Genomic DNA, 56,166 nt, shown 5'->3' on the forward strand with positions numbered 1-56,166 from the left:
GAGCCGCATCTCGCCGCCCGCAAGCGCCTCCAGCGCCATCTGCTCATGGTTTCCACGCACCGCGCAAACCCAGCGATAGCGCAGTAAATCCAGGCATTGCGCGCTTTGTGGCCCACGATCGATCAGATCGCCCACCGAGAGAAGCAGGTCCTGATAAGGGTCAAACCTGCGCTCGCGAAGGGCCGCCATCAGACGTGCGAAACAGCCGTGCAGGTCGCCCACCAGCCAGATATTACGCCAGGCGGAACCGTTAATGCGCTGATACATATTATGTCCTCCTGGCATAATTATAGGAAAAATCCGTCACTTCAACGCCCGTAATATTGGCACCTCAATCGACTTTAAACGAAAGGCAAATATAGTCCGGCGGGGCATTAAGCTCCCCGCGATATATCCATAGAATAGAGGCTAAATAACTCCGAGGTATTCATCGTGACGGATAACAGCCTGCATTCAGCCAGCGTAGTTGAACGACGCCCAAATCTTATTGCCGATCTGGTGATGGGTCGGCTAACCCCTGCCCCCATCTGGCAACAACGCCATTACCGGCTTAAGTTTTTGCTGCGCACGGCATTATTTTATGCGCCAACGCGCAGCATGCTGGAGAGCCTGGCGGCGCGCGCGGACTTCAATCAGCTGCTGGCCGCTCAGGTGACGCTGCCGGGCAAAGTTCATCGCCAGTATTTGACCCGCGGATTAAACGCCAGCCAGCGCGCGCAGGCCATTATCAGCCACTACCAGTTTGTCGATTCCCTGGGAGGCTCGCGCCTTGCGGGCGCCATGACCGCCGCGAAAGAGACGCCGCTGCTTGAGCTAACGGGCAAAGACGACAGCCGGTTTACGCTCTCCGCCTCCTCGGCGGGTAAAGCCGAACGCGAGGGCGAGACGACGCTATGGCTGCGCGATAGCGATGAGACCGTGCTGGCCAGCGCGACCTTTAGCGTCACCCGCCAGCAGGAGCAATGGCAGCTGACCATCGGCGGTCTGCAGGGGCCGCGCAGCAATATCCCGCATGACGTAATTAAGCGGGCGACGCGCGCCTGTTACGGCCTGTTCCCAAAACGCCTGCTGCTGGAGTTTATCTGGTTGATGGCGGCGCGCTGCCACGTTCATCATATTTACGGGGTCAGCGATAACGGTCACGTCTTCCGCGCGCTGCGCTATCGGCTGAGTAAAGGACGTCATTTTCACGCCAGCTACGATGAGTTCTGGCAATCTATCGATGGCGTCGCCGACGGCGACTGGCGCTGGCGCTTACCGCTGCAGCTGGAAAGAAAGACGCTTGAGAGCATCGCCAGCAAGAAGCGCGCTGAATATCGTCGCCGCTTTCAACTGCTGGATGATATGGCCGCTCAGATGGCGATACTCATGGATTAGATCTCCAGCCGTTTCATCAACGCCGTTTAGCACGACGGCGTTTGCATCTTCTACGGCGCTTTAGTTACTATCATAACTTCGTTGTATTCCTTACGGACGGCTAGTGAAGTTATGAGCAAAACTGAAATACTCCTGCTGGCTATCCTGCTGATTATTTTGGCCGCTGCTTTGTGGTTTATTTTTAGCGGGCAAATATGGTTCCTGGTGAGCTTTCTGGAAACATGGCTGTATCCCTCCTTCGTCACGCCGGAATAAATTCTTACCGATTATTTTTATCCCGTAAGTTACGGTCTTCCTTTCATCCGGAAATAACCCGTCAAGCGCTCAGAAAAATAACCGCTAAAAAAGTTAATGCCGTTTCTTGTCTATTATTTCATTTGTCATACAAATGTGTATACTGGGTCTCTTCCGATGTTGGCCCGTACATTTCACCTGCACTATGGGCCTGATTTCGTGCAGGTGTTTTCTCCTCTCCCTCACTGCACGGCGCCCAGTGTCTACGCCCGGCTTTTTGTCCAGATTTTTTGTTGCAAAGTTTGCGCCAGATTGTGATTTAAAAAAAATCACCTTATTTTTACGCCCCCTTGAAAACACAAATAAAAAACATAACACCAACAATTAATTAACATAAAGCATTTGGTTCCATATAAATAGCACTAACACAGCACAACAAACCAATAAAAAACAAATTATCAGCAATTAATACAAAATTACACATATTCCGCAGGAGTAGTTATACGTTAACCAACAAAACTGCGGCAGTTACCCGGTGACCAACGTCTATCACTATATTGTTGTTTTTCTTCAGCGGCTTTCCACTAAGAGGTTCTCTATGAACGTCAAAACCATCTCGCGCAGTGTGCTGGGCGGCTTACTGAGCGCCATCGTTATTAGTCAACCGGCTTTCGCAGCGGGAACCTTAAGCGGCCAGATTGGCGTCCAGGTGACGCTCGGCAGCGGATGCAGCGTATCGAACGTCCGCAATGGCGAGAATAACCGCTGGGGCAACATTAATTTCGGCGCCTATGGCGATCTCGCCAACTCCATTGATGCGGAAGTCACCGGCAGCGGCGGCGGAAGCGCGCTAACCGTGACCTGCACCGAGGACCTCGACTCGACCCTGACGCTTGACGGCGGCCAGTTTGGCGATGCAGCGCTGCGCTATATGAAAAACGCCGGCGGTACCCAGCAGATTGCCTATCGACTCTATTCAGATGCCGCCCGCAGTAATGAAATTTTGCCCGGCGGCACGATACCTATCGTTGGCACCGGCAATCCTCAGGCTATTCCTGTTTTTGCCCGCATCCGCCCCGAAGACCAGAGCGTCAATGCGCCGACGGCCGATGTGTATGACGACATCGTCACCGCGACGTTAACCTGGTAATCGCATAAGGAAAATGGGCGTCATGCTTCGACCCGAGTGGCTTACATTAATTCTGCTTTTTACCTCAGGCACCCATGCCGCCGTTGTCCAGAAGACGTTTAAAGTCTCCGCGCAGATCGCCGCAGGCTGCGCGCTTGGCGCCGGAGACGGCTCCCAAACAACAGATTTCGGCACCCTGAGTTTTGGCACCCTGTCATCGCTATACAGCAACGTTGATGTCGCCAGTACCTCTGGCGCAGGCTCAATCATCGTCACCTGCACGCCCGGCACCGCTATTTCAATCGCCCTCGACTATGGCGTCAACGGCGGCTCAGCCAGCCAGCGCTACATGTCGAACGGCAACAACAACACCCTGGCGTATCAGCTTTATCAGGACGCCAACCGCGCTAACGTTTGGGGCAACAGTACGCAAGCCTTGAGCGTCGCATCATTTCCGAGCACCACGCAAACCTACACGGTTTATGGCCGCCTTTTTGCCACGAATGGCTTCCCGGCGGTGGGCTCCTATACCGACACGGTCACCGTCACGCTGACCTATTAGATAATTCACAGGTTAACTATGATTCGCTGTAGATTTGCGCCGTTTATATTCGCTTTATCTCTTCCCTCATCGGTTCTGGCCGCAAGCTCCGTCCTGGTATGGCCTATCTTTCAAACTATCGAAAGCCATGAGAAAGGTTCTGAACTGTGGCTGGAGAATCGCGGCAGTTCGCCGGTTAATTTGCAGCTGCGCGTTTTTGCCTGGGATCAAAAAGCGTCAGCGGACGTCTACGCCGACCAGCGCGATGTTGTCGCCAGCCCCCCTTTTACCACGGTAGCGCCGGGGCAGCGCCAGCTGGTGCGGCTCATGCGCGTCGCCCCCATCGCCAACGGCAAAGAGCAGTCCTACCGCATTGTTATCGATGAGATCCCAGCCGCGCAGCCGGTAGCCCAGACGGAACAGAGCTCTGCAGGGCTGAAAATGCGCATGCGCTATGTCCTGCCGCTGTTTACCTATGGGCAAGGCCTCGCGCCGCTAAAGAACGCGGGTTCAGTCGAATCGGTAAGGACGACGCTGCGTTGGTCGCTCGCGCAGCAAAATAACCGCCAGACGCTGTGCATCGAGAATAGAGGCAGTCAACACGCCAGGCTCAGTACGGTTTACTGGGCGAACGCGAGCGGCAAAGGCCAAATTTCCCAGGCTAATGGCCTTCTCGGCTACGTTCTGGCGCAGAAAAAGGCCTGTTTCCCGAGCGGCGGAAAGTCTTCCGTGCCATCAGGTATGCATCTGTTCGCGAAATTAACGGATAACGGTCAGGCGGTGGAAATTCCGGCGAATCGTTGAAAATGAGAGACCTGAAAAGGACGGCGTCCGGAGGCCTGCTGGCGATGGCGTCGGTGACGGCCTGCGCCGCGACCTATGATTCACTGCCCGCCCCCGCGGCATCCTACGGCGAAAAGCAGGAGTATGAGCTGTACCTCAGCTTATCGGTCAACGGCAATATCCTTGCCAACGCCGTTCCGGTAAAGGTCAACGCTGGTCACTACTGGGTCGCGGCCAGCGTTCTAAGGCAAGCGCATATTCCTCTGCAAACCCACGATGCGCTGGTGGATGTCACGACGCTCCCCTCGGTTAAGGTGGAATACGACCAGCCGGGGCAAGTGCTTAAGCTTCAGGTTCCGGACCAGTGGCTCCCCGAACAGCGCATCGGGGAGACCATGGGACAACAATACCAGGCCGCGATCGGCAGTCCGGGGATTTTATTTAACTACGACGCTTACAGCCTCTTTTCATCCGGCGGCACGCAAACCACCAGCACCTTCACCGAAACGCGTCTTTTTGGTCCGCCGGGCGTCCTTTCCAATAACGCCGCGATCCGGCAAAACTGGTCTGCAACGGGCTATCAACAGCAGGGCTATATGCGCTACGACACCCTGTGGAAATACAGCGATAGCGAGCAGATGATAAGCTACCAGGCCGGCGACGTGGTCAGTAACGCCCTGACCTGGAGCAGTTCCGTGCGCATGGGGGGGCTACGCATAAGCCGCAACTTCAGCGTTCGCCCGGATCTGGTGACATATCCGCTGCTTAACTTATCCGGCAGCGCGGCGGTCCCTTCAAGCGTCGACCTGTTTATTAACGGTTATAAAACCAGCTCGTCGCAGGTTAATGGCGGCCCCTATACGCTGACCAACGTGCCGTGGATCAGCGGCGCCGGCGAAGCGACGGTAGTGACCACCGACGCCCTTGGCCGCCAGGTCTCCACCAGCGTTCCTTTTTATGTCTCCAATACCCTCCTGCGGGAAGGCCTGAGCGATTTTGATTTCACCCTTGGCGCCCTGCGCAACAACTACGGCATCAAGAATGCCGATTATGGCGCCGGCGCGGTGAGCGCGATTTATCGCTATGGATTAACCCACTGGCTTACGCTCTCGGCGCATACCGAAGACCGTCAGGGATTAACCAATGCCGGGCTAGGCGGCGATATTGGGGTAGGAAATCTGGGTACCCTCAGCCTGTCGGGCAGCGCCAGCCGCGGCGAAGGAGACGGAAACCAGTTCACCTCGGGTTACTCCTACTACGGCAACAGCTGGGGAGTGAACTATCAGCATATCCGCCGCAGCGCCAGCTACGACAACCTCAGCACCTATGGCTCTAGCGCCACGCTCAGCCGCCAGTCAGACCAGGCCACGCTGAGCCTGAGTCCGTGGGGAAGCGCCCTCGGTTCTTTTAGCATTGGCTACTTTGATATCCAGGCAGAGGATCGTTCGCGCACCCGCCTGCTGAACCTCTCCTGGAGCCGTAGCCTGTGGCTTAGCAGCAGCCTCAACCTGAGCGTAAACCGCGATCTGCAAGAAGGTAGTTACTCCAGCATGCTGCAGATCATCATCCCTTTCGATTCGCAAAGCTCTATGCAGTTAAGCGGCCAGCGCGCCAGCTCCGGTCAATGGGGCGAAAATATCAGCCTCAACCGCTCCGCCCCGGCAGAAGGCGGGCTTGGCTGGAACCTCGCCCATTCGGTGGGCGGCGATAATTATAGCCAGGCGGATCTCACCTGGATCAACCGCGTGTCAACGTTGAGCGGAGGCTACTACGGCTCGCGCAACGATCGTCACAGCTGGTTTGAAGCCACGGGATCGGTGGTGCTGATGGATAACAGTCTGTTCTTCACCCGGCAGATTAACGACGCGTTTATCGTTGTCTCCACCGGTAACTACCCGAATATTGCGGTGAACTATGAAAACCGCAAAGTCGGCGTGACGGATAAAAACGGCCATTTGCTGATCCCATGGGCGACGGCGTGGTATCCGGGAAAAATCACCCTCGATACGCTGCCATTGCCAACGGACACCGAAGCGCTGACGGTGGAGAAGCGCATCGCCGTGCGTGAAGGCAGCGGCGCGCTGGTTGAATTCCCGGTTAACCGCGTGCGTTCGGCAACCATTGTCTTCGTCGATGCTCAGGGACAGCCGCTACCGGTCGGTACGCCCGTCGAGGAAGTGAACAGCAAACAGCGCGGTCTGGTGGGCTACGACGGCGTCGCCTGGTTCTCGCATCTCACGCGCGACAATGAAGTCATAGTCAACGCCGGGGCGTTTCCATGCCGCGTGCGCTTTGCGCTCCCGGAAACAACGCCGGTTCCGCAACGGATAGGTCCGGTTAGCTGTCATCCATAACAGTGGAGATCAAGTTGAAAAGTATCCTCCCGATCTGCGCGCTGCTCTTTCTCCTTGGGCTAACGAGCAACGCGCTGGCCGCTTGCAGCATCAAAACCAGCGCGCCGGTTATCGGACCGGTGGATTCCTTTGCCCTCAACAGCGCGCCTCAGGGCGTGATGGCTGGCGCAGGGTTTTACTGTACCCCGGAACTGGTGGCGCTGAACTCAACCAACACATTAAGCGCCACCCTGTCGTCGGCCAACAAGAGCAACGGCGTTCCGCGGTTGCTTAATGGCGCGGGCGACGCCATCCCTTACAGCGTCTGTTCTGACGCTTCGTGCTCGCCGGCCTATCAGGACGGGGGCGTTATTAGCTGGTCCAGAACAACGCTGCTCGAACTGCTGGGTTTATTTAACTCAAGCGACGGCACCATGCCGCTCTACTTCAGAACCACCCCGGGAGCCAACGTCCCCGCCGGTACCTATAGCGATGTGTTAACCATCACCTGGGTGTACCGGTTCTGCTACGTCGGGCTCGACCTACTGGGCATTAAGATATGTATTCCGAATAACGGCACCCTGACCTCAACGGTCAATGTGTCGGTGAAGGTGACCAATGTTTGCTATATCGACAGCGCGCCGGACGTCGAATTTGCCTCTGCCGCCCTTCCGTCCGGTTTTAGCAACTACAGCGGCCAGCTTGCCATCCGCTGCACGAAAAACGCGGCCTATACCGTCAACCTCGCCAGCACCAACGCCAGCGTCGGCGACTGGCGGCAGATGAGCCAGCCTATCGCGAACCAGGCTACCGCCTGGCTGCAGTATCAGTTTTACCAGCCCAACGGCAGCGCATGGACGGAAAATAACAATCTCAGCGTGACCGGCTCCGGCGCCGCGCAGCCCGCAAACTATATCCTAAAGATAAACCCGACCCAGAGTAACCAGCCTGCCGGAACCTATACCGATACCGTACTGGTGACCGTTAGCTACTAAAACGTTAGCAGACGATTTTTTGTAAAAGAAATGTTTAGGAAATTATTGTTGTGGTATAAGAAAAAAGCCCCGAAAAAAGCGAGTGGGGTTTTGCAAGGGAATCTGCGATTTGTGAAAAATAGATAAAAAGAGACCGAACACGATTCCTGTATTCGGTCCAGGGAAATGGCTCTTGGGAGAGAGCCGTGCGCTAAAAGTTGGCATTAATGCAGGCTAAGTCGCCTTGCCTTATAAGAATAGTTTACCGTGTCAGGTTTTCCAGTCCGTGACAAAAGTGGACGAATAATTCGTATCAAAATTGCTGATGCCAACAAAAAACCGCCACGCCCGATATCGGGGGATGGCGGTTTTTTTCATGTAAATACAGCGGGATGCAGGCAGCGATCAGCAGAGCTTCTGCGCGCGCTCAATAAAGGGCGCCAGGCTCATTTTTTGTCCCGGCTGCTGCGGATCGTCAATCTGGATCACGGAAATCGGCTGCGCGTTAGTTTTACCGTCTTTCATCTGCTGCTCGGCGATGTCGTTTAGCGGGTACTGCACCAGCGTGCTGGGATTGATGGCGAACAGCGCATTGCCCGGACGGCAGGTCAGCATCACCTCTTCACGGTTAAACGCCCAGCTCTCCTTACCCACCTCAAAGCGGCTGACGGTAATCACCTGCGGCGCCGCCAGCGCAGCGCCAGAACTTGCCAATAACAACATTGTCAGAACGATTTTTTTCATGATTTAACCAGTTTATTCAGAAAGGTTCCCAGGTGGCAAACAGGCTGACGGCAAACAGCGCCAGCGCCCCCAGCGCAATCTCTATCTGCGTGGTGCGCACGATGAGCTGCTCCGCTCGCGTTCCGCCTGCCGACATGCGTGGCACCAGAACATACCGGTTCACCAGCGCAATTGCCACCATTGCCGCCACCAGCGCACATTTGAACAACAGCATACGCCCCCAGGGCGAGGCGCTAATCAACCCGCCCTGGATCAGCAGCGCATTTACCGCGCCGCTGGCGATGGCGCCGGCAACCGCCAGATGCCCGTAGCGCGAAAACCGCATCATGGTGCATATGGCGGCCTGCCGCCAGCGGCCGTGCGCCAGGCGAAGGCAGTAGATAAACGGCAGCAGACCGCCAAACCAGCTGGCCACGCAAAACAGATGCAGCGCATGATTGGTCCGCTGCACTATCCCCAGCCAGCCATCGTTCATCGCGGCATGTCCGACGCCCGCCAGCAGCAGCAACTGGGCGCAAAACAGCACCAGCAGTAAACGTCCCGGGCGTCGGGGCTTCAGCCAGACCACCGCCAACGCCACAAAGGCGAGTAAAATTTGCCATACCCACACGCCGCCAAACTGCGTCCTGGCCACCGCCTGCCAGATGGCCGGCTGCCAGACATCAGGCCAGCCGTTACCCATCAGGCCGCCCTGCGCCATCAGCATCAGCAGCGCCGACAGCGCGCTAGCCAACAGTAAATGGCGCATTAGCGGATAAAAGCGCTGCATCATCAGACGGCGCAAGGCCGCTGGCGCCCACCACGCGCCGTAAAGCAGGCAGCCGAAAGCGACCATCAGCGTGATGAAATGGATAAAGCGCAGGCTGACATAGACGGCACTGAGCATCGGCTTACTTCACGGTAAAGGTGTATTGTCCTTTCGTCTTATGGCCATCTACGGAGACCACGTGCCAGTCAACGGTATATGCGCCCGGCGTCAACGCCTGCTCGACGGGTACCGTGAGCTGGGCCTTATTGTTGTCGCTGCGGACGGGTTTGCCGAGGGGGATCGCTTTCTGCTGCGGCCCGGTGAGGGTGACGCCGCTAAACTGCGTTTCGATGCCTTCGGAGAAGCTCAGGGTCAGCGCCTGCGGTGACGCGTCCACCTCACTACCGGCGGCCGGCAGCGGTTGTTGCAAATGGGCGTGGGCAAATGCGCCTGCGGAGGTCAGGCAACCGGCGAGAAACAGAGACAGACGCAGGGCGCGTCCGGCGATGATTGGCATAGTTGTCATTCCTTTTTGTTATGTATGTAGCACAGAGAATAACCCTGTATAATGGCGCAGTCGAGCTAAGCGTCTGAGACTTGCCTTTTTGCCGCGTGCTTAGTACTTTTTGCGGCATTATCACAGGAGAAACCGATGGAAAAGAACCTGGCTAAATTATCCCAGGAGGAGATGGACAAAGTGAACGTCGATCTCGCTGCGGCGGGGGTCGCCTTTAAAGAGCGCTACAATATGCCGGTGGTCGCCGATCTTGTCGAAAGAGAGCAGCCCGAACACCTGCGCGGCTGGTTTCGCGAGCGTCTGATTGCCCATCGGCTGGCCTCCGTTTCGCTCTCTCGCCTGCCCTATGAACCGAAACAGAAATAATTCCCGTCCTCTGCGGACATCCGAGTTGGCAAGACCTGCGCATTGCATTACGCTGGTTTCTTTGGCCTGGAGCGAGCCATGCTGCGCGTAATCGATACAGAAACCTGCGGATTGCAGGGAGGCATTGTTGAAATCGCCTCGGTAGATATCATCGACGGACAAATTACCAATCCCATGAGCCACCTGGTTCGCCCCGATCGTCCTATCAGCCCGCAGGCGATGGCGATTCACCGTATCACCGAAGAGATGGTCGCCGATAAGCCGTGGATCGAGGAGATTGTGCCGCTGTATATGGGCAGCCCGTGGTATGTCGCCCATAACGCCAGCTTTGACCGCCGGGTGTTGCCGGAAATGCAGGGCGAGTGGATCTGCACGATGAAGCTGGCGCGCCGCCTGTGGCCAGGCATCAAGTACAGCAATATGGGGCTGTATAAATCGCGCAAGCTCAGCATCGCGACGCCACCGGGACTGCATCATCACCGGGCGCTTTATGATTGCTATATCACCGCCGCCCTGCTGCTCGATATCATCAACACCTCCGGCTGGACGCCTGAAGAGATGGCGACCATTACCGGCCGCCCGGCGCTGCTCTCCACCTTTACCTTCGGCAAATATCGCGGTAAGCCAGTCTCGGAAGTGGCGGAAAACGATCCTGGCTATTTGCGCTGGCTGTTCAATAACCTGGATCGCATGAGCCCCGAGCTGCGCCTGACGCTGAAGCACTATCTCGGGGAGTAATCGGCGCTATACCTCCGCCTGGCCCGGCAGCGTCCCCTGCGCCAGGCCAATCAGAAACGCGAACTCCAGCGCCACGCCCTCATAGCTTTTAAAACGGCCGGATTTACCGCCGTGGCCGGAATCCATATCGGTACACAACAGCAGCAGGTTATCGTCGGTTTTCAGCGCGCGCAGTTTCGCCACCCATTTTGCCGGCTCCCAGTATTGTACCTGCGAATCATGCAGGCCCGTGGTGACCAGCAGATGCGGATACGTCTGTGCCTGAACGCCGTCGTACGGGCTGTAGCTTTTCATATAGCGATAGTATTCTTCATCCTGGGGATTCCCCCACTCTTCAAACTCGCCGGTGGTCAGCGGGATCGACTCATCGAGCATCGTCGTAAGAACATCCACAAAGGGAACCTGGGCCACCACGCCGTGGAAAAGCTCCGGCCGCTGGTTTACCGCCACGCCCATCAGCATACCGCCGGCGCTGCCGCCCATGCCGTAGCAAAACCGCGGATCGCCGTAGCCCTGCGCCAGCAGCGCATCGCAGACGTCGAGATAATCGTTGAAGGTATTTTTCTTGCACAAAAACTTGCCGTCTTCGTACCACTGCTGGCCCAGCTCGCCGCCGCCGCGAATATGGGCGATAGCGAATACAAAGCCGCGGTCGAGCAGGCTCAGGCGGCTGGCGCTGAAATCCGCGTCCATGCTGGCGCCATAGGAGCCGTAGCCGTACACCAGCAGCGGACTGGCGCCCTTGCGGAAATGTTCATCACGGTAAACCAACGAGACCGGGACTTCAACGCCGTCGCGGGCGATGATCCACAGGTGCTCGCTGCGGTAGTGGCTGGCATCAAATCCTTTGACTTCCTGTTGTTTCAGCACCCGCCGCTCGCCGGTATTCATATCCAGCTCGAACAGCGTATCCGGGGTTGTCATGGAGGAGTAGCCGTAACGCAGGCGCGAGGTTTCCGGCTCCGGGTTATAGGCAAGCCAGGTCACATAGGCCGGATCGTCAAAGGCAATGCCCTGGGACTCTCTTGTCTTACGGTTGATCTGGCGCAGGCTGGTTAGCCCGCGCTGGCGCTCTTCCACCACCAGCCAATCGGTAAACAGGGTAAAACCTTCCAGCATCACTTCGTGACGCGGCGCGATCAGGGTCTCCCACTGCTGCTCATCGCGCAGGGTGCTGCGATAAAGACCGAAGTTCTTGCCTTCGCGATTGGAGCGCAGATAAAAAGCGTGCTGATAGTGATCGAGGCTATATTCATGATCTTTACGCCGCGGTAGAAAACAGACCGGCTCGGCGTCGGTCATTTCCGCATTGAGCAGCAGCACTTCGCTGGTGGTCGCGCTGGCCAGATAAATCACCACAAACTGCTGGGAAGTCGTCTTGTGCACGCTGACGTAAAAAGTATCGTCCTGCTCTTCATACACCAGAACATCCGCACTGGCCGGCGTCCCCAGACGGTGGCGCCAGACCTGATACGGTAGCAGCGTGGTGGGATGTTTACGCACGTACCACAGGGTCTGCGAATCATTACTCCAGGCAAAATCAGGCGACACGTTCTCCAGCACTTCCGCAAATTGCCGATCGTCGTTTAAGGGAAAGAAGCGCAAGCTATACTGCCGCCGGGAGAGATAGTCTTCCGCCACCGCCATCAGGCTATTGTCGGGCGAAACGCCTAATCCGCCGAGGGTATAGAATTCGCTACCGGCCGCACGCTGGTTGCCGTCAAGCAGGACGTCCCATTCATCCCACTCCTCTTTGACTACCGGCTGGCGTTGATAAATCGCGTACTCGCAGCCCGGTTCATAGACCTGACGGTAGCGATAGCCATTTTTGCTGTAGGGGGCCGACACTTCGCGCTGTGGAATACGGTCGATAATCTCCTTAAGCACCCTATCCTGCAGGCTACTTTGCGAAGACATCACTTTTTTGCCGTACTCATTTTCCTGGCGCAGATAATCAAGCACTTCCGGCTGCGAGCGATCGTCGTCGCGTAGCCAGTAGTAATTATCGATTCGCGTGTCGCCATGTAAGGTCATGGCATGGGGGATCCGTTTCGCTTTTGGTGGCATCTGCTTATTCTTCTGCGGCTTGTATTGGGTAGTAAAATTTTCAGGCTGCCTCAAAGCAGCCTGAAGGGTAACGTGACTACACAATATATAAGGGTGGCAAAAGTCGCCAGCGATGCAAGCGAAACGTACGGATTTAAGCCGTTATGGCCTGTTTTTGCGCCTGTATATCCCGTTCTATCTCTTCGCGCACGTCCTGCGGTAGCTTCAGCGCTTCACCGAGGGCATTGAGGTAGCTGCGTTCCATAAAGTGGTCAATATCGATGACCGCGCAGCTAATATAGTAAACTTCAAGCGCCTCTTGCTCGCTGCTGATGCCGTGGGCCAGGCTCTGCGGGTCAAGCGGCTGCGCCAGCGCCCGCTCAATTAACACCCGGCCCTGGACGTCGACGTTTGCCGCGCGCAGCTGCTCTTCAATATTTGCCCGCTCGCGGTCGTCGATATGTCCATCGCTTTTGGCGGCGAAGACCAGCGCCATAATCAGCCGTTCGCTGCGGGCGTCGAGTTCGGCCGGTGCAGGAGATGGCGCCTGTGCGGGCGCGACATCAGCCGATGTCTGCTGCGCGCTGGCGCGCATCTTCTGCTGATATTTATTCCACAACACGCTGCCCGCAACCGCGCCGCCGCCCACCAGCAGCGCGCCGGTGCCGTATTTGGCCAACAGCTTGCGCGATGATTTACTGGCAACCAGCAGACCTGCCAGCCCGCCGAGCGCGCCCGGCAGGAGTAAATTTTTGCCGCTTGGTTGATCGTCAGATGAAGAAGACCGCCCCTGCTGACCCAGCAGAGACTGTAGTTGATTAAGCCAGTTAGCCATACATTTCCTCGTTGCGCGATAAGCGATACCACCAGCCTAAACGACGCGACGTCAGGAAACGTTATCGGCAGCTAAAGATGAGCAAATGTCGCGCCGGGAAGCGCGGGAGCCTGCCGCCAGAAGCGCTGGCGGCAGCAGCGTAACTCAGACCGCTTTCGCTTTGCGCGGCTTCGCCGGCGCCGGGGCTTCAGATTCGACGACGTCGTCGGTCTTGTCGCCCTCTTCTGCTGCTTCTGCGCGATCGGCTGGCGCCTCGGCGGCGCCGTCGGCTTCCGGCAGCTTACCGGAGCGCAGAATATGGTTGAGGGTATCTTTGCGTTCGGCCAGCCACATCGCCATGCTATCGCGCTGCTCTTCGTCAAGCGTTAGCGGGCATTCAACCAGCCAGTCGTTCAGTACTTCCGCCAGATCGAGCATTTTGTCATAAGCATCGGCCTCTTTTTTGCTGGCAAAAGACATTTTTTCCTCACCTTCACGAATCACTACATATTTAATTTCAACCGCCATGATGCAGCCTCTCAATACTGTATTTTTATACAGTATATCAAATTTTCCCGCCGAACTCAAATGACGCGCATAAAGACATGCGCAAACGTTTTCGTTTATAATGCGGCGCATGTTTTTTTACTGCGGAAGAGAGTTATGACTGTATTAGGTACGGCGCTGCGCCCTGCGGCAACAAAGGTAATGCTGTTGGGTTCCGGCGAACTGGGTAAAGAAGTGGCCATCGAATGCCAGCGCCTGGGAATTGAGACCATCGCCGTCGATCGTTACCCTGACGCCCCGGCCATGCAGGTCGCACACCGTTCGCACGTCATCAATATGCTGCACGGCGAAGCGCTGCAGGCGCTGATTGAACAGGAAAAACCTGACTTTATCGTGCCGGAAATCGAGGCTATCGCCACCGACACCCTGGTCGCGCTGGAGCAGACCGGGCAGAAAGTCGTCCCCACCGCCCGTGCGGCAAAGCTCACCATGAATCGCGAAGGGATCCGTCGCCTGGCCGCTGAAGAGCTGAAGCTGCCCACCTCCGCCTACCGTTTTGCCGACAGCGAACCCGCCTTCCGCGAAGCCGTCGCCGAGATTGGCCTGCCGTGCATCGTCAAGCCGGTAATGAGCTCATCGGGTAAAGGCCAGAGCTTTATTCGTTCCAGCGAGCAGCTGGCTGACGCCTGGCAGTATGCGCAGCAGGGCGGCCGCGCCGGAGCCGGACGCGTTATCGTTGAAGGCGTGGTGAACTTTGATTTCGAGATTACCCTTCTCACCGTCAGCGCCGCGGACGGCGTACACTTCTGCGCGCCGGTCGGTCACCGTCAGGAGGATGGCGACTATCGTGAATCCTGGCAGCCGCAGCAGATGAGCGCGCTGGCGCTGGAACGCGCGCAGGAAATCGCCCGTCAAGTGGTGCTGGCGCTGGGCGGCTACGGCCTGTTCGGCGTCGAACTGTTCGTCTGCGGCGACGAGGTGATTTTTAGCGAAGTCTCGCCGCGCCCGCACGACACCGGTATGGTCACGCTGATTTCGCAGGATTTATCGGAGTTCGCCCTGCACGTTCGCGCCTTCCTCGGTCTGCCGATTGGCGCGATTCGCCAGTACGGCCCGGCGGCCTCTGCGGTGATCCTGCCGCAGCTGACCAGCCAGAACGTCACCTTCAGCAATATTCAGGCCGCGGTCGGCGCGGGGCTGCAGTTACGTTTGTTCGGTAAACCGGAAATCGACGGTTCGCGTCGGCTGGGCGTGACGCTGGCGATCGCCGATAACGTTGAGGAAGCGGTGACGCGCGCCAAAGCGGCGGCTTCGGCAGTCATTGTTGCGGGATAAAAAAAAGCCCGGTCGCGGACCGGGCCTCTGGTGAGCGCGCGAAAATTACTTCGCGCCTTCTACCGCTTCACGAGCCAGTTTGGTGATACGGTCGTAATCACCGGCTTCCAGCGCATCCGCCGGAACCAACCAGGAGCCGCCGATGCACAGCACGCTGTTCAGCGCCAGATAATCACGATAGTTCGCCGGAGAGATGCCGCCAGTCGGGCAGAAGCGAATATGCGCGAACGGGCCGCCAATCGCCTGCAGCGCTTTCACGCCGCCGTTAGCTTCCGCCGGGAAAAATTTGAACTCTTTCAGACCATACTGCATACCCAGCATCAGCTCGGATACGGTGCTGATCCCCGGGATCAGCGGGATGGTGCCTTCGCCGGTCGCCGCTTTCAGCAGGGATTCGGTCAGGCCCGGGCTGATAGCAAACTGCGCGCCCGCTTCGGTCACTTCTTTCAGCTGCTCAACATTGGTGACTGTACCGGCACCGACAATCGCTTCCGGGACCTCTTTGGCGATCGCGCGGATAGCGTCCATCGCGCACTCGGTACGCAGAGTCACTTCCAGTACGCGTACGCCGCCTGCAACCAGCGCTTTCGCCATTGGCACAGCGTGTTCCAGCTTTTTCACCACGATCACCGGTACAACCGGGCCGGAGGTGAGGATTGCTTCTGCAGTTGTTTTCCAGTTTTTCATCAGATTTTCTCTCGCCAGATCTACAAATCGAATCGTCTTAAAATGTGATGCAGGTTGCGCCCTGTTCTGCTCCGGAGAGTTTCTCACGCAGCGCACCGAACATTTCCCGGCCGGTTCCTACGCGCGAACCGCTCAGGTCAGGAATATGCGGCTGACGCGCGGCCAGCTCGGCGTCATCGACCCGCAGCGTCAGCTCGCCCGTCTGGCCGTTGACGCGAATAATGTCGCCATCGCGTACCTTCGCCAGCAGACCACCATCGTACGCTTCGGGCGTCACGTGGATAGCCGACGGCACTTTGCCTGATGCGCCGGAGAGTCGACCATCGGTCACCAGCGCAATTTTGAAACGGCGGTCCAATAATACACCAAGTGGCGGCATAAGTTTATGTAATTCTGGCATGCCGTTCGCTTTTGGTCCCTGATGACGGACCACAACCACGCAATCTTTGTCGAGCAGTCCCGCCTCAAAGGCGGGCAGCACGTCATGCTGGCTCTCGAAAACCACCGCCGGCGCTTCAATAATCTGGTTCTCAACCGGCACGGCGGAGGTTTTCATCACCGCGCGGCCGAGATTGCCGCTCAGCACTTTAGTGCCGCCGTGGCGAGAGAACGGCTTGTCAAAGGTGGCGATAACCGCTTCATCAAGCGGAGCGGCCGCCCCTTCGCGCCAGTCAAGTTCACCGTTATTAAGCCAAGGCTCCATGGTGTAGCGAGAGAGGCCGAAACCGGCAACGGTATGGACATCTTCATGCAGCAGGCCGCCTTTCAGCAGCTCGCGCACCAGCACCGGCACGCCGCCCGCCGCCTGGAAGTGGTTAATATCCGCCGGGCCGTTCGGGTAGAGGCGCGCCAGCAGCGGCACCACGTCTGAGAGATCGGAGAAATCATCCCAGTTAATGATAATCCCTGCCGCCCGCGCCATCGCCACCAGGTGCATGGTATGGTTGGTGGAGCCGCCGGTTGCCAGCAGCGCGACAATCCCGTTGACCACCACTTTTTCATCAAACATTTTGCCCAGCGGCATCCACTCGTTACCGTTGCCGGTCAGGCGGGTCACCTGACGGGCGGCGGCGGCGGTCAGCGCTTCGCGCAGCGGCGCATCCGGATGCACGAATGACGAGCCGGGCAGCTGCATCCCCATAAACTCAACCACCATCTGGTTGGTATTGGCGGTACCGTAGAAGGTACAGGTGCCAGGCGCATGGTAAGACGCGGCCTCGGACTCCAGCAGCGCCATACGATCCACTTTGCCTTCCGCATAGAGCTGACGAATGCGCACTTTTTCTTTATTCGCCAGGCCGCTGGCCATCGGCCCGGAAGGAATAAAGATCGACGGCAGATGGCCGAACGATAGCGCAGCCATCGCCAGGCCGGGGACGATTTTATCGCAGACGCCAAGGTAGAGCGCCCCGTCAAACATATTGTGCGACAGGCCAATCGCGGCGGACATGGCAATCACTTCGCGACTCAGCAGCGATAGCTCCATCCCATCCTGCCCCTGCGTCACGCCATCGCACATCGCCGGAACGCCGCCAGCGACCTGGCCTACCGCGTTGGCGGAGTGCAGCGCTTTGCGGATAATGTCCGGATAGCGCTCATAGGGCTGGTGAGCGGAGAGCATATCGTTGTAGGAGGTAATGATGGCGATGTTATTGCGCAGCATGCTTTTCAGCGAGGCTTTGTCATCCGCCTGGCAGGCGGCAAAGCCGTGGGCCAGGTTACCGCACGCCAGCTGGGCGCGATGAACGGTATCGGTTTTGGCCTGGTTAATCCGGGCGAGGTAGGCTTCGCGGGTATCGCGCGAGCGTTCGATGATACGATTTGTTACCCGTAACATTTCTGAATTCATAAAGGCTCCTCAAATTTTATCTGTCCGGCCGCAGCGCTTTAACGATACTTTTCGGTGCTTAAGGCACCTGTACTGGGGCTCAGGGGCAAAATATCTGTAGGCAGTGTAATAAAAAAAGCCCCGGGGGTGAATCCTCCGGGGCTTAAAAGATTAAAAATTACACGACTTGCTGCGTCAGATCATGTTACCGGTAAAATAACCCTGACGGAGGAGTTGGCGATTACTCAAACTCGTTCCACGAACGACCATCGCGGGTGATCATCGCCACGGAGGCAACCGGCCCCCAGGTGCCCGCCTGGTAAGGTTTTGGCGAATCGCGATCGGCGGCCCAGGCTTCCGTGATGGAGTCGACCCACTTCCACGCCTCCTCCACTTCGTCGCGACGCACGAACAGCGCCTGGATACCGCGCATCGTTTCCAGCAGCAGACGCTCGTAGGCATCCGCCAGATGGGTTTGATTAAAGGTTTCCGAGTAGCTCAGGTCCAGCTTGGTGATCTGCAGGTTATGCTTGTGGTCTAGTCCCGGGACTTTGTTCAGCACCTGGATATCCACCCCTTCATCCGGCTGCAGACGAATGGTCAGCTTATTCTGCGGCAGCTCTTGCCAGGTCTCTTTGAACAGGTTCAGTTCCGGCGTCTTAAAGTAAACCACGACTTCGGAACATTTGGTCGGCAGTCGCTTACCGGTACGCAGGTAGAACGGTACGCCCGCCCAGCGCCAGTTGTCGATATCTACGCGGATGGCCACGAAGGTTTCAGTATGGCTGGACTTGTTGGCACCCTCTTCTTCGAGGTAGCCCGGCACTTTTTTACCCTGCGCGAAGCCGGCGGTGTACTGGCCGCGCACCGTTTTTTCACGCACGTTGGTGCGGTCAATGCGGCGCAGCGATTTCAGCACCTTCACTTTTTCATCGCGGATGCTATCGGCAGTCAAATCAGACGGCGGAGACATGGCGATCATGCACAGAATTTGCAGCAGGTGGTTCTGGATCATGTCGCGCATCTGCCCGGCCTGGTCGAAGTAGCCCCAGCGGCCCTCAATGCCCACCTCTTCCGCCACGGTGATCTCAACGTGATCGATGGTGCGGCTGTCCCAGTTATTGACGAACAGGGAGTTGGCAAAGCGCAGCGCCAGCAGGTTCAGCACCGTCTCTTTACCCAGATAGTGGTCGATGCGGTAGACCTGGCACTCTTCAAAGAACTCGCCTACCCGATCATTGATCTCGCGGGAGGTTTCCAGGGAAGTCCCCAGCGGTTTTTCCATCACCACGCGCGCCGGTTTCGCGTTCAGCTTCGCTTCGCCCAGACCTTTGCAAATCGCGCCAAAGGTGCTTGGCGGCATGGCGAAATAGTTAATGGTCACCCGCTCTTTCTGATCGAGCATTTTGCCCAGGCGGGTAAACGCTTTGGTATCGTTGACATCAAGGTTACAGAAATCCAGACGCCCGCTCAGGGTCTCCCACAAACCTTCATCGATTTTTTCCTTCATGAAGGTTTCCATCGCTTCACGCACAACTTTGGTGTAAGCGTCTTTATCCCAGTCGGCACGGCCGACGCCGATGATGCGGGTGTCAGGATGGATCTGACCAGCTTTTTCGAGCTGATACAGGGAAGGCAGCAATTTACGTCGCGCCAGGTCACCCTTCGCGCCGAAAATGACCAGATCGCATGCCTGGGCCGTTTGCGTTACCGCCATGTCATTCTCCTTAGTTGATAGACTGGTGCTTGTGCCAGGCTATATTTGTAATTTTCTTTCACTGCATCGTACTGTGTTTACGAATTTCCCGAAACCCTCAGCGCCGGTTCCCGCTACTAAATCGCACAGGGTGGAAAACAGGCGCTGAGATTTTGGGCATGCGGCTAATATTGTTCGTTGTTTCGACCGATTCTCAGTTAGTAAAATACGACTCTGATCATGTAATGAAAAAAAACAACATATTTTAAGGTCATTCCTCACCGTTTCCGACAACGGAGGGGTATATTCTTGCTAAAACGCCTGATGATTTCACCCATTAATGAAATCGCTTCCATTGATGAGCGCCCGATTACCCATGAACATGCTGGAAAAAATCCAGTCCCGGCTGGAACACCTTAGCAAATCTGAACGCAAAGTGGCGGAAGTCATCCTTGCAACACCCGCACAGGCCATCCATTCAAGTATTGCCGCCCTGGCGCTGGAAGCCGGCGTCAGCGAGCCCACGGTTAACCGTTTCTGCCGCAGTCTGGAAACCCGCGGTTTCCCGGATTTTAAACTGCATCTGGCCCAAAGCCTGGCGCACGGTACCCTCTATGTTAACCGCAACGTCGATGAAGACGACAGCGTCGAGTCCTATACGGGAAAGATATTTGAATCCGCCATGGCCAGTTTAGATCAGGTCCATCATTCTCTCGATATGTCGGCGATTAATCGGGCGGTTGACCTGCTCACGCAGGCGAAGAAAATCGCCTTTTTTGGCCTCGGCTCTTCGGCCGCTGTCGCCCACGACGCAATGAACAAGTTTTTCCGCTTTAATGTACCGGTGATCTATTCCGACGACATCGTCCTGCAACGCATGAGCTGTATGAACTGTAATGACGATGACGTAGTGGTGATCATCTCGCACACCGGCAGGACCAAAAGCCTGGTGGAGCTGGCGCAGCTGGCCCGTGAAAACGATGCGATGGTGATCGCCATTACCTCCCCCGGTACGCCGCTTTCCCGTGAGGCAACGCTGGCTATTACCCTGGATGTGCCGGAAGATACCGATATCTATATGCCGATGGTTTCCCGCTTAGCGCAGCTGACGGTGATTGACGTACTGGCGACCGGCTTCACCCTGCGGCGGGGCGCAAAATTCAGAGATAACTTGAAGAGGGTCAAGGAAGCGCTCAAGGAATCGCGGTTTGATAAAGAGCTCAGCGTACACAGCAATAACCAATAAAAGTAGAAACAAAGCACTATCCTATTACACCGTCGGTATCGTTCCGGTATAGCGACTTTGCTCATCGGCGCTACCGAATCCATGTTCACGCAACACCAAAGATGTTTCAGTCAACGGAGTATTACATGTCCAGAAGGCTTCGCAGAACCAAAATCGTCACTACCTTAGGCCCGGCTACCGACCGCGATAACAACCTTGAGAAGGTTATTGCCGCAGGCGCTAACGTGGTGCGTATGAACTTCTCTCATGGCACCGCGGAAGATCATCAGATTCGCGCGGATAAAGTCCGTGAGATTGCGGCAAAACTGGGCCGTCATGTCGCGATTCTCGGTGACCTACAGGGGCCGAAAATCCGCGTCTCCACCTTCAAAGAAGGGAAAATTTTCCTCAATATCGGTGACAAATTCCTCCTCGACGCGAACCTGGGTAAAGGCGAAGGCGACAAAGAGAAAGTCGGCATCGACTATAAAGGACTCCCGGCTGACGTGGTTCCGGGCGATATCCTGCTGCTGGACGATGGCCGCGTGCAGCTGAAGGTCCTCGAAGTTCAGGGCATGAAGGTGTTCACCGAAGTCACCGTCGGCGGACCGTTGTCCAACAATAAGGGTATCAACAAACTCGGCGGCGGCCTCTCTGCAGAAGCGCTGACGGAAAAAGACAAAGCGGACATCGTCACCGCCGCCAAAATTGGCGTCGACTATCTGGCCGTCTCCTTCCCGCGCTGCGGCGAAGATCTGAACTACGCCCGTCGCCTGGCGCGCGATGCCGGCTGCGATGCCAAAATCGTCGCCAAGGTCGAGCGTGCCGAGGCGGTATGCGATCAGGACGCGATGGATGATGTGATCCTCGCCTCCGACGTTGTTATGGTGGCCCGCGGCGACCTCGGCGTAGAAATCGGCGATCCGGAGCTGGTCGGCATCCAGAAGGCGCTGATCCGCCGCGCCCGTCAGCTGAACCGCTCGGTCATCACCGCGACGCAGATGATGGAGTCGATGATCACCAACCCGATGCCAACCCGCGCTGAAGTCATGGACGTGGCGAACGCCGTGCTGGATGGAACCGACGCCGTGATGCTGTCGGCCGAAACCGCCGCTGGTCAGTATCCGTCTGAAACCGTTGCCGCGATGGCGCGCGTCTGCCTCGGTGCGGAAAAAATCCCTAGCCTCAACGTCTCCAAGCACCGTCTGGACATTCAGTTCGATAACGTGGAAGAAGCCATTGCCATGTCGGCCATGTACGCGGCGAACCACCTCAAGGGCGTCACCGCGATCATTACCATGACCGAATCCGGCCGCACCGCGCTGATGACTTCGCGCATCAGCTCCGGCCTGCCGATTTTCGCCTTGTCTCGCCACGAGCGCACGCTGAACCTGACTGCGCTGTATCGCGGCGTGACGCCGGTTCATTTCGATAGCGTCAATGATGGCGTAGCCGCTGCGCACGACGCGGTAACGCTGCTGCGTGACAAAGGCTATCTGGTGACCGGCGACCTGGTTATCGTCACTCAGGGCGATGTCATGAGCACCATCGGTAGCACCAACACCACCCGTATTCTGACCGTCGAGTAATTTTCTCCGCCATAAAAAAACCTGCCGGCAAATGCTGGCAGGTTTTTTTTCGCCGCTGACACCGATTATTTCTTTCGCGGGTACAGCTCTTTACGCTTATACGGCTCGATTTCACCCGGCTTGCGCGTTTTCAGCAATTTGAGGATCCAGGTGTACTGCTCGGTATGCGGCTTCACGAACACTTCCACTTCTTCGTTCATCCGCCGGGCGATAGTGGTATCGTCCGCCTCCAGCAGATCGTCCATCGGCGGGCGCACCAGCACCGTCAGACGATGCGTTTCGCCATCATAGACCGGGAACAGCGGTACGACGCGGGCACGGCACACTTTCATTAAACGGCCGATCGCCGGCAGCGTCGCTTTATAGGTGGCGAAGAAATCAACGAATTCGCTGTGCTCGGCGCCGTGATCCTGATCCGGCAGATAGTAGCCCCAGTAGCCCTGACGCACCGACTGAATAAACGGTTTGATCCCGTCGTTGCGCGCGTGCATACGTCCGCCGAAACGTCGGCGGACGGTATTCCAGACGTAATCAAAGACCGGGTTGCCCTGATTATGGAACATCGCCGCCATTTTTTGCCCGCCGGACGCCATCAGCATCGCCGGAATGTCCACTCCCCAGGCATGAGGAACCAGAAAGATCACTTTCTCGTTGTTCCTCTGCATCTCATCAATGATCTCTTTGCCCTGCCAGTCGACGCGGGAAAGAATGCGCTGCGGGTCGCGCAGGCCTAGTTCCGCCATCATGACCATCGCCTGCGGCGCGGAAGCGTACATGGCATCAATAATGTCTTCTCGTTCCTGCTCACTCTTTTCCGGGAAACAGTACAGCAGGTTAATCTGCGCGCGACGGCGCGAACTCTTTGCCAGGCGGCCCACAAAACGCCCCAGTTTGCCGAGAATAGGATCGCGGAAAGACGCTGGCGTCAGAGCGATACCGGCGAAGGCAAAAACCCCTAACCACGCGCCCCAGTAGCGCGGCAATAAAAAGGATTTTTCAAATTTTGGAATAAATTCAATATTATTTTTTTTCGTTTCCATGCCCAATCCGCAGACGTTCCGCTCAATAAAGATAATGAGTTAGTTTAGCGATACGTTGAGTAACGTACAAAAGAAAAAGCCGGCGCACAGCTGGCGCCAGCTTTAACTGACGGAAGGTTAGTCAAACCGCAGCTGCGGAATAACCTGTTTTGCCTGCGCCAGATAATCGGTACGGTCGGAACCGCTGAGCCCTTCCGTACGCGGCAGTTTCGCCGTCAGCGGGTTGACCGCCTGCTGGTTAATCCACACTTCATAATGCAGATGCGGGCCGGTAGAGCGGCCGGTGTTGCCCGACAGCGCAATGCGATCGCCGCGTTTGACCTTCTGCCCGGGTTTGACCAGCAGCTTACGCAGGTGCATATAGCGGGTGGTATAGGTGCGGCCATGGCGGACGGCGACGTAATAACCGGCCGCACCGCTACGTTTAGCCACCACCACTTCGCCATCCCCTACCGACAGCACCGGCGTGCCCTGCGGCATCGCAAAATCGACGCCGCGATGCGGGGCGACGCGGCCGGTCACCGGGTTCAGACGACGCGGGTTAAAGTTCGAAGAGACGCGGAACTGACGTGCGGTCGGGAAGCGCAGGAAACCCTTCGCCAGGCCGGTACCGTTGCGATCGTAGAATTTGCCATCCTCGGCGCGGATCGCGTAGTAGTCTTTGCCATCCGAGCGCAGGCGAACGCCAAGCAGCTGGCTTTGCTCGCGCTTACCGTCGAGCATTTCACGCGACATCAGTACGGAAAACTCATCGCCTTTTTTCAGCTTACGGAAGTCCATCTGCCACTGCATAGCTTTGATTACCGCGCTGATTTCGGTACTGGTCAGGCCGGCGTCACGAGCGCTGGCGACGAAGCTGCCGCCCACGGTACCTTTCAGTACGCTGTTGACCCAGTCGCCTTTTTGCAGCTCGCTGCTCATTTTGAAACCGTTAGCAACCCGGTCATAGGTACGGGTTTCGCGGCGTGACATCTCCCAGGTCAGGCTTTGCAAATCGCCATCCGCCGTCAGCGTCCAGGAGAGCTGTTGGCCTATTTTCAGATTACGCAGCTCTTTATCTACCGAAGAGAGCCGGGCGATATCGCCCATATCAATACCGTACTGATTAAGAATGCTGCTAAGCGTATCGCCGGTCGAGACCACATATTCATGGCCGCCGGAATCGCTGTCCGCTTTATCATCCAGCTCATCCTGAGGGATGGCCTCCTCTTCCTGAGGCGCCTGATCGATAGGTTCCGAGGCCTCTGGCAGCAGAGAACGAATTTCGCTTTGTTCCAGCTCGATGGTTCTGGAGATGGGGGCCGTTTCGGGATGGTGGTAGATGTAGGGTCGCCAGACGGCGACCGCTAAGGTAAGAACGCTAAGCGACCCCAGCATAACGCGGTGAGGTCGTGGCAGATTGTTAAATGCCTGAGTGACAGCGCTGGCTATCTGTTGCACGTATTCACTTCCTCGTTATTCTCCTTTCAGGCAGCTTGAATACTGATTCGCCATCTGGCTCAGGAATTGCGGATAACTCTCTTTACCCAGCTTAATTCCGATTCCAAGTGGATCCAGGGTTCCCATGCGCACGGACGTTCCCCTGGCAACAGCTTCTATAACCGCTGGCCTGAACTGTGGCTCAGCAAAAACGCAAGTTGCTTTTTGCTCAACCAACTGTGTTCTAATTTCGTGTAAACGCTGCGCACCAGGCTGGATTTCAGGGTTGACAGTAAAATGACCTAAAGAGGTCAAACCGTAGTGTTTTTCAAAGTAGCCGTAGGCGTCATGAAAAACGAAATATCCCTTCCCTTTCAGCGGTGCCAGCTCGGTCCCAACCTGCTTGTCGGTTGCGGCTAATTTTGCCTCAAAATCCTTCAGGTTGGCGTCAAGTTTGGCTCGACTCTGCGGCATAAGTTCCAATAATTTATCGTGGATTGCAACCGCCGAAAGGCGCGCTATCTCTGGGGAAAGCCATAGATGCATGTTATAGATGCCGTGATGGTGATCGTCGTCACTATTTTCCCCGGCGCCATGATCGTGACCGTGGTGGTCATCGTCGTCGTCGGTGCCTTTCATGAGTAACGGTTTCACGCCGTCAAGCTCGGCAATCGTCACCTTTTTGTTCGGCGCAATGCTTTGCGTTGACTTATCCATAAACGCCTCCATCTCCGGACCAATCCAGACGACTAAGTCTGCGTTCTGTAAGCGTTTTGCATCCGACGGGCGCAGTGAATAATCGTGCTCCGACGCCCCGTCTGGCAGCAGTACCTGGGTCTCCGTTACCCCATCAGCAATAGCTGATGCGATAAAGCCAAGCGGTTTAAGGGAGGTGACAACCGCGGCGCTTGCCAGCGGTGCATGTGCGAACAAAAAAGCGGCGCTAAGTCCAGCGCAAAGAAGCGTATTTTTATGTAACATAATGCGTCTAATCATCGTAATGAATGAGAAAGATGTGATATTATAACATTCACTAGCTTGTGCAACCTCTAATTTGATATGACAAATCTTGTAACGCTGGAAAACGTCGCGGTCGTGTATGGCCAAAGGCGCGTGCTGTCTGACATTTCGCTAACGCTAAAGCCGGGCAAAATTTTAACCCTACTGGGCCCCAACGGCGCCGGTAAATCAACCCTTGTCAGAGTCGTTCTTGGGCTGGTAGCACCTACGGAAGGGGTTATCAAACGCGAGGGACATCTGCGGATCGGCTATGTCCCGCAAAAGCTGCACCTTGATGCCACGATGCCGCTGACCGTAAGCCGCTTTATGCTTTTACGTCCGGGAACCCACAAGCGCGATATTTTACCGGCGCTGAAGCGCGTACAGGCCGGACATCTGATCGACGCCCCCATGCAGAAGCTTTCCGGCGGCGAGACCCAGCGGGTACTTCTGGCGCGGGCGCTGCTCAATCAGCCGCAGCTGCTGGTGCTCGACGAGCCAACGCAGGGCGTTGACGTCAACGGCCAGGTGGCGCTTTACGATCTGATTAACCAGCTGCGCCAGGAGCTTAATTGCGCCGTGCTGATGGTTTCTCATGACCTGCACCTGGTGATGGCCAAAACCGACGAAGTGCTGTGTCTCAATCAGCATATTTGCTGCTCTGGCGCGCCGGAAGTGGTTTCTATGCATCCGGAATTTATCTCGATGTTCGGCCAGCGCGGCGCGGAACAGCTGGGTATTTATCGCCATCATCATAATCACCGCCACGACCTGCAGGGGCGGATTGTACTGCGTCGGGGAAATGACCGTTAATGATTGAATTACTGCTCCCCGGCTGGCTGGCCGGAATGATGCTCGCCTGTGCGGCGGGTCCGCTGGGATCGTTCGTCGTCTGGCGCCGGATGTCCTACTTCGGCGATACCCTCGCCCACGCATCTCTGCTCGGCGTCGCTTTTGGTTTACTGCTCAACGTCAATCCGTTCTATGCGGTCATCGCGGTGACGCTGCTGCTGGCGGGCGGGCTGGTATGGCTGGAAAAACGTCCCCATCTGGCGGTAGATACGCTACTCGGCATCATGGCCCACAGCGCGCTGTCTCTGGGCCTGGTGGTGGTCAGCCTGATGTCAAACGTGCGCGTCGACCTGATGGCCTATCTGTTTGGCGATCTGCTGGCGGTGACGCCGGAAGATTTGATATCTATCGCTATTGGCGTGGTTATCGTGCTGGCGATCCTGCTCTGGCAGTGGCGCAACCTGCTGTCGATGACCATCAGTCCGGATCTGGCGTTTGTTGACGGCGTTAAGCTCCAGCGGGTGAAACTTCTTCTGATGCTGGTCACCGCGCTGACCATCGGCGTGGCGATGAAGTTCGTCGGGGCGCTGATTATCACATCGCTGCTGATCATTCCCGCCGCAACGGCCCGTCGCTTTGCCCGTACGCCAGAGCAAATGGCGGGAGTGGCGGTTGGCGTTGGGATGATTGCGGTGACCGGCGGTTTGACCTTCTCGGCGTTCTACGACACGCCAGCGGGGCCTTCCGTGGTGCTGTGCGCCGCGCTGCTGTTTATTATCAGCATGAGCAAGAAAGCGGCCGCCTGACGCTTATGCGCCCGCGTCAGCCGCCGTCAAAACTCGGCAGATTGCGATGGGATCACCGCCGTCTGCGGACGTTGTCGCCCGGCGAAGGCGTTCACGCCGCAAGCCGGGACATCAACCACTCAGCTATTTTCCCGGCTTGCGCTCCGCTTGGCCGGGCTACCGGCCCCTGCGGTCTGCTGTTTTATCGCCGGACAACGATTAAGGCATTTCCGGCGGCGTAATGCCGAAGTGGGTCCAGGCCCGCACCGTCGCCATTCGCCCGCGCGGAGTACGCTGTAAAAAGCCCTGCTGGATCAGATACGGCTCAAGCACATCTTCAATCGTTTCCCGCTCTTCGCCGATGGCCGCCGCCAGGTTATCCAGCCCGACCGGCCCGCCAAAGAATTTATCGATGACCGCCAGCAGCAGCTTACGGTCCATATAATCAAAGCCTTCCGCATCCACGTTGAGCATATCCAGCGCCTGAGCGGCAATATCCTCAGAGATACGCCCGTCGTAGCGAACCTCGGCAAAATCGCGCACCCGGCGCAACAGGCGGTTGGCGATTCGCGGCGTGCCGCGCGCGCGACGCGCGACCTCCAGAGCCCCCTCTTCGCTCATCTCCAGCCCCATATAGCGGGCGCTGCGGCTGACAATATGCTGCAGGTCCGGGATCTGATAGAACTCCAGGCGCTGAACGATGCCAAAACGGTCGCGCAGCGGCGAAGTCAATGAACCTGCGCGAGTCGTCGCGCCAATCAGGGTAAACGGCGGCAGATCGATTTTTATCGAACGCGCCGCGGGCCCTTCGCCAATCATGATATCCAGCTGATAATCTTCCATTGCCGGATAGAGAACTTCTTCAACAACCGGTGACAGACGGTGGATCTCGTCGATAAACAGAACGTCGTGGGGTTCAAGATTGGTCAACATCGCCGCCAGATCGCCCGCCTTTTCCAGCACCGGGCCGGAGGTGGTGCGCAGGTTCACGCCCATCTCGTTGGCGACGATGTTTGCCAGGGTGGTTTTCCCCAGCCCCGGCGGGCCAAAAATCAGCAGGTGATCGAGCGCGTCGCCGCGCAGCTTCGCCGCCTGGATAAAAATCTCCATCTGCGAACGGACGTGCGGCTGGCCCACGTACTCTTGCAGCAATTTAGGGCGAATGGCGCGATCGGCTGCCTCTTCAAAACCGCTGCTGTCCGCCGATACCAGCCTGTCTGCTTCAATCATCCCTTACCTCACAACGCGGCGCGGAGCGCTTCGCGAATTAGCGTTTCACTGTTGGCATCCGGGCGCACGATTTTGCTGACCATCCGGCTGGCCTCCTGAGGTTTATAGCCCAGCGCCACCAGCGCGGCAACCGCTTCCTGTTCAGCATCATCATCAGAAGGACCGGCTGGAGACGTCAGCACCAGATCCGCCGCCGGCGTAAACAGATCGCCGTGCAGCCCTTTAAAGCGGTCTTTCATTTCGACAATCAGGCGTTCCGCGGTTTTCTTGCCGATTCCCGGCAGCTTCACCAGCGCCGCCAGCTCCTCGCGCTCAACGGCATTCACAAACTGCTGCGCCGACATGCCGGAAAGGATCGCCAGCGCCAGCTTCGGACCGACGCCGTTGGTTTTAATCAGCTCTTTAAACAGCGTGCGCTCCTGCTTGTTGTTAAAGCCATACAGCAGCTGAGCGTCTTCGCGGACGATAAAGTGGGTAAAAATGATCGCCTCTTTGCCCACGTCCGGCAGCTCGTAGAAACAGGTCATCGGCAGATGAACCTCATAGCCTACGCCTCCCGTTTCGAGTAAAACCAGCGGGGGTTGTTTTTCGAGAATGATGCCTCTGAGTCTGCCTATCACGTGGAGCTCCTGGATTAAGGGCTGAAAGTCTAATGCGGTATCATAAAAAAAGGCTGGATAGATATCCAGCCTGATTTCAGGTTATCGTAAGCGTCCACGCGCCAGATTCAGGCGGCTTTCGCTGATCTGGGCGGCGTTCTGGCTGACGTGGCAGTGGGTGATGGCGATGGCTAAAGCATCCGCCGCATCCGCCTGCGGGTTGGCCGGCAGCTTGAGCAAGGTGCGCACCATATGCTGCACCTGGCTCTTTTCCGCGCTGCCGATGCCGACAACGGTCTGCTTTACCTGCCTGGCGGCGTACTCAAAGACCGGCAGGTCCTGATTCGTCGCCGCGACAATCGCCACGCCGCGCGCCTGGCCGAGCTTCAGCGCCGAGTCGGCATTCTTGGCCATAAACACTTGTTCGATGGCGAAATAGTCCGGCTGGAACTGGGTAATAATTTCCGTGACGCCCGCATAGATGAGCTTCAGGCGAGACGGTAAATCATCCACTTTCGTGCGAATACAGCCGCTGCCCAGATAGCTGAGCTGGCGTCCAACCTGGCGGATGACGCCATAACCAGTGACGCGCGACCCCGGGTCAATGCCGAGAATAATGGCCATCACGCGCCTCCGGTTAGTGGTTTAACGGTCGGCAACATTAGAGCGTTGCGGCGACCTCATCAGAGATCTCGCCGTTGTGATAAACTTCCTGCACGTCGTCGCAATCTTCCAGCATATCGATCAGACGCAGCAGTTTCGGCGCAGTTTCCGCGTCCATGTCCGCTTTGGTAGACGGGATCATCGAGACTTCAGCGGCGTCCGCTTTCAGGCCGGCGGCTTCCAGCGCATCGCGTACCGCGCCCATCTCTTCCCACGCGGTATAAACGTCAATCGCGCCGTCGTCATAGGTCACAACGTCTTCCGCGCCCGCTTCCAGCGCCGCTTCCATGATCGCATCTTCGTCGCCTTTCTCGAAGGAGATAACGCCTTTTTTGCTGAACAGGTAGGAAACGGAACCGTCGGTCCCCAGGTTACCGCCGGTTTTGGTGAAGGCATGACGGACTTCCGCAACGGTACGGTTACGGTTGTCGGACAGACATTCAACCATCACCGCCGTGCCGCCAGGACCGTAACCTTCATAGATGATGGTTTCCATGTTTGCATCATCATCGCCGCCCACGCCGCGGGCAATAGCGCGGTTCAGGGTGTCGCGGGTCATGTTGTTGCTCAGCGCTTTGTCGATTGCCGCGCGCAGACGCGGGTTAGATCCCGCATCGCCGCCGCCCAGACGCGCGGCGGTGACCAGCTCGCGAATAATTTTCGTAAAGATTTTACCGCGCTTGGCATCCTGTGCCGCTTTGCGGTGCTTGGTGTTGGCCCATTTACTATGACCTGCCATAAAAAACTCTCCAAAAAAGCGCGCCCTTTCAGGCGGCGTTAATTACAAATTCTTCAATCGCCTGCCGGTTGCTCCAGGACTTGGTCAACGTGGCGGCTTCCGCCGCATCAACCCAGCGATAGTCCAGATGTTCCGTAAAGACAATCTGGCGTTCATGGGGGAGCGCAAGACGGAACCAAAATTCCGTATTACGCTCAACGCCCGGCGCATAGCGATGACGTAAATGAGAAAATATCTCGAACTCTACCGTGCGCTGACAGTCAACCAACGCCAGTTGCTCGCTGGCGACATCAATGGCGACTTCTTCCATAACTTCACGCGCGGCAGCCTGCGGCGCGGTCTCTCCCTCTTCCAGGCTGCCGGTAACCGACTGCCAGAACGCGGGATCGTCGCGCCGCTGCAACATCAGCACCCGCTTCGTATCTTTGGCGTAAATCACCACCAGCACGGAAACGGGGAGCTTGAATGACATCTTACTTATTCTCCAGAGACTCTTTTGCCTCTTTCGCCACCACCTGAATACCCAGCTCGCTCAGCGATGCCGGGTTAGCGAAGCTTGGCGCTTCGGTCATCAGGCAAGCGGCGGCGGTAGTTTTCGGGAAGGCGATAACGTCACGGATATTATCGGTACCGGTCAGCAGCATGGTCAAACGGTCAAGACCGAAAGCCAGGCCCGCGTGCGGCGGAGTACCGTATTTCAGCGCGTCCAGCAGGAAGCCAAACTTCTCGCGCTGCTCTTGCTCGTTAATGCCGAGAATGCCGAACACGGTCTGCTGCATTTCACCGCTGTGAATACGTACCGAACCGCCGCCGACTTCATAGCCGTTGATGACCATATCGTAGGCGTTGGCCACCGCGTCTTCCGGCGCGGCCTTCAGCTCGGCGGCGGACATATCTTTCGGCGAGGTGAACGGATGGTGCATCGCGGTCAGGCCGCCTTCACCGTCGTCTTCAAACATCGGGAAGTCGATAACCCACAGCGGCGCCCATTTGTTTTCGTCGGTCAGGTTCAGGTCTTTGCCCAGCTTCAGACGCAGCGCGCCGAGCGCGTCGGCGACAACCTTTTTGTTATCCGCGCCGAAGAAGATCATGTCGCCATCCTGCGCGCCGGTGCGCTCAAGGATCGCTTCAACGATGTCGGCGTTAAGGAATTTAGCTACCGGGCTGTTGATGCCTTCAAGGCCTTTCGCCCGCTCGGTGACTTTAATATAGGCCAGGCCTTTTGCGCCGTAGATCTGGACAAACTTACCGTACTCGTCGATTTGCTTACGGGTCAGCGCAGCGCGGCCCGGTACGCGCAGCGCGGCTACGCGGCCTTTGGCATCGTTAGCTGGACCTGCGAAGACGGCGAATTCCACCGCTTTGACCAGATCGGCAACGTCCACCAGCTCCATCGGGTTACGCAGGTCTGGTTTATCGGAACCGTAGCGGCGCTCGGCTTCGGCGAAGGTCATGATCGGGAAATCGCCCAGATCCACGCCCTTCACTTCCTGCCACAGATTACGCACCAGCGCTTCCATCACTTCACGCACCTGCTCGGCGGTCATAAAGGAGGTCTCGACGTCGATCTGGGTGAATTCCGGCTGGCGGTCGGCGCGCAGGTCTTCGTCGCGGAAACATTTAACAATCTGATAGTAGCGGTCAAAACCGGACATCATCAGCAGCTGTTTGAACAGCTGGGGAGACTGCGGCAGCGCGTAGAATTTGCCTTTATGCACACGAGAAGGCACCAGATAGTCGCGCGCGCCTTCCGGGGTAGCTTTGGTCAGCATCGGCGTTTCGATATCGAGGAAGCCGTGGTCGTCCATAAAACGGCGGACGAGGCTGGTAATCTTCGCACGGGTTTTCAGGCGCTGCGCCATTTCCGGACGACGCAGGTCCAGGTAGCGGTATTTCAGACGCGCTTCTTCGGTGTTGACGTGGTTGGAGTCCAGCGGCAGCGCTTCCGCGCGGTTGATAATGGTCAGGTCGGATGCCAGCACTTCGATGGCGCCGGTGGCCATATCGCTATTCACGTTTTTTTCGTCACGCGCACGCACGGTGCCGGTGACCTGGATGCAGAACTCATTACGCAGTTCAGAGGCCAGCTTTAATGCGTCGGCGCGATCCGGATCGAAAAACACCTGCACGATGCCTTCGCGGTCACGCATATCGATAAAGATAAGGCTACCAAGATCACGACGACGGTTGACCCAACCACACAGAGTCACTTGCTGCCCTACGTGGGACAGACGAAGCTGCCCGCAATATTCTGTACGCATGAGATATCCCTTAACTTAGCCGCAGGCGGATTGTTGCCTGCCTTGCAGGCGACGAGGTCGCAGCTTTAGCTGATGTCACAACTGAATGAAAAAAGGCGGCTATTATACTGGAAATTATGCCGCACGATAAGTCCGGCGCAGCGCGCTGCGTTGCTTTGCTGCACGCTTATTGCTTGTACTCACAAAAATTAACAAAATTTGTTACCCTCGGGCGAGATCGGCAACGGTATTGTAGCGGCCTGACAACAAAAGAAGATACGGGGATATCATGTTAGAACTCAATGCAAAAAAGACCGCGCTGGTCGTTATTGACCTGCAGGAAGGCATTTTACCGTTTGCCGGCGGCCCGCATCGCGCTGACGAAGTGGTTGAGCGCGCCGCGAGTCTGGCGAAAAAGTGCCGCCAGCAGGGTTCCCCGGTGGTCATGGTTCGCGTTGGCTGGTCGGCGGATTTCGCGGAAGCGCTGAAGCAGCCGGTCGATGCTCAGGCAGGCGCGCCAACGCTACCGGAAAACTGGTGGGCCTATCCGCTCGCGCTGGAAAAACAGGCGAGCGATATCGAAGTCACCAAACGCCAGTGGGGGGCCTTTTACGGCACCGACCTGGAGCTGCAGCTTCGCCGTCGCGGTATCGATACGATTATCCTGTGCGGTATCTCCACGAATATCGGCGTCGAATCTACGGCGCGCAACGCCTGGGAGTTGGGTTTTAATCTCATTCTTGTCGAAGACGCCTGCAGCGCGGCGACGGCGGAACAGCATCTTAGCAGCATGACGCATATCTTCCCGCGGATTGCCCGCGTGCGTAGTACCGAGGAGGTGCTTGCCGCATTATGATTTATATAGGGCTTCCCCAGTGGGCGCACCCGAAGTGGGTGCGGCTGGGTATCACCAGCCTTGAAGAGTATGCCCGCCACTTCAACTGCGTGGAGGGCAACACCACCCTGTACGCGTTACCAAAAGCGGAGATTGTCAGCCGCTGGTATGAACAAACCCACGACGATTTTCGCTTCTGCTTCAAATTTCCGGCCACCATTTCGCACCGGGCGGCGCTGCGCAACTGCGACGACTTAAGCCATGAGTTTTTTACCCGTCTGGCGCCGCTGTCTTCGCGCATCGGCCAGTACTGGCTCCAGTTGCCGGCGACGTTCGGCCCTCGGGACCTCACCGCCCTCTGGCCGTTCCTCGACAGCCTGCCGCGCGAATTCCGCTACGGCGTTGAGGTAAGGCATCCGGAATTTTTCGCCAAAGGGGAAGCGGAACAGCAGCTCAATCGCGGCCTGCATCAGCGTAACGTCAATCGCGTGATCCTTGATAGCCGTCCGGTTCATAGCGCCGTCGCCCGCAGCCCGGCGATGATCGAGGCGCAGAAGAAGAAGCCTAAAGTCCCCGTCCATGCGCTGGTGACGGCCCATAATCCAATGGTGCGTTTTATCGGCAGCGATGATATGACGCAGAATCGCGAGCTTTTTAGCGTGTGGATTCGCACGCTGCCAAAATGGACGCCGACCGCCACGCCGTACCTGTTCCTCCATACTCCGGATATCGCCCAGGCGCCGGAACTGGTCGACACCCTGTGGGGCGATCTGCGTACTGCCCTACCGGAAATAGGGAATGCGCCCTCAATTCCGCAGCAAACCTCTCTTTTCTGATATCCTGCTATCCTCAATTGAGCCACCGGAAGCGATAAAAGGGAGTTTTGAGTATGGTCAGCGCGCTGTATGCGGTCTTAGGTGCGTTATTGCTTATTAAGTTTTCCTGGGACGTCGTACGCCTGAGGACGCAATATCGCGTAGGCTACGGCGACGGTGGTTTTAGCGAGCTGCAGGTCGCTATTCGCGTGCACGGGAACGCGGTGGAGTATGTTCCCATTGGCCTGATCTTACTGCTGTTTATGGAGATGAACGGCGCCCAGACCTGGATGGTCCACGTCTGCGGTATCTTGCTGATCGCCGGGCGCCTGATGCACTCGTATGGCTTTCATCATCGTCTCTACCGCTGGCGCCGTTCCGGCATGAGCGCGACGTGGTGTTCGTTGTTGCTGATGGTGCTGGCGAACTTCTGGTATATGCCCTGGGAGTTGGTTTTCTCCGTCCGTTAGCGCACAATACGCCGTTTTCGATTTTTCGGGTTTAACGTTATGTCTCACCGCGATACGCTTTTTTCCGCGCCGATTGCCAGTCTCGGCGACTGGACCTTTGATGAACGGGTTGCTGAAGTCTTCCCGGATATGATCCAGCGCTCTGTTCCCGGCTATTCCAATATCATTTCGATGATCGGCATGCTGGCGGAACGTTTCGTTCAGCCGGATACCCAGGTTTACGATCTCGGCTGCTCGCTTGGCGCAGCCACGCTGTCCGTGCGCCGCAATATTGCGCATTCTGGCTGCAAAATCATCGCCATCGATAACTCGCCGGCGATGGTCGAACGCTGCCGTCGCCATATTGACGCCTATAAAGCGCCGACGCCGGTCGAGGTAATTGAAGGCGATATTCGCCACGTCACGATAGAAAACGCCTCAATGGTGGTGCTCAATTTCACCATTCAGTTTCTCGAGCCGGGCGAACGTCAGGCCATTCTGGACAAGGTCTATCAGGGGCTGAACCCGGGCGGCGCGCTGGTGCTGTCGGAAAAATTCAGCTTCGAAGATGGCAACGTCGGCGAACTCTTGTTCAACATGCATCACGACTTCAAACGCGCTAACGGCTACAGCGAGCTGGAAATCAGCCAAAAGCGCAGCATGCTGGAAAACGTGATGCTCACCGATTCCGTGGAAACCCACAAAGCGCGCCTGCGTAAGGCCGGTTTCGAACATGCCGAGCTGTGGTTCCAGTGCTTTAACTTCGGATCGTTAATCGCCGTAAAATCCGGGGACCCGGCATGATTGATTTCAGCAACTTTTATCAATTGATTGCCAAAAGCCCGCTTTCGCACTGGCTGGAGACGCTGCCGGCCCAGGTGGCGGCCTGGCAGCGCGACGCGCTGCACGGCAAATACCGGGAATGGGAACGGGCCGTCGAGTTTCTGCCCGAGTTTGCACCCTACCGTCTGGATCTGCTGCACAGCGTCACCGCCGAGAGCGAAACGCCGCTCGGTGAAGGCCAGCGCCTGCGGATTGAAAACCTGCTGAAGAATCTGATGCCGTGGCGTAAAGGGCCCTTCTCCCTTTACGGCGTGAATATCGATACCGAATGGCGTTCCGACTGGAAGTGGGAGCGCGTACTGCCGCACCTTTCCGACCTGACCGGGCGTACCATCCTTGATGTCGGCTGCGGCAGCGGATACCACATGTGGCGCATGATTGGCGCCGGCGCTCATCTGGCGGTGGGCATCGACCCCACCCAGCTGTTTCTTTGCCAGTTTGAAGCGGTGCGAAAACTGTTGGGCAACGACCAGCGCGCGCATCTGCTGCCGCTGGGCATTGAGCAGCTTCCGGCGCTCAACGCCTTTGATACCGTCTTTTCGATGGGCGTGCTGTATCACCGCCGCTCTCCGCTCGATCACCTGTGGCAGCTCAAAGATCAGCTGGTTCCCGGCGGCGAGCTGGTGCTGGAGACGCTGGTCGTTGAAGGCGACGAAAATACCGTACTGGTGCCGGGCGACCGCTATGCCCAAATGCGCAACGTCTACTTTATCCCGTCCGCCGCCGCGCTGAAGCAGTGGCTGGAGAAGTGCGGATTTGTCGATGTGCGTATTGTCGATGCGTGCGTCACTTCGACCGACGAGCAGCGCCGCACCGAGTGGATGACCACCGAGTCGCTGGCCGATTTCCTCGATCCGCGCGATAGCAGCAAAACGGTCGAAGGCTATCCGGCCCCGCTGCGCGCGGTGATTATTGCCAGTAAACCGGAAACGCAGCAGTCGTTAGCGGCGAAAAAAAACCGTAGCCAGGGCTAATTCTGGATAAAAAAAGGCCCCTGTTTAATGGGCAGGGGCCTGGTACGGGCAATCATCATATTGGGCGACATGATGTGCAGCAAAAAACGGTTTACTCTCTCTACGCGGTAATTATCTTCTTCATTTCCGCTACCGCTTCGCCATTGACGGCGTAGCGTAAGTATTCATCTGCTTCGGCATCCGTAGACATCGACAATCCGGGATTGCGAAAGCGCATCGGGGACGGTAACCACTGGCCTGCCGAGGTATGCACCTCTTTTACCCCCGCCTGTAAAAACAGCGGCAGGTTGGCGGCGCGCACTCCTGCACCGGCCATAATAATAGGAGTATCGCTTTGGGAAATAAGTTCCCTGATTAATGAAATTCCTTTTTCGGCAGACGCCTGCTGGCCCGAAGTCAGGATACGCTGAACGCCGAGTTCAGCCAGCTCAACGCTGGCCTGGCGCGGGTTGGCGCACATATCAAAGGCCCGGTGAAAGGTGACGGCCAGGGTTCCCGCCGCCGCCATTATTTTTTTCATTCGCGCCCTATCCACCCGACCGTCGGCGTCAAGAATACCGATTACCAGGCCGGGAAAACCGAGATCTTTCACCGCGGCGACATCATCCAGCATCGCGGCAAACTCGCCCGCGGTATAGCAAAAATCACCGCCGCGCGGGCGAATAATCGGATGCACGGGAATAGTCACCGCTTCACGCACCGATTTCAGTACGCCCAGCGAAGGCGTCAGCCCCCCCTCCTGCGGCGCGGCGCATAGCTCGATGCGATCGGCGCCGCGGCGCTGGGCCTCCAGCGCGCACTCCATGCTGTAACAGCAGACTTCCAGTAAAGTCATTCTTCTCTCCGTAGATTGAGCAGGCACGCCAGAATGGCACGATTTCTCCCGGCAGACGCCGCGTAACGTCACACTGTCATCGTTCAGCGTGTTCACTGGCGACAATTTGCTCAATCGACCACGGGTGAAATTTGATCGTCACTTTGCCATCGGTTACCGCCAGGGTTGGATTCGGTAAACGCTCACGCGCACCTTTCGGCGCGCTGGTCTTGACAAAAATGCCCGGTTGGCTCAGCCCGTCATCGGACAGCAGCGCCAGCGCGCGGGTATTGAGCGTTTCAGGTTCGCCAGGCAGCACGATTTCAATATGCTCCCAACCTTCGTGCGGATAGCGCTTTTCGCCCGGCCACGGCAGCTCAACGATGCGAAAACGCCAGTGCGCCACGACCACCGGCTCATCCAGGCGGAATAAACAGATGGGCCGGCCGTTAATCACGTTTTCCGACAGCAGCGTGCCGCATTGTTCAAAGCCGCGACGCCAGCGTTCCGCCGTGGTGTTCTGATGACAGCGCAGGGAAATATGGTCGGCATCAAGTGACGTAATATCGAGACCAAGCCGATGAGCTAGCGCGTTTAGCGCCTCGGTAAAGCGCGGCAGGTCCGCGGAAATATCGTTTAATTCATTAATCTGCTGCCAGTTCGCCATCGTAAGCCTCGGTACTCGCTAAAAAGAGCTAATTTATCGCGTTTCCCGCGCCCTACCAACCGACAATCGTCGGCGGCCCCCCGTGAACGGTTATTCGTTGAGCGCGAGGCTTAGCAACCTCTGCGCGGTGCTGACGCGTGGGCGCAAATGCAGTATACTCCCGCCCTAATTTGTCCACATTCCTGCGCCGCCCCCTCTGGGTGACGGCGTGTTAAACGTAAGGTATTTCGGTGAATATTCAGGCTCTTCTCTCAGAAAAAGTCAGTCAGGCCCTGATCGCGGCAGGCGCGTCTGCCGATTGCGAACCTCAGGTCCGCCAGTCAGCAAAAGTCCAGTTCGGCGATTATCAGGCCAACGGCGTGATGGCCGTAGCCAAAAAACTGGGCATGGCGCCGCGACAACTTGCAGAGCAGGTCCTGTCTCATCTCGACCTGAGCGGCATTGCCAGTAAGGTCGAAATCGCCGGTCCCGGCTTTATTAATATTTTCCTCGACCCGGCTTTCCTCGCGGAAAACGTCAGCAGCGCGCTGAAATCCGAACGTCTGGGCGTGGCTCAGCCGCAGGCGCAGACGGTGGTGGTCGATTACTCCGCGCCGAACGTGGCGAAAGAGATGCACGTAGGCCACCTGCGCTCCACGATTATTGGCGATGCCGCGGTGCGGACGCTGGAGTTTCTCGGGCATAAAGTGATCCGCGCGAACCACGTAGGCGACTGGGGCACCCAGTTCGGCATGCTGATCGCGTACCTGGAAAAGCAGCAGCAGGAAAACGCCGGCGAGATGGCGCTGGCCGACCTCGAAGGTTTCTATCGCGAAGCGAAAAAACACTACGACGAAGATGAAGCCTTCGCCGAGCGCGCGCGCAGCTACGTCGTTAAGCTGCAGGGCGGCGACGAGTACTTCCGTGAAATGTGGCGCAAGCTGGTCGATATCACCATGTCGCAAAACCAGCTTACCTATAACCGCCTCAACGTCACTCTGACCCGCGACGACGTGATGGGTGAAAGCCTCTATAACCCGATGCTGCCGGGTATCGTTGCCGATCTGAAAGCCCAAGGTCTGGCGGTAGAAAGCGAAGGCGCGACCGTGGTGTTCCTTGATGAATACAAAAACAAGGAAGGCGAACCGATGGGCGTGATTATCCAGAAGAAGGATGGCGGCTATCTCTACACCACTACCGATATCGCCTGCGCAAAATACCGTTACGAAAACCTGCATGCGGATCGCGTGCTTTACTACATCGACTCTCGCCAGCACCAGCACCTGATGCAGGCGTGGACCATCGTGCGTAAAGCCGGCTACGTGCCGGATTCCGTCCCGCTGGAGCACCACATGTTCGGCATGATGCTCGGCAAGGACGGCAAACCGTTTAAAACCCGCGCCGGCGGCACCGTGAAGCTCGCCGACCTGCTGGACGAAGCGCTGGAACGCGCCCGCCGTCTGGTGGCGGAGAAAAACCCGGATATGCCCGCCGATGAGCTGGAAAAACTGGCGAACGCGGTCGGAATTGGCGCGGTGAAATACGCCGATTTGTCTAAAAACCGCACCACCGACTACATCTTTGACTGGGATAACATGCTGGCCTTTGAGGGCAATACCGCGCCTTATATGCAGTATGCCTATACCCGCGTGCTCTCCGTGTTCCGCAAAGCGGATATTGATGAAAGCACGCTGGCGGCGGCGCCGGTGGTGATCACCGAAGACCGTGAAGCCCAGCTGGCGGCCCGTCTGCTGCAGTTTGAAGAAACCCTGACCGTCGTCGCGCGTGAAGGCACGCCGCACGTCATGTGCTCTTATCTGTACGATCTGGCTGGCCTGTTCTCCGGCTTCTACGAGCACTGCCCGATCCTGAGCGCCGAAAGCGAAGAGACGCGCAACAGCCGCCTGAAGCTGGCACTGCTGACCGCAAAAACGCTGAAGCTGGGTCTGGATACCCTGGGTATCGAAACTGTAGAACGGATGTAAAAACAAACCCGGCGAAAGCCGGGTTTGTTTTATAACGCCTGATGGCGCCGCGCTCATCAGATCTGCAACATCCTTGTAGCCCCGGTAAGCGTAAGCGCCACCGGGGAAATTCCGCCCTTCTCAGAAATACTTCCGCAGATACTCCGTCAGGCACAGGATCGCCATCGCCTGGCCATACGGCATCGACGTCAGCGGAATGTCGCGATAAAAATCAAGATTCGAACCCATTCCGGTACCGAACGACGTTTGCAGCAGCTCCCCTTGCGGTGAGATATTCTGCACGATGCCGCGAATCGCTTTTTCCGCCACCTCCGCATACGCCTGACTCACGTAGCGCTTGCGCACCGCTTTGAGGATCCCATAAGCAAAACCGGCGGTCGCCGACGCTTCCAGATAGGAGTCGGGATCGTCAAGCAGCGTATGCCACAGGCCGCTATCGTCCTGACAGCGGGCCAGCGCCGCAATCTGCGCATTCAGCACCTGCACCAGATAACGCCGTACCGCGCTGTTTTCGGGTAAATCCACCAGCTCCAGAAAATCCGGAATAACGATAGTCAGCCAGCTATTGCCGCGCGCCCAGCGGGCTTGGGCGAAATTATGCCGCCCCTCATAGTTCCAGCCGTGGAACCACAGGCCGGTCTCGCGGTCCAGCAGATTCTGCACGTGCAGCAAAAACTGATATACCGCCTCCTCTACGTATTCCGGACGATTAAGCAGCTTGCCGATTTTCGCCAGCGGCAGAACCGTCATCATCAACGTGTCGTCCCACATCTGCTGATGATTCTCTTCCGCCAGGGTGATGTGCTGCATGCCGCCAGATTCAGTGCGCGGCATTTCGTTCATCGCCCACTCCGCCCAGCTATCGAGCCAGGGCAGATACGCGGAGTTACCCGTCTCTTCGTAGCGGTATGCCAGGGTGAGAAACGGCGCCATGGTGTTGACGTTTTTGGTGGTCGCGCCCTCGGCAAAGCGATCGGCAAACCAGCTATCGATAATGTCGCGCATCGCGGTATCGCCGGTCTGCTGGTAGTACTGATAAATACCGTACAGGCCGACGCCGTGAGTCCACTCCCAGCCGTTCCACCCTTTGGTGTCAATAACGCGTCCGTCGTCCAGCCGCAGTAAAAATTGCCCGCTTTCGTCCTTAATGTTGACCAGATTGCGCGTCACCTTCTGAATCAGCGCCTGCAGTTCATTGCGGGCGATAAAACGCTCCGGCTGGCGCAGTAGTGGGCTATGTTTGACAGGCCAAACTTTCATATCCTTAACCTCTGTTATATGTCGAATTCATGGCTGAACGCTGCTTCAGCGCTGGCGCGGCGGGTTTATTCCGATTCAGATAACCAATATTGTTGTTTCCCCACAGGGCGTCGTACGGCATCCCAGCCAGCATCTCCACCACTTCACGATCCTCGGCGCTTGCCAGTTCCGGCTGAGCGCGGCCTGATTCACGCATTTTCAGCGTTTCCGCACGCAGGACGCTGTGGGTTTGCAGATTGAGCTTAAAGCGCAGGGACACGAGGAAACCGCAGGCCAGCACCACTAAAGTACCGACGCTGAGGATCAGCAGAATGGTATGGCTCACTTCATAGGGCTGCGTTTTCTGCCCGGAGACAAAGCCCGACATCTGCATGATGATCCCCACCAGCATCACCGCGCCGGCCTGGGACGCCTTACGCGTCAGGGTCATAATCCCGGCGAAGATGCCTTCGCGGCGCTGGCCGGTGATCACTTCGTCCACGTCGGCAATATAGGTGTAGGTGTTCCACGGAACATAGTTGATGCCGCCGCGCCCCAGGCCAGCCACCGCGGATATCAGCAGCAGCAGCGAATAAACATCGCTAAGGCCAGCGTAGTACAGCACCGCGTAGGAGAGCGAACTCAGGCCGAACAGCACCACCACCATGCGGTACGATGGCGCCGGCCCGAAGCGAATGCACAGCGGGATCATGGCGATAACCGCGATAAACTGGAAGATTGCCATGGTACCGAGCAGGTTGGAGGCCATCGAGGCTTCCTGCATCAGCACAAACACCACGTAGTAGGTAAAGACCGCATTGAACACATCCTGGGCGATATAGCCTCCCAGATACATGCCCAGATGCTGACGAAAAATTTTAATTCGCAGGGTCGAACTTAACTCAATAAACAGGCGGTTAAGGCTCTGAGACAGCGTCAGGTTTTGTTTCTCCTCTTCAGCGCGTAGCGCGGCTTCCGTCCACTCTTCACGCGGGCGTTCCCAGGTAAAGAACCAGACAAATGTCAGCATCATCGCGCACAGTACCGAGAACACCAGGCTGGCGTAAAAGAAAGAAACGGCGTTGTCTTTGCCGAAGATAGTCAGCAGCACGCCCGGCAGGAACGAAGCCAGAATCGCTGACATCTGGGCCATTGAAATACGCGCGCCGGAGAATTTTGTTTTCTGTTTAAAATCATCGGTCATTTCCGGCACCAGCGTTTCATACGGCACCAGAATCATGGTGTAGACAATATCAAACAGCAGATAGGTCAGCAGGTAGTACCAGAACCCCATATCCCCTACCCACATGATGGAGTAGCTAAATACGCAGGGGATGCCGAGCAGGATGAAGAACTTGCGTCTGCCAAAACGTTTCCCCAGCCAGGTCGAGCCAAAGTTATCCGTCAGGAAGCCCATCAGCGGACTGATCACCGCATCCAGCACCCTGGCGGTGGCAAAAATAAGCGTCGCTTCGATAGGGGAAAGACCGCAAAAGGTGGTGTAGAAGTAGAGCAGCCATGCTGCTGTAAGTGCGGTTGTTCCCGCACCAAGGAAATCGCCCGATCCATAGGCAAGGTAGTTAACCAAACCGATTTTACGTGTTTTCATCGCCGTAAATCCTGTGTCTTTTTTTAGAGAACTCCGAACCGCTTTTTGGCCCATTCAGCCAAAAGGGGTTGATACATGGCTACATTAAGAACATGGGAACGGCGTTACCTTTTCATTTTTGCCAGCCAAAAGCGTTCACTGGCAAAAACACAAAGAGTCGATGAACGCGCCTCACTGATTTATAAAACAGCGTTTCTTTTAATACAAAAGATCGGACCAAAAGTTGCGAGGTGACAGCCAAAAAGACCTTGCGTCGAGGAGAATCTGCGCCTGGTTTTTCGCCGTGGATAAACCTTGCGAAAGCTAAGGAATCGGAGTAAAGACAATAGAAAGGGTTATTTCGCGTATCTCAAGGAGGCTTGATGCCCTACTCACATCTATTGGTCGCCGTGGCGCCAACCCCGGAAAGCCGGGTCCTCATTCAGAAAGCCGTCTCAATCGCCCGTCCGGTTAATGCGAAAGTCAGCCTGATCACGCTGGCAACCGATCCGGAGTTGTACAACCAGTTTGCGGCGCCGATGATGGAAAATTTACGCGAAGTCATGCAGGAAGAGACGCGCGGTTTTCTGGCCGAACTCGCCCGCCACGCCGACTACCCTATCGAAAAAATGACCATCGCCAGCGGCGGGATTGCTCATCACGTGAAGGATTTTTGTCGGCAGCATCGCGTTGACCTGGTGATTTGCGGTAACCATAACCAGAGCCTGTTTTCTCGCGCAACCTGTTCGGCGAAAGATATCGTTGGCAGCAGCGGCGTTGACGTGCTGCTGGTGTGTCTGGAAAAAGGTTAGCGCCGGGGAAGCGCTAACCGTCGTTGCCTCAGGCAAGTTTGGGGAAAGTTGCGACCTTACGCGCTAAGTGACTCTCCTCACTGCCTGGCTCAATCTCCTTTAGATCGGCAATAAACCGCTCCTGCCAGCGATGGATATCGTTATCCTTAATCACCGCCAGCATGGCCGAATGGCGGGCTATACGCTCGGCCAGCGGCATGGTTAGCGCCTGATCCAGCGCTGCGGCGACCTCGTCGCGATCGTAAGGATTGACGATTAAGGCCGTCGGCAGCTCGTTCGCCGCGCCGGCAAACTGCGACAGCACCAGCACGCCCGGATTTTGCGGGTCCTGCGCGGCAACATACTCTTTCGCCACCAGATTCATCCCATCGCGCAGCGGCGTAACCAGCCCGACGTCCGAGTAGCGGAAGATTTTCATCAGCAGCTTGCGTTCAAAGTGCTGGTTCAGGTAGTAAAGCGGAGTCCAGCCCAGCTGGCCATACCGGCCGTTAATGCGTCCGGCTGCGGTTTCCAGCTGGTGACGAATATCCTGATAGGCCTGAACATCGCCGCGCGACGTCGGCGCAATCTGGGTATAGCGAATCTTACCGTGATGATGCGGATAGTTTTCAAGCAGCGCCTCGTAGGCGAGAAAACGCTCCGGCAGCCCCTTCGAATAATCCAGCCGCTCGACGGAAAAGATATTCTGCACGCTTTTCAGTTCGCTTTTCAGCTGCGCCAGCTTGGGCGGCAGCGGCCCTTTTGCGCTGCGCGCTATCTCTTCCGGATCGATACCGATTGGGTAGACTTCGGTCTGGAAAGGTTTGCCCCAGGCCACATGTTTTTTTCCGCCGCGCGTCGTCAGACGGGTCTGCATCGATACGCAGTCCAGAAACGCCAGTCGGTCGCTCTCGGTCTGAAAGCCCAGTAAATCGTAATCGCAAAGCTGTTCCAGCAGCTCCGCGTGCGGCGGCAGCGCGTTAAAGACTTCCGGCGTCGGGAACGGAATATGTAAAAAGAAGCCGATGCGGTTATTGACGCCGCGCTGGCGCAGTTCGCTGGCCAACGGCAGCAGGTGGTAATCGTGGATCCAGACAATATCGTCAGCGTCGATCAGCGGCAGCAGCTTATCGGCCAGCTTCGCGTTGACACGCTGATAGCCCTCCCAGGCTTCACGCTGAAAATCGACCAGATCAAGACGATAATGGAATGCGGGCCATAGCACGGCGTTGGAAAAGCGGTTGTAATATTCGTCGTGATCCTGCTCGCTAAGGTTGAAAGAGGCCCAGGTTATATTTCCCTGAGTCACTTTTTTTAGCGGCTGCTGGTCATCACCGATTTCCCCACTCCAGCCGAACCACAATCCTCCGGCTGCTTTTAATGCCCCCATAATCCCCACGGCAAGGCCACCGGCGCTGGCCTTTTTATCATCCGGCGGGGCAATACGATTAGATACTACGACTAAGCGACTCATAGCCATCTCTCCTGTCGGTTAGCGCATCTGGTTGTTGCCCATGATTCGCGATGTTACTAATCCAAAGATGAACAGCGGCGACATCCGGCAGGCGCCAACGCGCCTGGGTCTCGCCGCCGCCCACTTTGACCGATACGCCACTCAGTTGATTGACGACGCTAAAACCCGCTTCATCGGTTAAATCATCACCGACAAATACCGGTTTGCGCCCTCTGAATGGAGCTTCCTGCATAAAAGCGGCTATCGCTTCACCCTTATTCACTCCGCGCGGTTTGATCTCCACCACGCACTTGCCCGGCTGTAAAGCCAGAATGGGATGGCGCTGCACGACGGCTTGCGCCAGCGCCAGCACCGCGTGCTGATGCTCCGGCGCCTGACGGTAGTGCAGCGCAAAAGCCATCCCCTTACTTTCCAGTTCGCATCCCGGCAACGCATCCAGCGCCGCGGTCAGTTCCGCCGACAGCGCCTTCAGGAGGGAATCAGGTAAAGAGACAATATGCGTTTTACCATTGATGTCACGGCGTTCAGCCCCGTGGACACCGGCAAGCGGCAGCCGGTAAGGACGGGTAAGCTCATCCAGCTCAACCATTGAGCGCCCTGAAATCAATGCCACCGCGCCGTTATGCTGCTGCACGAGCTGGCGCAGCGTCTGCAGAACATCGGCAGGAATGACCACCTGATCGGGATGGGGTTTGATACCGGCAAGGGTACCGTCGAGGTCAAAGAAAAAAGCGCAGTTTCCGGTTAACGCAGGCGGTACATAAATCTGGTCAGCCACCCTGTTTCCTCCTTATCATGGCCAGCAACATGCTGGGTGTTAATTTATTGTAGCCATGTAAGTATAGACAGTGTGACCAGCCTCGCCATTTTTGATAGTCATTGCCAGCGCAACGAGCGCTGGCAATGGATTAGGATTAAACTGAAAAGTTGACCTGGATTAAACGGCGCGCTTCGCTTTCTGTTTGTAGCGGTCAAAGATAACCGCCGCCAGCAAAATCACGCCGCGAACGACGTACTGCGAGAACGGCGAGATGTTCAGCAGGTTCATCGCGTTCTCCACCGTCCCCAGGATCAGGATCCCGGCCACCACGTAGGAGATCTTACCGATCCCGCCCTTCAGCGATACGCCCCCCAGCACGCAGGCCGAGATAACAATCAGCTCATAGCCAATCGAGGTCATCGGCTGACCGCTGGTCATACGGGAAGCCAGGATAATGCCTGCCGCGGCAGAAACCAGGCCGGAAAGGACGAAAATAATGATCTTGGTCCGCACCACCGGCACGCCCGCCAGACGCGCAGCTTCTTCGTTGCCGCCAATCGCCAGGGTATTACGGCCGAAGGTGGTTTTATTGAGCAACAGGCCGAAGACAATCAGGCAGGCTACGGTCAGCCAGATAGGCGCTGGCAGACCAAACCAGTTGGCGTATCCGAGAGTAAAGAAGCGCTCGTCTTCAATCCCTACCGCCTTACCGTCAGAGATGATATAGGCCAGACCGCGAACGATCTGCATGGTCGCCAGGGTGGTGATCAGGGCGTTAATCTTCAGGCGGGCAATCACAAAACCGTTTACCAGACCGCTCAGCGCCCCGAGCAGCAGACCGGCGCCGATGCCAATCCACATGCTCTCTGTCAGGTTAATCACCACCGCCGTGGTCACCCCGGCGCAGGCGATAACCGAGGCGACCGACAGGTCAAAGTCGCCGGATGCCAGGCAAAACAGCATCCCGCAGGCCACCATTCCGGACATAGAAATAGCCAACCCCAGGCCTTTCATATTGATAAATGAGGCAAAATTAGGCACAAAAATGACGCAGCCAATAAACAGCACCGCAAAAACAACCAGCATGCCGAACTGATCCCAGACGCGGGAGAAGCTAAAAGCCGACCGGGTAGTACCTGAAGTAGTAACTGATGACATCATAGACTCCTTACTCAGGCGACCGCCTGGCTCACTTTTGGCATCGCAAGGCTCAATGCCTGCTGTTCATTCGCATGTTCATGCAGCAGTTCTCCGGCAATCTCACCCTCACGCATAACCACGATGCGATCGGCAACGCCGAGAACTTCCGGTAAATCGCTGGAGGCAAAGACCACCGCGACGCCAGATGCCGCTAATGCATAGATAACGTTGTAGATTTCGTGCTTAGCGCCCACGTCAATACCGCGCGTTGGCTCATCAAGCAGGATGACTTTCATCTCTTCCGACAGCCAGCGGCCAAGGATCGCCTTCTGCTGATTGCCGCCGGAGAGGTTCATAATCAGCTGCTCGGCGCCAGGCGTTTTGATATTCAGCGATTTAATGTGCTGGTCGGCGTTCTGCGCTTCCCAGGCGTTGTTGATAACGCAGCCGGCGAGAATATGCTTGCGCCGAGCGCTGATATTGATGTTGTCGCGCACCGAGTGGACCGGAATTATGCCCTCCGCTTTACGGTCTTCCGGGCAGAGCATCATCCCGGCCTGAATCGCCTGGGCTGGCTTACGAATATCAATGGCCTCGCCGTCGATATAAACCTGACCGCCGGTTATTCTGCTGCCACCGAATAAGCCTTTCATCAGCTCGCTGCGCCCGGCGCCGACCAGCCCAAACAGGCCGACGATTTCTCCGCTGCGCACCGACAGACTGACGGGCTGGCGCACGCCGGGCGCCTTCACCTGCTCAAGACGCAAACGCTCTTTGCCATATTCACGCGGCTGCCAGCCGTAGATATCGCCCAGTTCGCGCCCCACCATCGCCTGGACCAGCGCGTCGTGGTTAACCTCCTGCATATTGTCAAAGGTGCGCACGTAGCGGCCATCTTTGAATACCGTAATGGCGTCGCTTAACGCAAAGATCTCCTCCATACGGTGGGAAACGTAAATAATGACCCGTCCTTCCTGGCGCAGCTCGCGGATCACCCGAAACAGGTTTTCAATTTCTCGCGCCGAAAGGGAGCTGGTCGGCTCATCAAAGGCGATAATTTTGGCGTTACGCGCCAGCGCTTTGGCGATCTCCACCATTTGCCACTGGCCGATAGAGAGATATTTGAGCGGCGTTTCCGGGTCGATATCGAGCCCCAGATGTTTAAGCTGCAGGCCTGCTTCATAATTCAGCAGCGACCGATTCACAATCCCGCCTTTATGTGGCAGCTGACCGAGGTAGATATTTTCCGCCACGGTCATTTCCGGAATCAGATGCAGCTCCTGATAAATAATCGCCACCCCGGCGTTCAGCGCCTCGGTGGTGTGATTGAACGTCATCTGCTGACCGCGGATCTGCAGGCTGCCGGCCGTCGGTATGTAGTTGCCGCTGAGAATTTTCAGCAGCGTGGATTTCCCGGCGCCGTTTTCTCCCATCAGGGCGTGAACCTGTCCGGCATAGCAGCCAAAGCTAATGTCGGACAGCGCTTTAACGCCCGGGAAGGTCATGGTGATGCCGTGAAATGAGAGATAAGGGGTAGACTGTTGCATAACGACTCCGCTTTTCTGTACGGAGCCCCTCGCGCACTGCGAGAGGCCCGGTCAACCGGCCTTACAGCCCTTTTTTCGCCAGCTCTTCTTTAAAGTTGTCACGGGTAATTAGCACCACGTCGGTTACCGCGGTGAATTTCGGCGGCTCAACGTCTTTCGTTACCCAGTTGTAAAGCATCTCGCTGGTTTTATAGCCGTGAATATCCGGGCTTGGCAGCAGAGAGCCGTAGAAGCCGGTGGCCTGGGCTTTAGAAAGCTCGTTCACCGCATCAACGCCGTTAATACCGATACCGATAACGTCAGGGGCTTTAAAGCCCTGGCCTTCGGTCGCGCGCACGCCGCCCAGCACGGTATTGTCGTTCATGCCGACGATCAGCCAGTGCTTAACATTCGGATGTTGAACCAGCATGGAGTTACCGGCGTCAAACGCGCCGGGGATGTCGTTAGATTTGGTTGGCACGCGATAGATTTGTTGCTCCGGGAAGCCGGCGGCTTTCAGCGCGTCGATAGATCCGGTGGTACGGCGGCGGGCGGTATCCAGCTCATCGGCAGTGATAGCCATAACCGCGGTGTCTTTTACATCCCAACCGCGTTTTTGCATCTCTTTATACAGTTCCTGCCCCTGACGCGCGCCGATTTCGCTGGCCGCCATCATCACCAGCGGTACGCTGTCCATCGGTTTGCCTTTGGCGTTGACGAACTGGTCATCGACGGTAATCACTTTCATATCATAGCCGCGCGCTTTGGCGACAATAGCCGCCCCGAGTTTTGGGTCCGGGGTGCAAATGACGAAGCCCTTGGCTCCGCTGGCCGCCAGGCTATCAATCGCGTTAAGGGTTTTCTCGCCGTCGGGAACAGCGATTTTAATCACATCGAAACCTAAATCTTTACCGGCCTTATCGGCAAATTTCCACTCTGTTTGAAACCATGGCTCTTCAGGCTGTTTCACCAGAAAACCCAGCTTCAGCGTCTCAGCCATAGCTGATTGTGACATAACTGCGGCAAGACCAATCGCCGCCAGCGCTTTAGTAAATTTGTGCATGGTAAACTCCAGCTTTAATTCGCTTTTATGTAGGGAAAAATAAGACTTAAATTTTTTATCGGACGAAAAACAAGGCATTAGGAAAATCTCAATCATGAGTGCCGTTGTTTAAATAGTATTAACCGGAAATTATTTCTCCATACGAGAGCCCAATCACATCGCGGAATTACAGTAATTGCGTACATATAAACAGCGAAAAAAGACATACAAAAAGCGCTAATTGTCAGACAATTAGCGCGGGCCGTAGCAATATTCTCTATATCATCAGCAGAGTTATCCCTGGAGAGATCGCCATTGGCAATAAATGTGCTCCGCATGATCGCGAACAGGTGCCTCGTCCCCCAATAAACGGGCGGCGACGGTGAACGAAAAATCAAAAACGTGCCCTAACCCTTTACCGCTGATCAAATTCCCGTCTTCCACCACCGCCTGGTCAACATACTCGCCGTCGGAGACGTCTTGCCATAGCTCTCCCGAACAGACGTAGCGACGCCCCTTCAGCAGGCCGTTGCCGCCAAGGACTCTCGCGGCTGCCGAACAGATTGGGCAGATCAGCTTTCCTGCTTCATCGTGGGCCGAGATAAACGCCACGACGGCCTGACTGGCGGCCAAATTCACGCTTCCCTGCGGACCGCCAGGCAGAACCACCGCGTCGTATAGCGCGCCAGCGCGTTCCGTTAGCGTGCTGTCCGCCACCATGGGGATATCATGGTAGCTCACTACCGCGCGCGACTCGGCGCAGGCGAGCAGTTCAACATTGAGATGCAAGCGACGAAGAATATCAATAACCACAATCGCTTCGCCTTCCTCAAAACCCGGCGCCAGCAGCACCGCAACTTTTTTCATTTCCGTCTCCTTCAGATAGCCAGGTAGCAATAATGTGTTTACAAACACAGCATTTTTTTAAATTAACGTCATCATCTGCTCTTTGTTACATGAGCCAGGACGACCCCGCTGATTTTCTTACTCGCAGGCTATCACAAAAAAAAGAACGATGAATCACTATTTTTAAAACGAAATTTCACTAGCATTATTAGCACTACTATTAATTAGTGAGAGCTCGAAATAAAAATACATGAAATCATCCAGATAAATTTAAATCTGATGCTAAATCTCAGCATTTTCCCTAACAAAAAACCATTATATAAAGATATCTACCGATGCTGTAACCAAATGTAAATATTAGACATTGAGAGTTTTCTTAATTGAAATATAGCGCTATTCTATATCCGTTGAGATAAGAAATTTAATACACAGGCATACGTAGAAGCTCTGAATATTATTATTCAGAGCTATCTTCCTGTGCCCCATAATTTCTACGCAGCCCTGCTATAGATGCGTCAGGATATGACGCCAGCCCCTCCAAAGAGAATAAGGATATTTTTATGGTCGTTCCACGAATGATCCAAAAGCTAAATAACCAGATGAATCTTGAATTCCATACCTCAAATTTATATCTGCATTTAAGCGAATGGTGTACTCAGCACCGGTTGAACGGTACCGCCACTTTTCTCCGTAACCGAGCGCAAGCCAGCATAACGCAGACGATGCGGGTCTTTGATTTTATGAAAAAATCAGGCGCCTGGCCCGTGGTCAAAGCGCAAGATACCTATAGCGCTGAATGCACATCGCTTGAAGACCTCTTTAGCAAAACCGTTGAGGATTATCAGCAGCGCAGCAGCATACTCTCCAGCCTGGCGGAAGAGGCGAAGGCGCAAAGCGATGCGCCAACCCTGCGCTTTCTGACGCTGCTTGCGGAACAACAGGATCGGGATGGCATGCTGCTGGAGACGATTCTTGACGAAGTACGCCATGCGGAAAAAGCCGGGACCAGCGAACAACAAACCGATCGTTACCTGCTCGATCTGGTCAGCAACCAGCGCGGCTAACCCCATACTGGCGGGGATACGTCGCCTGTTCGCGCCCGCACTCGCTTTATCCTACCTCCCCTGCTCACCCTCTTTTTCGGCGCTTCGGCGCCGTTTTTTATTCCTGAAAAGCATTAAAAAGTTTTAACCAGATCTCATTCCCGCTCAGCCGGAGGAATTAGCAGGGTATTGGTGATCTGGATCACGTTTAAAACCATGAGTTAATAATATAAAAACAGTGTTTCAAAAATTTAAAACACGGAGTTTATTTTAATGGCAAGATATACGGCTTCAGCCTCACAGGGGCTGCAGGGAAGACCGATTTTGTTACGCCATCAGTTAGCCTACGGCGGCGGGAATTTGCTGGGAAGCGGCGCACTGGCGATCAGCGGCGCATGGCTGCTCTATTTTTATACAACCTTCTGCGGGCTGACGCTGATCGAAGCCTCCTTTATCTTTTCCGTCGCCAGTATTATTGACGCAATTAGTAACCCGCTTATGGGTTATCTCACCGATAACTTTGGCAAAACGCGGCTGGGTAAACGCTTCGGTCGTCGCCGCTTCTTTTTATTGATTGGCATTCCGCTGATGATGTTCTACCCGCTGCTGTGGGTAGAAGGCCTCGGCTTCTGGTACTACCTGTGCACCTACGTCGTCTTTGAAATCATTTATACCTCGATTATGGTCCCCTATGAAACATTGGCGACCGAAATGACAGACGATTTCTCACTGCGTTCGAAACTGACCGGTTACAAAGCGATTTTCGGCAAACTGGCCAACTTCCTGGCGGCCTTTATCCCGGGACAGTTTATCCTGCTCTATGGGAAAGAATCCGCGACCCCGTTCTTCCTGACCGGGCTCACCTACGGCGTCATTCTCATCGTGGCCATCTCCTGCCTGTGGTACTGCAGTTGGGAGCGTCCGCGAGAAGAAGAAATGAGCAAAGGAAAGAAAAAGGGGCTGCTCAGTACGCTGCTGATGCTGGCGAAAGATATGCGCTCCACGTTTTATCTGCGCGTATTCCGTAAACACCTTGGTATGTATCTCTGCGGCTTCGGCGCCGAGTGGCTGTTTGCGTCGATCTTCACTTACTTCGTTATCTTCGTGCTGCAGCACGATCCGGCGATGGTGGCCGGCCTCAACAGTCTGAACTCCATTCTGCAGCTGGTATCAACCGCCCTGTTTATCGGCCTGTGCGTGAAGAAAGGCTTCAGTAAACCTTATATTCTGGCGCTGAGCGTGGTTATCTTTGCCGTACTGCTCTACACCTCGCTGTGGTTCTTCCATCTGCCAGCACACCTGGCAACCATTCTTATGTTTGGCATTACCGTACTGTTCGGCCTGGGCACCGGCGGCGTGTACTACATTCCGTGGACCGTTTACACTTTTTTGGCGGATGTCGATGAAATCTATACCGGCCGTCGCCGCGAAGGGATCTATGCGGGAGCAATGACCTTCTCCGGTAAAATTTTGCGCTCTATCATCGTCTTTTCCATGGGGGCGATCCTCAGCTTCTACGGATTCCAGTCGAAGGCGCATACGCAGCCTGAAAGCGCGGTCACCGCGATTGCGGTTGTGTTCTGCGCGGGGGTGATTCTGCTGGCTCTGGCAGCCATTGTGTTCAGTAAGCAGATGAAGCTCGATCGTAAGGCGCACCTGGTGGTGTTGCAGGAGGTCGCGCGCATTAAGGCAGGTGGTAAGATCGGCGATATCGCGCCGGAGGTTCGCCTTATCGTGGAAGATTTAGTCGGCCACCGCTACGAAGAGTGCTGGGGCAACAGCAAGCTGTTTAAAGATACCCAGAAAGGCGCCATTCAAACCGCCGTATCCCACTAATCGGTTAAAACGCCCCGCGATCGCAATGATGACGGGGCTAACGCAGCTAGTGCGCTTCTTCCTGCGGGGTGAATTTCAGTTCAATCAGCGCGATGGCCTTTTGTACCGCCCGCAGGGTCACCGGGTCAGCCGACGCCGGGTGGCTGGCGAAATCGATAGCTTTCAGCTGGGTGGTCATTTTTTCGCGTACCTCGACAGGGGCGATAATATCAATGACATCGAGGATCTGTTTGATGACTAACTGGCAGGCAACCACGTCAGAAACCAGTTCGTCGTGTTCGGTAAGATGTTGAGACATGTTTCACTCCTTTTTTCAGGAGCGTAATAGTAACCTAAATCGTGGAATATAAAAAAACCTGCCGCAGCAGGTTTTTTATCAGAACATACCGCCAGGCGGTACGTCTTTGAAGGTTTTGCAGTAGTTTTCGAACATGCTCTTCAGGATTTTGCGCAGTTTCATGGTTGACTCCATTTTTTGTTATGCAGGTGTTAATGTCTTTACGGCTATAATATGACTTACATCACAAAAATCAATCAAAACGTGCGCAAAATCACCTATTTTTTACAAAAATAATTTAATTATTAAACAACAGTGAGCAAAACCGGAGATTTAAGCACTGAACGCTCCGGACAACTCTGCGCTCTCTTTGCTATGGCAGCGACACAATAATGAGTACAAACACCTCTTCCAGGGATGACCGTTCTTTTTCAGGGCCTGCGCTGCTGGTGGCTGGCGCCTTTTTTATGGAGTTTCTCGACGGCACGGTGATTGCCACCGCCCTGCCCGACATGGCGAAAGATTTTGGCGTGACGGCGGTCGATCTCAATATCGGGATTAGCGCCTATCTTATTACCCTTGCGGTCCTGATACCGGCCAGCGGCTGGATCGCCGATCGTTTCGGCGCCCGGAAAATCTTTACTCTGGCGCTGGCGATTTTTACCCTGGCTTCGGTGTTTTGCGGGCTGTCGACCCATGTTGATGTGTTCGTCGCGATGCGCATTCTTCAGGGGATAGGCGGCGCGCTGATGGTACCCGTTGGCCGGCTGGCGGTGCTGCGAACCACACCGAAACATCAGCTGATTAAGGCGATTGCTACCCTGACCTGGCCGGCGCTGGTCGCGCCAATTATTGGCCCGCCGCTGGGCGGATTTATTACCCGCTACGCCAGCTGGCACTGGATATTCTTTATTAACGTTCCGCTCGGGCTTATCGCTATCGCCCTGTCGCTGCGCATCATTCCCAATATTCGCGAAGATGAGCGCCGTCCTTTCGATCTGCCCGGCTTTCTTGCCACCTCGGTGGCGATGATTAGCCTGGTTGCCGCCATGGAGCTTCTCGGCGAGCGCCAGCCTCTGGGTTGGCACACCCTGGCGCTGCTGGCGTTAGGCCTTGGCTGTATGCTCTTCTCGCTGCGGCATTTCCGTCGAACCGCGTGGCCGATGGTGCGCCTTGATGCGCTACAGATCCCCACCTTCAGGGTCACCATGTACGGCGGTTCCCTGTTCCGCGCCTCGATTAGCGCCGTGCCGTTTCTGCTGCCGCTGCTGTTCCAGGTCGGATTTGGTATGGACCCCTTCCACTCGGGGCTGCTGGTGCTGGCCGTGTTTGTCGGCAACTTAACCATCAAGCCCCTCACAACGCCGCTGATCCGCTGGTTGGGCTTTCGCCGCCTGCTGCTGATTAACGGCGCATTAAACGTTTTCTCGCTGTTGGCCTGCGCTTTTTTAACCCCGCAAACGCCAGTTTGGCTGATCCTGGTGATTCTGTATCTTGGCGGCGTTTTCCGTTCTATCCAATTTACCGGCATCAGCACGCTCGCGTTTGCCGATGTACCTGCCACGCAAATGAGCTATGCCAATACCCTGTTCAGTACCGCTTCACAGCTGGCCGTTGGGCTTGGGATCACGCTCGGCGCGATTGGTATTCGTCTTGGGGAAGCGTTCAGCGACTGGTTTACGCTTTCTCACCTGCCGGGCATCAGCTTCCGCCTGTCGTTTATTTTTATTGCGTTGATTTGCCTGGTAGGAATGATTGATAGCCTGCATTTGAGCAGAGAAGCGGGTAGCAGCGTATCGAACAAAACAAGTAGATAAAGAAAAGGCCAGCAGCGCTGGCCTGGAAAATTCATACTGATCGGATATTAACCGACGATCTGGCGAACGAACGCTTCGATCTCTTTATTCTGGCAATTCTCAAAGAAACACTGCTGGAAACGAGGGCCAGAAACGGCGGTTTTTACCAGCTCCGGATCGATGGCGCGCAGCGTATCCAGGTAGTTCTCCTTAACAACCGCAGCTTTCACCGTGTTCAGGATCCCGGCATTACGTACCTGAGGCTCTTTACGCTCCGGCGGATAACCTTCGCCGTTGCGACCGGTGAAGGCTTTTTCAAAGATAAAGCGGACGTTCAGCTCCGCGCCCCAGCCAAACCCTTTCGCAAACGGCAGAGAAAGCGCGTTACCGTTGTTGATCTGCGCAAACAGGAAGGCATCCGCAGGATCGATGCAGTAGCCGCAAACCACGCCCGGGTGAATATTCAGCGACATCAGCGCGCCCTGGCCCGTGCCGCAGCCGGTCACGACAAAATCGACCGCTTTCGAATTCAGCAGGATGCTGGCCATGATCCCCAGATGGATATAGGTCAGGTGATGGTCGTTTTCATCGCTCATCCCGACGTTATAAACCGGGAAACCTTTCTCGTCAGCAACGGCGTTTAACTCATTGAGGATGATGGCGTTTTTGTTCGCCTGGCTGTTTTCCATCATCAGTGCGATTTTCATGCTTTACTCTCCTGAATGCTGTG

At 56.2% G+C, this 56,166-nt stretch carries 57 protein-coding genes (1 of these 57 running past the window's edge); 25 read left to right on the plus strand and 32 right to left on the minus strand.

The genetic code is table 11. The features are described from left to right. Positions 1 to 267, minus strand: the beginning of a protein-coding gene (gene pphA, locus CMQ96_RS01305) for a protein-serine/threonine phosphatase (protein ID WP_098065712.1). It extends 387 nt beyond the left edge of the window; only the first 267 of its 654 coding nucleotides appear in the window; it begins with the start codon at positions 265 to 267; the stop codon falls past the left edge of the window. A gap of 165 nt (positions 268 to 432) precedes the next feature. Here pphA and CMQ96_RS01310 point away from each other — a divergent pair, with 165 nt between their 5' ends. The 7 genes from CMQ96_RS01310 (at position 433) to CMQ96_RS01335 (ending at position 7,392) form a co-directional block, all read left to right on the plus strand. Further along, positions 433 to 1,377 carry a VirK/YbjX family protein gene (locus tag CMQ96_RS01310; protein ID WP_098065714.1) on the plus strand — a complete coding sequence of 315 codons (945 nt, stop codon included), beginning with the start codon at positions 433 to 435 and terminating at the stop codon, positions 1,375 to 1,377. A gap of 111 nt (positions 1,378 to 1,488) precedes the next feature. Beyond that, the gene (locus tag CMQ96_RS28595) at positions 1,489 to 1,632 is read left to right on the plus strand and encodes an Ecr family regulatory small membrane protein (RefSeq protein ID WP_149267520.1); all 144 of its coding nucleotides are present in this window, start codon (positions 1,489 to 1,491) and stop codon (positions 1,630 to 1,632) included. A gap of 577 nt (positions 1,633 to 2,209) precedes the next feature. Next, positions 2,210 to 2,761, plus strand: a complete 552-nt coding sequence (locus CMQ96_RS01315) for a spore coat U domain-containing protein (RefSeq protein ID WP_049089569.1) — start codon at positions 2,210 to 2,212, stop codon at positions 2,759 to 2,761. Positions 2,762 to 2,783: 22 nt separating this feature from the next. Then, positions 2,784 to 3,302, plus strand: coding sequence for a spore coat U domain-containing protein (locus tag CMQ96_RS01320; RefSeq protein ID WP_049099811.1), 519 nt, complete (start codon positions 2,784 to 2,786; stop codon positions 3,300 to 3,302). A gap of 18 nt (positions 3,303 to 3,320) precedes the next feature. After that, positions 3,321 to 4,085, plus strand: coding sequence for a molecular chaperone (locus CMQ96_RS01325; protein ID WP_098065716.1), 765 nt, complete (start codon positions 3,321 to 3,323; stop codon positions 4,083 to 4,085). Positions 4,086 to 4,087: 2 nt separating this feature from the next. Continuing rightward, positions 4,088 to 6,418, plus strand: coding sequence for a fimbria/pilus outer membrane usher protein (locus CMQ96_RS01330; protein WP_098065718.1), 2,331 nt, complete (start codon positions 4,088 to 4,090; stop codon positions 6,416 to 6,418). A 14-nt stretch (positions 6,419 to 6,432) separates the two neighbouring features. After that, positions 6,433 to 7,392, plus strand: a complete 960-nt coding sequence (locus CMQ96_RS01335) for a spore coat protein U domain-containing protein (protein ID WP_049085573.1) — start codon at positions 6,433 to 6,435, stop codon at positions 7,390 to 7,392. A gap of 384 nt (positions 7,393 to 7,776) precedes the next feature. Here the strand turns inward: CMQ96_RS01335 and CMQ96_RS01340 are convergent, their stop codons facing one another. The 3 genes from CMQ96_RS01340 to yobA are packed head-to-tail and all read right to left on the minus strand — an operon-like array spanning position 7,777 to position 9,380. Continuing rightward, complete coding sequence (locus CMQ96_RS01340) at positions 7,777 to 8,115, minus strand: YebY family protein (protein ID WP_004103344.1); 339 nt, start codon at positions 8,113 to 8,115, stop codon at positions 7,777 to 7,779. Between the two features lie 16 nt (positions 8,116 to 8,131). After that, a complete protein-coding gene (gene copD / locus CMQ96_RS01345) occupies positions 8,132 to 9,001 on the minus strand; it encodes a copper homeostasis membrane protein CopD (RefSeq protein WP_098065720.1) in 870 nt (289 codons plus the stop codon). A gap of 4 nt (positions 9,002 to 9,005) precedes the next feature. Then, entirely contained in the window at positions 9,006 to 9,380 is a 375-nt protein-coding gene (yobA, locus tag CMQ96_RS01350) for a CopC domain-containing protein YobA (RefSeq protein WP_004134817.1), read from the minus strand. A gap of 135 nt (positions 9,381 to 9,515) precedes the next feature. Between yobA and CMQ96_RS01355 the strand changes: the two genes are divergently transcribed. Together CMQ96_RS01355 and exoX are read left to right on the plus strand one after the other, a co-directional pair. Then, positions 9,516 to 9,746, plus strand: a complete 231-nt coding sequence (locus CMQ96_RS01355) for a DNA polymerase III subunit theta (RefSeq protein WP_004103351.1) — start codon at positions 9,516 to 9,518, stop codon at positions 9,744 to 9,746. 78 nt (positions 9,747 to 9,824) lie between these two features. Continuing rightward, positions 9,825 to 10,484: an exodeoxyribonuclease X gene (exoX, locus tag CMQ96_RS01360; protein WP_024359869.1), complete on the plus strand. Its 660-nt coding sequence runs from the start codon at positions 9,825 to 9,827 to the stop codon at positions 10,482 to 10,484. 6 nt (positions 10,485 to 10,490) lie between these two features. Here the strand turns inward: exoX and ptrB are convergent, their stop codons facing one another. The 3 genes from ptrB to CMQ96_RS01375 form a co-directional block, all read right to left on the minus strand. Next, on the minus strand, positions 10,491 to 12,551 hold the full coding sequence (gene ptrB / locus CMQ96_RS01365; RefSeq protein ID WP_098065722.1) for an oligopeptidase B: 2,061 nt from the start codon (positions 12,549 to 12,551) through the stop codon (positions 10,491 to 10,493). Between the two features lie 133 nt (positions 12,552 to 12,684). Continuing rightward, positions 12,685 to 13,365, minus strand: coding sequence for a tellurite resistance TerB family protein (locus tag CMQ96_RS01370; RefSeq protein WP_098065724.1), 681 nt, complete (start codon positions 13,363 to 13,365; stop codon positions 12,685 to 12,687). A 144-nt stretch (positions 13,366 to 13,509) separates the two neighbouring features. Further along, positions 13,510 to 13,872, minus strand: coding sequence for a YebG family protein (locus CMQ96_RS01375; protein ID WP_098065726.1), 363 nt, complete (start codon positions 13,870 to 13,872; stop codon positions 13,510 to 13,512). A gap of 135 nt (positions 13,873 to 14,007) precedes the next feature. Between CMQ96_RS01375 and purT the strand changes: the two genes are divergently transcribed. Further along, complete coding sequence (purT, locus tag CMQ96_RS01380; RefSeq protein ID WP_004134812.1) at positions 14,008 to 15,186, plus strand: formate-dependent phosphoribosylglycinamide formyltransferase; 1,179 nt, start codon at positions 14,008 to 14,010, stop codon at positions 15,184 to 15,186. Positions 15,187 to 15,231: 45 nt separating this feature from the next. On the opposite strand, the gene CMQ96_RS01385 is transcribed toward purT, so the two are convergent. From CMQ96_RS01385 to zwf, 3 genes are all read right to left on the minus strand, one after another. Beyond that, positions 15,232 to 15,873, minus strand: coding sequence for a bifunctional 4-hydroxy-2-oxoglutarate aldolase/2-dehydro-3-deoxy-phosphogluconate aldolase (locus CMQ96_RS01385; protein ID WP_004103368.1), 642 nt, complete (start codon positions 15,871 to 15,873; stop codon positions 15,232 to 15,234). Between the two features lie 37 nt (positions 15,874 to 15,910). Continuing rightward, positions 15,911 to 17,722, minus strand: a complete 1,812-nt coding sequence (gene edd, locus CMQ96_RS01390; RefSeq protein WP_024359873.1) for a phosphogluconate dehydratase — start codon at positions 17,720 to 17,722, stop codon at positions 15,911 to 15,913. Positions 17,723 to 17,942: 220 nt separating this feature from the next. Then, on the minus strand, positions 17,943 to 19,418 hold the full coding sequence (gene zwf / locus CMQ96_RS01395; RefSeq protein WP_004122041.1) for a glucose-6-phosphate dehydrogenase: 1,476 nt from the start codon (positions 19,416 to 19,418) through the stop codon (positions 17,943 to 17,945). Positions 19,419 to 19,737: 319 nt separating this feature from the next. On the opposite strand from zwf, the gene CMQ96_RS01400 reads away from it, so the two are divergent. After that, complete coding sequence (locus tag CMQ96_RS01400) at positions 19,738 to 20,643, plus strand: MurR/RpiR family transcriptional regulator (protein ID WP_162685358.1); 906 nt, start codon at positions 19,738 to 19,740, stop codon at positions 20,641 to 20,643. Between the two features lie 125 nt (positions 20,644 to 20,768). Next, positions 20,769 to 22,211 (plus strand): pyruvate kinase, encoded by a 1,443-nt coding sequence (gene pyk, locus CMQ96_RS01405; RefSeq protein ID WP_004122043.1) that lies wholly within the window; start codon positions 20,769 to 20,771, stop codon positions 22,209 to 22,211. Between the two features lie 65 nt (positions 22,212 to 22,276). Here pyk and lpxM read toward each other — a convergent pair whose 3' ends face one another. The 3 genes from lpxM to znuA form a co-directional block, all read right to left on the minus strand. Continuing rightward, entirely contained in the window at positions 22,277 to 23,251 is a 975-nt protein-coding gene (gene lpxM / locus CMQ96_RS01410) for a lauroyl-Kdo(2)-lipid IV(A) myristoyltransferase (protein ID WP_024359874.1), read from the minus strand. A gap of 117 nt (positions 23,252 to 23,368) precedes the next feature. Next, a complete protein-coding gene (gene mepM, locus CMQ96_RS01415; RefSeq protein WP_098065728.1) occupies positions 23,369 to 24,691 on the minus strand; it encodes a murein DD-endopeptidase MepM in 1,323 nt (440 codons plus the stop codon). A 15-nt stretch (positions 24,692 to 24,706) separates the two neighbouring features. Next, positions 24,707 to 25,651 carry a zinc ABC transporter substrate-binding protein ZnuA gene (gene znuA, locus CMQ96_RS01420; RefSeq protein ID WP_004122058.1) on the minus strand — a complete coding sequence of 315 codons (945 nt, stop codon included), beginning with the start codon at positions 25,649 to 25,651 and terminating at the stop codon, positions 24,707 to 24,709. Between the two features lie 78 nt (positions 25,652 to 25,729). Between znuA and znuC the strand changes: the two genes are divergently transcribed. Continuing rightward, entirely contained in the window at positions 25,730 to 26,482 is a 753-nt protein-coding gene (gene znuC, locus CMQ96_RS01425; RefSeq protein ID WP_024359876.1) for a zinc ABC transporter ATP-binding protein ZnuC, read from the plus strand. Further along, positions 26,482 to 27,267 (plus strand): zinc ABC transporter permease subunit ZnuB, encoded by a 786-nt coding sequence (znuB, locus tag CMQ96_RS01430; RefSeq protein ID WP_024359877.1) that lies wholly within the window; start codon positions 26,482 to 26,484, stop codon positions 27,265 to 27,267. Before znuC ends, znuB begins: the two co-directional genes overlap by 1 nt. A gap of 198 nt (positions 27,268 to 27,465) precedes the next feature. Here znuB and ruvB read toward each other — a convergent pair whose 3' ends face one another. The 6 genes from ruvB to aspS all read right to left on the minus strand — a co-directional run bounded on the left by ruvB (position 27,466) and on the right by aspS (position 32,738). Continuing rightward, complete coding sequence (gene ruvB / locus CMQ96_RS01435; RefSeq protein WP_024359878.1) at positions 27,466 to 28,476, minus strand: Holliday junction branch migration DNA helicase RuvB; 1,011 nt, start codon at positions 28,474 to 28,476, stop codon at positions 27,466 to 27,468. Positions 28,477 to 28,484: 8 nt separating this feature from the next. Continuing rightward, entirely contained in the window at positions 28,485 to 29,096 is a 612-nt protein-coding gene (gene ruvA, locus CMQ96_RS01440) for a Holliday junction branch migration protein RuvA (RefSeq protein WP_004103390.1), read from the minus strand. Between the two features lie 81 nt (positions 29,097 to 29,177). After that, the gene (gene ruvC / locus CMQ96_RS01445) at positions 29,178 to 29,699 is read right to left on the minus strand and encodes a crossover junction endodeoxyribonuclease RuvC (RefSeq protein ID WP_004113791.1); all 522 of its coding nucleotides are present in this window, start codon (positions 29,697 to 29,699) and stop codon (positions 29,178 to 29,180) included. Between the two features lie 37 nt (positions 29,700 to 29,736). Then, a complete protein-coding gene (locus tag CMQ96_RS01450) occupies positions 29,737 to 30,477 on the minus strand; it encodes a YebC/PmpR family DNA-binding transcriptional regulator (protein ID WP_004122063.1) in 741 nt (246 codons plus the stop codon). A 28-nt stretch (positions 30,478 to 30,505) separates the two neighbouring features. Next, a complete protein-coding gene (nudB, locus tag CMQ96_RS01455; protein ID WP_004122064.1) occupies positions 30,506 to 30,949 on the minus strand; it encodes a dihydroneopterin triphosphate diphosphatase in 444 nt (147 codons plus the stop codon). Position 30,950: 1 nt separating this feature from the next. After that, entirely contained in the window at positions 30,951 to 32,738 is a 1,788-nt protein-coding gene (aspS, locus tag CMQ96_RS01460; protein ID WP_098065730.1) for an aspartate--tRNA ligase, read from the minus strand. A gap of 268 nt (positions 32,739 to 33,006) precedes the next feature. Between aspS and CMQ96_RS01465 the strand changes: the two genes are divergently transcribed. From CMQ96_RS01465 to cmoB, 5 genes are read left to right on the plus strand one after another with little or no spacing between them, the layout of a single operon-like run. Continuing rightward, entirely contained in the window at positions 33,007 to 33,573 is a 567-nt protein-coding gene (locus tag CMQ96_RS01465) for a hydrolase (RefSeq protein ID WP_004136672.1), read from the plus strand. Beyond that, a complete protein-coding gene (locus tag CMQ96_RS01470) occupies positions 33,570 to 34,388 on the plus strand; it encodes a DUF72 domain-containing protein (RefSeq protein WP_024359880.1) in 819 nt (272 codons plus the stop codon). The genes CMQ96_RS01465 and CMQ96_RS01470 overlap by 4 nt, the downstream gene beginning before the upstream one ends. A gap of 53 nt (positions 34,389 to 34,441) precedes the next feature. Continuing rightward, complete coding sequence (locus CMQ96_RS01475) at positions 34,442 to 34,837, plus strand: MAPEG family protein (protein ID WP_004122068.1); 396 nt, start codon at positions 34,442 to 34,444, stop codon at positions 34,835 to 34,837. Between the two features lie 39 nt (positions 34,838 to 34,876). Continuing rightward, the gene (gene cmoA, locus CMQ96_RS01480) at positions 34,877 to 35,620 is read left to right on the plus strand and encodes a carboxy-S-adenosyl-L-methionine synthase CmoA (RefSeq protein ID WP_024359881.1); all 744 of its coding nucleotides are present in this window, start codon (positions 34,877 to 34,879) and stop codon (positions 35,618 to 35,620) included. Continuing rightward, entirely contained in the window at positions 35,617 to 36,633 is a 1,017-nt protein-coding gene (cmoB, locus tag CMQ96_RS01485) for a tRNA 5-methoxyuridine(34)/uridine 5-oxyacetic acid(34) synthase CmoB (protein ID WP_004136659.1), read from the plus strand. The genes cmoA and cmoB overlap by 4 nt, the downstream gene beginning before the upstream one ends. Positions 36,634 to 36,733: 100 nt before the next feature. Here cmoB and cutC read toward each other — a convergent pair whose 3' ends face one another. Both cutC and CMQ96_RS01495 read right to left on the minus strand, forming a co-directional pair. Further along, positions 36,734 to 37,468 (minus strand): copper homeostasis protein CutC, encoded by a 735-nt coding sequence (cutC, locus tag CMQ96_RS01490; protein WP_029669910.1) that lies wholly within the window; start codon positions 37,466 to 37,468, stop codon positions 36,734 to 36,736. A 76-nt stretch (positions 37,469 to 37,544) separates the two neighbouring features. Next, a complete protein-coding gene (locus tag CMQ96_RS01495; RefSeq protein ID WP_024359882.1) occupies positions 37,545 to 38,114 on the minus strand; it encodes a VOC family protein in 570 nt (189 codons plus the stop codon). A 230-nt stretch (positions 38,115 to 38,344) separates the two neighbouring features. Here CMQ96_RS01495 and argS point away from each other — a divergent pair, with 230 nt between their 5' ends. Continuing rightward, on the plus strand, positions 38,345 to 40,078 hold the full coding sequence (gene argS / locus CMQ96_RS01500) for an arginine--tRNA ligase (RefSeq protein ID WP_004136646.1): 1,734 nt from the start codon (positions 38,345 to 38,347) through the stop codon (positions 40,076 to 40,078). 120 nt (positions 40,079 to 40,198) lie between these two features. On the opposite strand, the gene CMQ96_RS01505 is transcribed toward argS, so the two are convergent. Then, positions 40,199 to 41,338 (minus strand): glycoside hydrolase family 105 protein, encoded by a 1,140-nt coding sequence (locus CMQ96_RS01505; RefSeq protein ID WP_024359883.1) that lies wholly within the window; start codon positions 41,336 to 41,338, stop codon positions 40,199 to 40,201. A 4-nt stretch (positions 41,339 to 41,342) separates the two neighbouring features. Beyond that, complete coding sequence (locus CMQ96_RS01510) at positions 41,343 to 42,926, minus strand: MFS transporter (protein WP_004136643.1); 1,584 nt, start codon at positions 42,924 to 42,926, stop codon at positions 41,343 to 41,345. A 75-nt stretch (positions 42,927 to 43,001) separates the two neighbouring features. Here CMQ96_RS01510 and CMQ96_RS28600 point away from each other — a divergent pair, with 75 nt between their 5' ends. Both CMQ96_RS28600 and uspC read left to right on the plus strand, forming a co-directional pair. After that, a complete protein-coding gene (locus tag CMQ96_RS28600) occupies positions 43,002 to 43,160 on the plus strand; it encodes a hypothetical protein (RefSeq protein ID WP_155553276.1) in 159 nt (52 codons plus the stop codon). A gap of 128 nt (positions 43,161 to 43,288) precedes the next feature. Further along, positions 43,289 to 43,717: a universal stress protein UspC gene (gene uspC / locus CMQ96_RS01520; RefSeq protein ID WP_004122077.1), complete on the plus strand. Its 429-nt coding sequence runs from the start codon at positions 43,289 to 43,291 to the stop codon at positions 43,715 to 43,717. Positions 43,718 to 43,745: 28 nt separating this feature from the next. Here the strand turns inward: uspC and otsA are convergent, their stop codons facing one another. The 6 genes from otsA to CMQ96_RS01550 form a co-directional block, all read right to left on the minus strand. After that, positions 43,746 to 45,170: an alpha,alpha-trehalose-phosphate synthase gene (gene otsA / locus CMQ96_RS01525; RefSeq protein WP_024359884.1), complete on the minus strand. Its 1,425-nt coding sequence runs from the start codon at positions 45,168 to 45,170 to the stop codon at positions 43,746 to 43,748. Continuing rightward, positions 45,145 to 45,948: a trehalose-phosphatase gene (gene otsB / locus CMQ96_RS01530; RefSeq protein WP_004136637.1), complete on the minus strand. Its 804-nt coding sequence runs from the start codon at positions 45,946 to 45,948 to the stop codon at positions 45,145 to 45,147. The genes otsA and otsB overlap by 26 nt, the downstream gene beginning before the upstream one ends. Positions 45,949 to 46,107: 159 nt before the next feature. Beyond that, positions 46,108 to 47,088, minus strand: coding sequence for an L-arabinose ABC transporter permease AraH (gene araH, locus CMQ96_RS01535; RefSeq protein WP_004136631.1), 981 nt, complete (start codon positions 47,086 to 47,088; stop codon positions 46,108 to 46,110). 14 nt (positions 47,089 to 47,102) lie between these two features. Next, positions 47,103 to 48,617, minus strand: coding sequence for an L-arabinose ABC transporter ATP-binding protein AraG (gene araG / locus CMQ96_RS01540; RefSeq protein ID WP_024359885.1), 1,515 nt, complete (start codon positions 48,615 to 48,617; stop codon positions 47,103 to 47,105). A 61-nt stretch (positions 48,618 to 48,678) separates the two neighbouring features. Then, positions 48,679 to 49,659, minus strand: coding sequence for an arabinose ABC transporter substrate-binding protein (locus tag CMQ96_RS01545; RefSeq protein ID WP_024359886.1), 981 nt, complete (start codon positions 49,657 to 49,659; stop codon positions 48,679 to 48,681). A gap of 273 nt (positions 49,660 to 49,932) precedes the next feature. Further along, positions 49,933 to 50,505, minus strand: a complete 573-nt coding sequence (locus tag CMQ96_RS01550; protein ID WP_004136626.1) for a DJ-1/PfpI family protein — start codon at positions 50,503 to 50,505, stop codon at positions 49,933 to 49,935. 539 nt (positions 50,506 to 51,044) lie between these two features. On the opposite strand from CMQ96_RS01550, the gene CMQ96_RS01555 reads away from it, so the two are divergent. Then, a complete protein-coding gene (locus tag CMQ96_RS01555) occupies positions 51,045 to 51,548 on the plus strand; it encodes a non-heme ferritin-like protein (protein ID WP_064342911.1) in 504 nt (167 codons plus the stop codon). Positions 51,549 to 51,851: 303 nt separating this feature from the next. Continuing rightward, positions 51,852 to 53,363, plus strand: a complete 1,512-nt coding sequence (locus CMQ96_RS01560) for an MFS transporter (RefSeq protein WP_004136624.1) — start codon at positions 51,852 to 51,854, stop codon at positions 53,361 to 53,363. Positions 53,364 to 53,409: 46 nt separating this feature from the next. On the opposite strand, the gene CMQ96_RS01565 is transcribed toward CMQ96_RS01560, so the two are convergent. Both CMQ96_RS01565 and azuC read right to left on the minus strand, forming a co-directional pair. Next, entirely contained in the window at positions 53,410 to 53,661 is a 252-nt protein-coding gene (locus CMQ96_RS01565; protein WP_004103438.1) for a DUF2766 family protein, read from the minus strand. A 78-nt stretch (positions 53,662 to 53,739) separates the two neighbouring features. Next, positions 53,740 to 53,823 carry a stress response protein AzuC gene (gene azuC, locus CMQ96_RS01570; RefSeq protein WP_004136622.1) on the minus strand — a complete coding sequence of 28 codons (84 nt, stop codon included), beginning with the start codon at positions 53,821 to 53,823 and terminating at the stop codon, positions 53,740 to 53,742. A 209-nt stretch (positions 53,824 to 54,032) separates the two neighbouring features. Here azuC and CMQ96_RS01575 point away from each other — a divergent pair, with 209 nt between their 5' ends. Then, positions 54,033 to 55,457 carry an MFS transporter gene (locus tag CMQ96_RS01575; protein WP_004136618.1) on the plus strand — a complete coding sequence of 475 codons (1,425 nt, stop codon included), beginning with the start codon at positions 54,033 to 54,035 and terminating at the stop codon, positions 55,455 to 55,457. A 47-nt stretch (positions 55,458 to 55,504) separates the two neighbouring features. On the opposite strand, the gene CMQ96_RS01580 is transcribed toward CMQ96_RS01575, so the two are convergent. After that, positions 55,505 to 56,143 carry an RpiB/LacA/LacB family sugar-phosphate isomerase gene (locus CMQ96_RS01580; protein WP_004136617.1) on the minus strand — a complete coding sequence of 213 codons (639 nt, stop codon included), beginning with the start codon at positions 56,141 to 56,143 and terminating at the stop codon, positions 55,505 to 55,507. Positions 56,144 to 56,166: the final 23 nt, after the last annotated feature.

This window comes from Klebsiella sp. MBT K-1, from assembly GCF_002556465.1.
Lineage (GTDB): Bacteria > Pseudomonadota > Gammaproteobacteria > Enterobacterales > Enterobacteriaceae > Klebsiella > Klebsiella grimontii.

Excerpts from the sequence above, each read along its gene's own strand:
- CMQ96_RS28595 (WP_149267520.1), top strand. The coding sequence starts at position 1,489 with ATGAGCAAAACTGAAATACTCCTGCTGGCTATCCTGCTGATTATTTTG.
- CMQ96_RS01315 (WP_049089569.1), top strand. The coding sequence starts at position 2,210 with ATGAACGTCAAAACCATCTCGCGCAGTGTGCTGGGCGGCTTACTGAGC.
- CMQ96_RS01320 (WP_049099811.1), top strand. The coding sequence starts at position 2,784 with ATGCTTCGACCCGAGTGGCTTACATTAATTCTGCTTTTTACCTCAGGC.
- CMQ96_RS01325 (WP_098065716.1), top strand. The coding sequence starts at position 3,321 with ATGATTCGCTGTAGATTTGCGCCGTTTATATTCGCTTTATCTCTTCCC.
- CMQ96_RS01330 (WP_098065718.1), top strand. The coding sequence starts at position 4,088 with ATGAGAGACCTGAAAAGGACGGCGTCCGGAGGCCTGCTGGCGATGGCG.
- CMQ96_RS01340 (WP_004103344.1), bottom strand. The coding sequence starts at position 8,115 with ATGAAAAAAATCGTTCTGACAATGTTGTTATTGGCAAGTTCTGGCGCT.
- copD (WP_098065720.1), bottom strand. The coding sequence starts at position 9,001 with ATGCTCAGTGCCGTCTATGTCAGCCTGCGCTTTATCCATTTCATCACG.
- yobA (WP_004134817.1), bottom strand. The coding sequence starts at position 9,380 with ATGCCAATCATCGCCGGACGCGCCCTGCGTCTGTCTCTGTTTCTCGCC.
- CMQ96_RS01355 (WP_004103351.1), top strand. The coding sequence starts at position 9,516 with ATGGAAAAGAACCTGGCTAAATTATCCCAGGAGGAGATGGACAAAGTG.
- exoX (WP_024359869.1), top strand. The coding sequence starts at position 9,825 with ATGCTGCGCGTAATCGATACAGAAACCTGCGGATTGCAGGGAGGCATT.
- ptrB (WP_098065722.1), bottom strand. The coding sequence starts at position 12,551 with ATGCCACCAAAAGCGAAACGGATCCCCCATGCCATGACCTTACATGGC.
- CMQ96_RS01370 (WP_098065724.1), bottom strand. The coding sequence starts at position 13,365 with ATGGCTAACTGGCTTAATCAACTACAGTCTCTGCTGGGTCAGCAGGGG.
- CMQ96_RS01375 (WP_098065726.1), bottom strand. The coding sequence starts at position 13,872 with ATGGCGGTTGAAATTAAATATGTAGTGATTCGTGAAGGTGAGGAAAAA.
- purT (WP_004134812.1), top strand. The coding sequence starts at position 14,008 with ATGACTGTATTAGGTACGGCGCTGCGCCCTGCGGCAACAAAGGTAATG.
- CMQ96_RS01385 (WP_004103368.1), bottom strand. The coding sequence starts at position 15,873 with ATGAAAAACTGGAAAACAACTGCAGAAGCAATCCTCACCTCCGGCCCG.
- edd (WP_024359873.1), bottom strand. The coding sequence starts at position 17,722 with ATGAATTCAGAAATGTTACGGGTAACAAATCGTATCATCGAACGCTCG.
- zwf (WP_004122041.1), bottom strand. The coding sequence starts at position 19,418 with ATGGCGGTAACGCAAACGGCCCAGGCATGCGATCTGGTCATTTTCGGC.
- CMQ96_RS01400 (WP_162685358.1), top strand. The coding sequence starts at position 19,738 with ATGAAATCGCTTCCATTGATGAGCGCCCGATTACCCATGAACATGCTG.
- pyk (WP_004122043.1), top strand. The coding sequence starts at position 20,769 with ATGTCCAGAAGGCTTCGCAGAACCAAAATCGTCACTACCTTAGGCCCG.
- lpxM (WP_024359874.1), bottom strand. The coding sequence starts at position 23,251 with ATGGAAACGAAAAAAAATAATATTGAATTTATTCCAAAATTTGAAAAA.
- znuA (WP_004122058.1), bottom strand. The coding sequence starts at position 25,651 with ATGTTACATAAAAATACGCTTCTTTGCGCTGGACTTAGCGCCGCTTTT.
- znuC (WP_024359876.1), top strand. The coding sequence starts at position 25,730 with ATGACAAATCTTGTAACGCTGGAAAACGTCGCGGTCGTGTATGGCCAA.
- znuB (WP_024359877.1), top strand. The coding sequence starts at position 26,482 with ATGATTGAATTACTGCTCCCCGGCTGGCTGGCCGGAATGATGCTCGCC.
- ruvB (WP_024359878.1), bottom strand. The coding sequence starts at position 28,476 with ATGATTGAAGCAGACAGGCTGGTATCGGCGGACAGCAGCGGTTTTGAA.
- ruvC (WP_004113791.1), bottom strand. The coding sequence starts at position 29,699 with ATGGCCATTATTCTCGGCATTGACCCGGGGTCGCGCGTCACTGGTTAT.
- CMQ96_RS01450 (WP_004122063.1), bottom strand. The coding sequence starts at position 30,477 with ATGGCAGGTCATAGTAAATGGGCCAACACCAAGCACCGCAAAGCGGCA.
- nudB (WP_004122064.1), bottom strand. The coding sequence starts at position 30,949 with ATGTCATTCAAGCTCCCCGTTTCCGTGCTGGTGGTGATTTACGCCAAA.
- aspS (WP_098065730.1), bottom strand. The coding sequence starts at position 32,738 with ATGCGTACAGAATATTGCGGGCAGCTTCGTCTGTCCCACGTAGGGCAG.
- CMQ96_RS01465 (WP_004136672.1), top strand. The coding sequence starts at position 33,007 with ATGTTAGAACTCAATGCAAAAAAGACCGCGCTGGTCGTTATTGACCTG.
- CMQ96_RS01470 (WP_024359880.1), top strand. The coding sequence starts at position 33,570 with ATGATTTATATAGGGCTTCCCCAGTGGGCGCACCCGAAGTGGGTGCGG.
- CMQ96_RS01475 (WP_004122068.1), top strand. The coding sequence starts at position 34,442 with ATGGTCAGCGCGCTGTATGCGGTCTTAGGTGCGTTATTGCTTATTAAG.
- cmoA (WP_024359881.1), top strand. The coding sequence starts at position 34,877 with ATGTCTCACCGCGATACGCTTTTTTCCGCGCCGATTGCCAGTCTCGGC.
- cmoB (WP_004136659.1), top strand. The coding sequence starts at position 35,617 with ATGATTGATTTCAGCAACTTTTATCAATTGATTGCCAAAAGCCCGCTT.
- cutC (WP_029669910.1), bottom strand. The coding sequence starts at position 37,468 with ATGACTTTACTGGAAGTCTGCTGTTACAGCATGGAGTGCGCGCTGGAG.
- CMQ96_RS01495 (WP_024359882.1), bottom strand. The coding sequence starts at position 38,114 with ATGGCGAACTGGCAGCAGATTAATGAATTAAACGATATTTCCGCGGAC.
- CMQ96_RS01505 (WP_024359883.1), bottom strand. The coding sequence starts at position 41,338 with ATGAAAGTTTGGCCTGTCAAACATAGCCCACTACTGCGCCAGCCGGAG.
- CMQ96_RS01510 (WP_004136643.1), bottom strand. The coding sequence starts at position 42,926 with ATGAAAACACGTAAAATCGGTTTGGTTAACTACCTTGCCTATGGATCG.
- CMQ96_RS28600 (WP_155553276.1), top strand. The coding sequence starts at position 43,002 with ATGGCTACATTAAGAACATGGGAACGGCGTTACCTTTTCATTTTTGCC.
- uspC (WP_004122077.1), top strand. The coding sequence starts at position 43,289 with ATGCCCTACTCACATCTATTGGTCGCCGTGGCGCCAACCCCGGAAAGC.
- otsA (WP_024359884.1), bottom strand. The coding sequence starts at position 45,170 with ATGAGTCGCTTAGTCGTAGTATCTAATCGTATTGCCCCGCCGGATGAT.
- araH (WP_004136631.1), bottom strand. The coding sequence starts at position 47,088 with ATGTCATCAGTTACTACTTCAGGTACTACCCGGTCGGCTTTTAGCTTC.
- araG (WP_024359885.1), bottom strand. The coding sequence starts at position 48,617 with ATGCAACAGTCTACCCCTTATCTCTCATTTCACGGCATCACCATGACC.
- CMQ96_RS01545 (WP_024359886.1), bottom strand. The coding sequence starts at position 49,659 with ATGCACAAATTTACTAAAGCGCTGGCGGCGATTGGTCTTGCCGCAGTT.
- CMQ96_RS01550 (WP_004136626.1), bottom strand. The coding sequence starts at position 50,505 with ATGAAAAAAGTTGCGGTGCTGCTGGCGCCGGGTTTTGAGGAAGGCGAA.
- CMQ96_RS01555 (WP_064342911.1), top strand. The coding sequence starts at position 51,045 with ATGGTCGTTCCACGAATGATCCAAAAGCTAAATAACCAGATGAATCTT.
- CMQ96_RS01565 (WP_004103438.1), bottom strand. The coding sequence starts at position 53,661 with ATGTCTCAACATCTTACCGAACACGACGAACTGGTTTCTGACGTGGTT.
- azuC (WP_004136622.1), bottom strand. The coding sequence starts at position 53,823 with ATGAAACTGCGCAAAATCCTGAAGAGCATGTTCGAAAACTACTGCAAA.
- CMQ96_RS01575 (WP_004136618.1), top strand. The coding sequence starts at position 54,033 with ATGAGTACAAACACCTCTTCCAGGGATGACCGTTCTTTTTCAGGGCCT.
- CMQ96_RS01580 (WP_004136617.1), bottom strand. The coding sequence starts at position 56,143 with ATGAAAATCGCACTGATGATGGAAAACAGCCAGGCGAACAAAAACGCC.